Here is a 55,736-nt window from a genome sequence, read left to right as displayed (position 1 = left end):
CTAGCTCAATGCTAAAACGCCAGTACCCTTCCTGAGTCCAATCTAAAATCATCGCTGTCCAATCCAACCCGATCGCACTTAGGGTTAACAAAATCACACTAATCCAAGCAGCCAGCCAACTCTTGCGAAATTGCCGACCTAAAAACATCACTACAATTTGAATGAGAGCGATCGCAATTACCCCATTACCAGCAAGATCATGCGCTCTCCAAAACAACCAGCCGTATGGCAGTTGTGTATTAATCATCTTCAATGAGTTATAAGCTCCGCCTGCTGTCGGTTCATAGTAAAAAGAAAGCAAAATTCCGGTAGAGATATAAATTAAACACAGAGTCAAAATCACGACTGATAATATCGTCGCTATTCGTCGCAAAATCTTATCGAACTGGGTGCTTTGCATAGCTCACCCCTCCTGTTCTTAACTAAGTATTTATTCTTATTACGATTTTAGCTAAGAAATTTTAATAGTTTTTACTTTTCTTATATAAAAATAAAGTTTTTTAAATCAAATACTGTACCCAAGCTTTTAAGGGTTCTGGTGAGCCATACCAAATTCCAGGACTTCTAGGAGAATGCTTGACACCTTCAATCACTAGATTTTCCGCCCCCTCCAAATGAGCAGCTTCAATGGGCGTAATACCATCTCCCCAAGTGTTACCCTTACCACAAGTTAATTGGTAACTACTGTAAGCTAACCAACTACCAGGCCACCTTTTCCCAAAGATAGTTTTGCCAGCCACACAAACGTAACGAACGTTTTTGTAAAACGCTCCTGGGTAGTGATTGGTGACAAAATCTAGATTGGAACGTGTCCAGCGTTCTTGGCTAATATGAGGTGTACCCAAGGTTATGAGATTAGCAACCAAGGGATGTCCTTGCCAGAGAAATGGTTTGACATCACCGCGTGCTAAATAGGGCTTTTCTCCCATGTAAATGCGGGATATCCAACCTCCGGCTGAGTGACCAATTAAGTTAATTTGAGTAGCATTATGTTGCTGCAATATACCCTTGATCGTGCGATCGAGTTGTTGCAAAATCGATATTACGGGTCTTACTCCCAAAGTGGGGAGCCAGTCACGCCGTCGCAGTGGCACTGTAACTGTGGGAAAATTTAAGTTTTGTAGGGATTGTTCTAGTTGGCGATAAGCGATCGCACTTTCTAGATATCCAGGCAAGATAACTGTCGGTAACGGCATTTGAAATTTTAGATGCAATGATTGAGAATTTGAACTTTTTTGACGAACAACGTAGTCATATTCAAGAGCTAGAATTGCGATCGCCTGACTCACTCCTTGGAGAAAAAACCAATAGCTTTGGTGGAATTTAAGGCTAGAATGTCAATAAAATTGTACAATTTGCAACAGTTTTAGGGGCTGCCGATGTGGTAGTATTTTCAAATAGGGCCCAGTCTCGGACAAACACGTGTGTCATCTGTTACAGAAGTGTAGTTGACTGAAAAACAGTTGAAAAACAAGGTAACTTCGGCAGATGTTTTGATGTATTCAAACTTGTGCGTCTACTTAAACTTTATAAAACTCCCAGATATTAATTTTAATTGTGTGTGTCATAACAATAAAAAATCAAAAGTAGTAATTTTTCAAATACCTCTTTAGCAGACTCAAATTTTGAAGATATGATACAGCGTCATTAGATTAATTAAAAACTTGAATAAATGGCAATTTTGGCGTTTTGATTGCCAGCAGAGGAAGTTATTATTTCCTTATGAAGAACGCATATTTTGCAAGATATTGCAATATCGAAAAGAGAAAATCGCTAGTCAACTGCAACTGAGTGAGTGAACGATAACAGCTATGTCTTACGTCTCCCTGCTGAAAAATATACCAGACCTCTTAAGCCAGCCAATTGGGATAGCGGCAATTGCTTCCCTTGGTATCCACGGTGCGATCGCCATGATCGTACCATTGATGCCGATGGAGTCTAACAAGCCCAAAGAAACAGCATCATCCAAAACAGTCGGACTTTTGGAATTGAGCCAAGCTGACCAAAACCGTTTGCCGCAAAGCACCCCCCAAATTGGTTTACAACAATTACCTCCAGTTGCCCCACTTGCTGCTCCAAACTTTAGCCTCCAACCGGGATTAACCCCATTAGCGCCATCGCCATCCAGCCAGATGGTATTACCTCCGCTACCGGCATCATCAAATAACTATCGAGTCTCTTCCTTGCCTACAAGGCAGTCTTTGCGGATGATTCCGAGTGATAATTTGCGGTTTGACGCGTCTAAATTTGATAGTTCTAAATTTAATACCAGCGCTAGATTCTCTCAACCAGTTCCTCGTGTAAATGTGAATGAGAGTGTCCCCAAATACGAGCCACCTAAGCCGCTAGCTGTAAATAGGTTGCCAGAATTGCAGTCGCAGCAAATACCTGCGGATCTTCTGCGCAATCCCCAGCCTCCAATCTTATCTGAGACTACACCCGTTGCAACAGCACAGGTAAATCCGACTTCGCAGCCAATGACGCAACCAATTCCTAATGCGTCGTCTACAATTGCTCAAAACCCGCTGATAAATTCTCTAAAACAAGCTCCAAGGAATGGGGATACTTTAATTGGAACTAGGGGAAGCACGCTACAAACAGCTGATTTATCACCGAAGGGAACTCAACAGGCAATTGCACAGCTAGACTCTTACGCCAACCTGAGAAAGGAAGTCCAGCAACAATACCCCAACGCTGAACAAAAACCAGTCATCCGTCAAACATTATCCACGAATAAGTCAAATCTTGAAGGTGCTGTTTTAGGAGTATTGGTTGTAGATCCTGATGGTAAGGTCTTAGATATCAAATTTCAAGACAAGTTAATTTCCCCAGAATTGCAATTAAAAGCAAGGCAATACTTCAACAAGCAATCCCCCAAGGGGGATAAACAGATTAGTTCCTATCCATTCAACCTACGTTTCCAAAACAGCACGAGCAATCTTACTGGGACTACTCAAGAGCAAAACCCCTCGTCATTATCTGCACCGGGAATCAATAACAATCAGATTACCCCCTCACCAGCAGCTACTTTTAAACCATTACCTGATTTACAAATCAGAAATAATCCGCCTACATCCTTACCAGCAGCTACTCCCAAACCATTATCTGAACTGCAAATTAAAAATAACCAGTCTACGCCTTCATCGGCAGCTACTACTTCTGAACCTTTATTGTTGCCAAAAATCAATCAGGGTCAGTCTACATCTGCTGCTGAATCAGATAAAAAATTAGTAGAACGGTTGCGCGAAGTCAAGGAAAACAGACAAAAGTCTAATCCAGAAAAATAATCGCCCGTTGATGATTTTGGATTCAGGTAGGGGTAATTTATCTAGATGCATTTGCAGCGTCTGATAAAAAAGCCTACCTGAAAATCATTCTTTTCGACTATTTTTTGTATAAGTCCTGTTTAAAATACAATACGTTTGGGTTAAGGCTAAAACTCTTTGTCAAAGTCAATTTTTTTAACGAACCACAGAGGCGCAGAGGGCACAGAGAGAAGAAATGCTTAACTGAACTGTATTGCGTTAAAAGCTTCCAAGAAGGAAATGCACTGAGGGATTTCCAACAAATAAATTCTCCAATGTTTTGGGGTGAGCGTCTAACTAAGCTATTAACGAAAGATAGGCAAACGCTCACCCCAGAAAAACTATACAGTATAGCTACTTTACCAACCTTGTTCTGCATTTTGAAAAACGTAAGCAGCTACCTCCAGAATCTCCTCAGAACTTAACTTGGCTTTAAAGGCAGGCATAGCATTTTTACCATTTTGCACTTGGTGGATAATCGCCTCGATTGAGTCTTGATTGTAATTTTCTAGGTACTTTGACAATGCTTCCTTTTTCAAGGTTTTCTGGCTGATAAGGATGTTACCGCCACCTATATGGCAAGAAGCGCAGTTAGCCTCGAAAATTTTAGCACCGTTGGATGTTTCGGCAGCTAGTGCTGGACTAATGAATGTAAATTTGAATAGGGCGATCGCCGAAAGTAGAATTAATAAAAGTATTCTCAACAGTATTTCCTCGCAACAAGCCTCCAGCAAGAGTATAAACGCGATTAATCCCTGATTAAGTCAAATTTGATCAAAATTAGCGGTAACAAGTTCACTCCTTGATCGCTACAGATTGTTTAGCGTCTTAGGTAAGGATAGAACTCGTTACCGCCATTTCTGCATTTTATACTTCACTCTAGGAGTGTAGCGTGTGGCGATGAGCTAATTTCATTGAGTAATCATCTCGTGTCAAACGCTGGTGTTTCTAGCCTTGGACAGTAATTGTACCAACCATGCCAGCACCACGATGAGGTTCACAGTAGAAGGTGTAGTCACCAGCAGGTGCGTCTGCTGCAAAGGTGGTTGTTTCCTTTTGGCCAGGACTCATGAGCAACTTCTTATGAGACAGAGATTTAGCTAAATCAGCGCTCTTAGAGGGGTTTTTGGCATTATCAAACACAACGTTATGGGGAGGAACTTTATTGTTCACCCATTCAATAGTGTCACCTGGTTTAATTGTCAACTTTTTCGGTTCAAATGCCAGCATTCCTTTATCGCTACCCAATTTCACCTGGTAGGTTTCAGCTGAAGCACTGGGAGTAAAAACAGCAAAGCTGCTAACAACTAAAAGGATTGTCAACACAGCTAAACTAAGGCGTCGCCAGCTTGCCGAAATTAATTTCATAGCTCTCTCCTAACAAACAATTTTTTTCCCTTTCTCATTTTAAATAAAATCAACACCAAAGTATGACAATCTGTCATAGATCAATTTTTTTTTAAGAATGGAGAGCAATTTATTGCAAAAAGCTGTCCAATAAGCAGTAAATGGGGAACGGGGAATAGGAAATGGAGACTGAATTCTTCCCAATGCCCTATTCCCAATGCCCAATACTTCTCTTACGAGAGGCTGCGCCCGAAGCGAAGCTGTGCCGCAGGCTTTACGACTACGCGGTAGTTGAGCGCAGTCGAAACTCAGTACAAGTGCCCTATTCCCAATGACTCAACTCTGGGATTTAGTAATAGATTTTTCCGCCTCCCCACTTAGTACCAACGATTTTGGGTTGTAAGAGAATATGACCGGCGATCGCCTCCAAGTCATCATCCGTCAGATTTCGCACTGCTGTGAAAATATCTGCACTTTTGAGACTGGGGTGGATTTCGGAAATCTCTTCTTCCCCGTCGTAAGTAGTGGGATTTTTCAGGTAATCTACTAAACCTTCAATGTTGTTACGGTTAGGTGTTGCTAGTGCCAAGTCCTCTGGAGTGAGTCCCACGTTTTGGTTTGTCTTGGTAACTCCCCCAGCATGACATTGGGCGCAAGCGTAATTAAATAAGCGTTTGCCTTCTTTGACTTGTTTAAGGCTAAGTACAACGGTATCACCTTGAGCATTTAATGGCACTGTTCGGGTGGCTTCGTCTAGTTCCACTGCTGTCGCGCTACCGACAATCAACTGAAACGAGAGTAAAACAGTAGCCACAACAACGCCAATTAGTCTTATAAACATGTTTCCCCTTAAAGATTTTGACGCTCAACACAGCTAAGAACGCGATTCTCAATCTCCAAGCTGCTAATTGCTAATGACTCATTGTTTTTTATCATTAGCTATCAGTTATTAGCCAAAGTTCTGAAATAACCCTTCAGGTGACTTCGTGATCACCCACCAAGTCGTTAGTACCATTGGGGCGTATTTCAGAGGATATTTGGGAAATAATCGCCTTTGCATCTTCTAACGCCAAACGGGTCTTTTGGTGTTTGTAGGCGATTCCCAGTTGGTTGCACAGAGAAAACACTTGTTCTACAGGAATGCTGTAGTCGGCTGCTATCTCTGCGATCGATAGGTCTGCAAAACCCATAATGCTTGTTTACTGATAGATAGAGATTGAGTCGCTGTAATACCAATATCACGTTAGGAGTGCAATTTGTTGCCCAAAATACTGTTTGGGGAATAGGGGGATCGGGAAGGCAAGGGGAATAAGCCATGTGTCCAATGCCCCATTCCCAATGCCTATTAACCTTTTCCCCCGGTAAAGGTGACGCTTTGAATAAAGTAACGATTAAAAAAGGCATAAATGCCTAAAGCTGGCAGGGTAAAGACCATAGAAGCCGCCATAATGTAGTTCCAATAGCTGATGTATTGACCTTTAAAGGTGTTCAGCCCCAGGGGAAGGGTAAACATTTCTGGGTCAAATAGGATAACTATAGGCAGTAAAAAATTATTCCAACTCCCCATGAACACAAAAACTGCCTGTGCTGCTAGTGCTGGTTTTGCCAAAGGTAAGACAATGTGTCGAAAAATTCCAAAGGTATTTAAGCCATCGAGTTGAGCTGCTTCTTCTAGTTCTTTAGGAAAATTAACGAAAAACTGCCGCATCATGAAGATAAAAGTGGCATTAACCATGCTAGGAACAATCATGCCTTGGTAAGAATTTAGCCAGCCGATCGCTTTCAAAATCAAAAATGTGGGAATCAGGGTGATTTGCGCTGGTACTGCCAGTACTGCCAAAATTAGGAAAAACCAAAAGCGCTTGCCTACAAAGCGTAGTCTCGCCAAGGCATAACCAGCCATTGAGTTTAACAACAAGTTTAAAAGTGTGACGCTGACAGCGATCGCTACACTATTAAACAACCAACGCCAAAATAGCGGTTCTTGGAGAAAGATTTGCTTGTAGTTATCGAGAGTAAAATTCTTGGGGAGAAAGTTGGGTTCACCACTGACAATCTCTGTTAGCGGCTTAAATGATGCTGAAAGTGCCCAGAGAAAGGGTATTAGGGTAATGATGGCATAGATGGTCAGCAAGACATACAACAGGGCTTTGAGCCAGGATAAGCCAGAGGAGTTAGTCAAATTCGTTCGCCTCCGAAAAGTTGCCGCTGAATCAAAGTGATGGCAATGATAACTGCTGCTAACAAAAATGCGATCGCAGCTGCATATCCCATTTGTAAATTCCGAAATACAGCTTGATAAATCAGCAGCACCACAGTTAAGGTAGCGTTGTTTGGCCCGCCAGTACCGCCAGAAAAGATGTAAGACTGGTCAAAAAGTTGAAAAGTCCCAATTACCCCCACTGTTGCCACAAAGAAGGTTACAGGCTTAAGCAGGGGAAGAGTAATGTGGATAAATTGCTGCCATCCATTTGCGCCATCCATTTGCGCCGCTTCGTAAAGTGTTTGGGGTATATCTTGCAACGCCGCCAGATAAATCACCATGAAAAACGGCGCAGTTGACCAAATGTTCATGATCATAATCCCTTTAAGCGCAACTGCTGGATCGCCCAACCAGTTATAAGTAGGTAGCCCCACAAAAGCGAGAAAATCGTTTAGTAGCCCATCAGTGTTATAAATCCACATAAAGATGAGTGTCAGCACTGCTGAAGAAGTGACTGTCGGCAAAAAATAGAGGATACGCCACCAGTTTTTACCGCGAATTGCAGAATTCAGAGTTACTGCCAGAATTAAAGCCAGGATAGTTTGAGTTGGCACAACAATACCTACATATTCGGCGGTGTTTCTCAAAGCAATCCAAACTCTTTCATCTTCAGCTAATCGTGTGAAGTTCCGAAAACCGATGAACTCGTATTCAATACCGCCAAGAAGTTGGACTTTTTGCAAAGAAAGAAAAACGGCGTAGAGAATGGGTAAGACTACAAAAGTTCCCAAAACTAGAATGGTGGGCATCATAAACATATACCCAGCCAAGTCTTCAGTGATGTTCCGCCTGGGGTTACTCCGCCGCCTGTTGATGTCAAACACTACTGAACCTCCATCTAATCTCGCACTAACCCGGCTGTAGCGATGGATTGTGCATGATTATTTATCGTACTCCCAGACAAAAATAAAGACATTGCTTGTGTGAGTTAGCTGGATATGTAAGTTAGGGAACTATATATTTAGTTTCCTTGGGATGCTCACAAAATGTCATATACAGCCTACTTACGTTCGATTAAAAATAAACTCCAGAGAACTGGGAAAACTCAAAAAAGCCTACGGGTCAAAACCATCATAGAACAGTTTGGCTACCAGCGTAGAAGTCAATCATTCATAGATGATTTTAATACTGCGCTTGATGAATTAGGGCTTTGTGCAAATCCTCAGTTGGATTTGCATATTCCGTTAGATACAAAAATAGCAATTTCTCTTAAAGGTGTAGAACCAATAAATGAAGTTGCTGAATCTCAATCTATTTCAGCCAAACTAAAAGAGGCAATCTCAGTTAAACACGATTTTTTCTACTACTTGTTTGATTTTGGCTCTGAACAAGAATATGAACGATTTCAAGCGTGTTTAGATTCTCACCAGCCAGTAGGTATTTTTTTAATTCCACAAGTAGAAGATTTCTTCTCTGATATTGTTGTCAAAATCTTTAATTATGAATTAATTAGAAAATACCAGTATGGCGGCTATAATAGTATCCCCAAAGCTGCCACTAGGAAAATTCCTACAAGTATTGCCTCAGAAGATAAAGATTGTGAAGATGAACAAGAAAATTCTATCTCTGATGCTAGTATTTTTCAGTTTTATCGTTCAACCATGACCAGTATTATACTTGGCAATACTGGTTTGGAATTGCTTGATTCTGAAAAATTCGATCAGCAGTTTGAACAGATATCCCTATATGCCAATAAATATAATTCCGAACAATTTTTTATTTTATTTCATTGTCCATCGGCATTAGAAATCCAAGCTCATCAACAAGAAGATGCTTTAGGCTACTTGGTAGATAGAGTTGCTAGTAAAATTCCTTTTACTTTTACTCTCAGGTGTAAATATCCAAATGAAGCCTCTATTGAATACAAAGAGGAAGTATACGCCCATTTCCGCCTATTACTGGAACTTCCATATTATGAAATAGAGGAAGATGATGCATCTTTGCAAGATTACTTTGTCGAATTGCAAAAGGCTCAAATACAGGCTGAGTCACAGTTACTATTAAAAATGAAAGCTGAACATTTTTACACTCTGAAGTGGCAGCAAGAAAGTAAAGAATATATCTACCTTAAGTATTTTGCTATTAAAACGTTGGAAAGTCTAGGATATGGATTGTCTAATATCGGCTGTGAAGTTGAATTGACTTCTAGCGATGAAGAAACAATCGATGAAGATACATCAGATGATGATGAAGAGTACCAAAATGAGATTATTGAAGTCTATGTCAAAAATCAGGTAGTGGTTGAAATAGAAACTCTCAAATACCAGGAATTTCAGGATAATAACCTCTTTTTAGATTCAATTAAAAGAGTTTTAAGGAAATCAAAAGTATGGCCGAATAAACTAGAAAGCCTTTGGTTAGTAATTCCTGGTTTTGAGATAGCACGAAATTATTACCAATTGAAAAAGGCTAAGGAAATATTAGAATATAAGTTTTCTGGATATTATGGCGATCGCTTCCAAGTTGTAATCATGGCTCCTGATTATGAAAAACACCAATTAGTGCCAGTATCCTTTGACTCTATCGACTATCCATCTTTTAATTATGGAGCTAAAAAACCTAGTTTAGTACAAGCATATCCAATTACTAACCGTGTCAAAGAATTTAAACTTGACTTTAGCCAAGTACAAGGGCTAAATGAAGAAAAAGATAAACTAACTAGACTCTTGAAGCTGCAATCTAAAGGATATAAGAGTTCAATTGGTGGAATTCTTTTCTATGGCTTACCGGGATGTGGTAAAACTCTACTAGCAAATGCCTTTGCTAATGAGTCTGGGAGATATTTCTTTAAGTTCTCTCCTGCCGATATTGTCAGTGTTTGGATCGGGCAAAGTCAAAAGAATATTCGAGATATATTTGCTCAAGCTAAGAAAAAGTCTCCTTCACTTTTATTCATTGATGAATTAGACAGTATTGGATTTAATCGTAATGATGACAACGCACATACAGACCAAAAGGCAACCATCAACCAGTTACTTATAGAACTAAATAATCTTCAAAATAGTGATGTAATTGTCATTGCTGCAACTAATTATTTGAGTGGCATTGATAGTGCTTTGAAACGTTCTGGTAGATTGGATTGGAAGATTCCTGTTTTTCCACCGGATCAAGTAGAGAGAAGAGATTTATTCCAATACTACTTGTCGAAAATTGATATTAATCAGCTAGTCAACTTTGAAATTCTTGCAGATAAAAGTGGTAGATTTACTTCATCCGATATTGAGTTAGTTTGTCGGGAAGTTAGAAATGCTATTCTTCTAGAAGAAATCAATTCGGCTTTAACAACTTCAGATGTGATTACTTATATCAATAATCTACAAGATGGTGGGTTAAGTCTTAACGAAGAACAAGTCAAAGAATTTTTAGAAGAGTGTAGGAGAATGAGTGTAAAGAATCCTAAGTTAGAAACTCTGAAATTAGAATGGGGATTGTTTTAGAAATGGGCTAATAAAAATAGCGTAGGCGTAGCCCGTCGTAGACATTGCACCTTTTGGTAGTTTTGGAAAATAACTTTAGGAATATGAAATATTTTAATCATCGAAAACTGCTGCTAACAAGTCTAGGAGCAATAGCGATCGCCTACATTTCAACTTGTCTATTTTTGTTTGTTCGGCAGCGTTCTTTGATATTTAGCCCCACTCCACAAATTTTAACTCTACCTAGTTCACCCGACTTTTTTCTTCCTTACAAAGATGTGCGTTTATCTATTACCGACTCTAATGAATATATACATGGCTGGTGGATTCCAGCACCATTACCAAAAGAGAAAGTTTCTTTAATTCCAAATGAGCCTGTAAAAATTTTAAAATCACCTAAAACATTTTTATACTTTTGTGGTGCTGCTAATAATAAAGGTTACTACAATTATATAGGCAGACTTCAAGCAATGCGACAGTTAGGGTTTTCTGTATTAGTGATTGACTACCGAGGTTATGGTAGTAGCAAAGGGAATTTCCCTAGTGAGTCTCAGCTTTATCAAGATAGTCAAATAGCCTGGAATTATTTAGTAAAAATACAACAAATCCCTCCTGAGAGAATTGTTATTTACGGCGAATCAATGGGGGGAGCAGTTGCTATAGATTTGGCAGTAAAACATCCAGAAGCAAGTGGATTAATTGTGCAAAGCTCTTTTACATCAATGGCAGAGGAAATCAAATATAGAGATTGGTTACGGATGTTTCCCATCGACCTGTTGCTAACACAAAAGTTTGATTCTATTTCTAAAGTTCGTTCTCTACGTCTTCCCGTTTTATTTATTCATGGAACTGATGACAGCATTGTTCCATCCTACATGAGTCAGCAGTTATATGATGCTGCCCCTGAACCCAAACAACTTTTATTAATTCCAAAAGGAAAACATGTCCAAATTTATCAACCTGGAATTAACTCGTATTTACAAGCAATTCAGAAGTTTATCCAAAAGGTAGAGTCTCAAGAGTAAGAAATAGATCCATCGGGATGGCTGCGAAACGATTCAAAAATAGAGTTCTTCTTTGAACTAATCTATGGAATATAAATTGGGATCTGTGGGGCGATCGCTATTACCACACCCTAATTGCTCGTAAAAAATAACTCGTCTTCCTGTTGTTGCGATCGCTTCCCACTCTCCATTTAAATTCAGTTTCGTAATAGGCGATCGCATCTCATACGTGTCTACTTTTGCCTTGGCGAATGGAATTCGCGGCTACACAGGTAAAGTCCGCCTATCGCGCTTGCGCTGCGCGAAGCGCACCAAGTGGACTAAGGTCAAATTAAGGTTTTGAAACACACGGAGTTGGGTAAAGTTTCGTGTAGACGCGGTTTCTAACTGCCCATTTCGCTGTAGGTCTTTTGGTGGAGGATATAAAAGCGCCGCTTCGGGGATGGTATTTTTATTCATCAGTCTCAGGTATTACTTCTTCTGCTGTCGCTTCATTCTCAGAAATGTCAATGGCTTGTAAAACCTGTTTAACTATTTTTGGGTGCAATATTTTTCCTGAATGAAAAGGAATCACTACTCTCACTTCTTCTCGAAAATAAATCCTGTGACTTCCTTTGCTTCTAATTTGAATAAAGCCTACATCTAATAAAAGTTTTTCAGCTTCTGTTGCAGTCAAACGTGGCAGCTTAGGCAACTTTTACCTCCAAGGTTATTGTGAATGTTTCCTTGTTCTGAAGCGCCTGTTTTTCTGAATTTGACAAGGTTTCTATATAAAGCTCAACTGCTTCTTTGATATTTGCCTGTACTTCTTCTAGGGAATCACCTTGAGATTGACAACCAGGAAGTTCAGGACAATAAGCATAATATCCATATTCATCTTTTTCGATAACAATGCTAACTTTATACGACATATCAAAGTTACCTTTACTCGTTCAATAACTATTATCACCTCTCATCCCTCTCCTGATATCTTGCACCAGGCGACTGAAAGTCGCGGCTACACAGGCAAAACCCGCCTGCGCGGGTTGAAAACCTTGATTTCGTATTAGTCCGCGTGGTGCGCTTCGCGCAGCGCAAGCGCGATAGGCGGACTTTGTTTGTATAGCCGCGATTTCTAATCGCCAGGGCTAAGTGCAACATATGAGTCTCTCGTTAGGAAGCGTCAGGACGAGAAAATCAGGGTTTACCGATGAGTTGGTTACAAAAACCGTAACCACAACTGCAACCTTAAACCGCAACCGTAAAATCAATCTAAAGTTTCAGCAATATTACTGGCGACAGTTAAATAATTTACTAATAATCGGAATTGATGCCGACGGGATAGGGCTGTAAATAATCACTGATTGAGGCTGTGAGGCTAAAGAATGAAGAGAAGTGCAAAGTCTCAACGAGTTTGCTGGTGGTTTCTACCAAAATTGACCCGCTACAGTTTAACTTTCTTTCTGAGTGCGGTTTTGTTGTCTAATGCTGTAGGTGCTACACTGAGAAACAGAGAGTTACAAATAGCACAACAGCCAGAAACTACTCAACAAAATGCCACTCGTGCTGCTGCGGAACGGGTTTTTCAAGAGGGGATGCAGCTTTATCAACAAGGGACAGCAGAATCACTGCGACAGGCGATCGCAAAATGGCAAGAAGCGCTGAAGCTTTGGCAACAAGTTGATGATAAAGGCTGGGAAGCCACAGCCACCACCCTCCTTGGTATTGGCAAAGTCTACGACGATTTAGGAGAAAAGCAAGAAGCCCTTTCGGTCAATGCATCGCTTTAATCTGCTGATTTGCTTCATTCTCTGCCCTCAGCATTGCTTGATTTAATGGCTGTTGCCCCAACAAGGCGCTGACAAACTGGTTATCAAAATTATTCACGATCGCACTTGGATATTTCCCCACCTGCCAAGGTGTAGCATAATTAACACCCGCAACTAATGGCGATCGCAACGCGTCTTGGTCATAACCCAAATTCTTTGCCACTGATTTACGTGTTGGCAAAGCAAATCCTGTTCCTGTCCATTTTTGCATTCCTTCTTTACCTGTGAGATAAGAAATTAATTCCCAGGCTTCGGCTTTGTGTTGTGCTTGCTTATTCATTACGTAGGCAACTGTAAACACCATTGTGCCTTTTTTGTCATTAATCGTAGGCAGTGGTGCAGTAGCAAACTCTACTTGGGGAAAAGTTTCTGTTAAGTAAGGAATTGCCCAGTTACCTTCAATCACCATTGCCACTTTATTCTGACCAAACATTTCACTACCTGAGTTTGTCCCCACATCAGATTTTTGGGCAGAGGAACGGTCTTTTTGATACTGGTCAACTACCAACTCTAAACCTTGTAAACCTGCCTCACTAGCAAAGGTAGCAGAACCGTTTTGATCAACGAGTTGTCCACCAAAGGCTTTGATTTTATAAGCCTGACGCGCCAATTCTGGAATTTCACCAAAGCCGTATTTGTTAAGTTTGCCTGTCAATTGCTTCGAGTAAGTCCGTAATTCATCCCAAGTCGCTGGTGGATTACTCAAGCCTGCAAAGGCGAAGGCTTTTTTGTTATAAAACAAAGCAAGGGTGGAATAGTCTTTGGGAAGACCGTAAATCTGGTTCTGATATTTAAAACTGTTGAGTAGGGTATCCTCGAAGTCTACTAAGTCAAATTCGGGGGTGATATAACTATCTAACGGTTCTAGGACATTTTGACTCATCAAGAAAGGAGCTTCCAGCGCATCTAGATAAAAAACATCAGGTGCAGCTTCTCCAACTAAACGAGTTTTGATTACATCCATGTATTGGTCGGCAATTACCTCATATTTGACCTTAATTGCCGGATGTTGTACTTCAAAGTCTTGCAGTACTTGTCTCAAGAGTTTTTGCTCAACGGGAGAACCTCCCCAACCACTGAGTTTAATGGTGACTGCGGTAGATGCTAACGGTTTGCTTGGCAATTGTAGGCTTTGACAAGCAATAATAGCGATCGCGATCGCCATCACCAATCCCAAAAAATTAAATAATCTTTTATTAATCACAGACAGATAAAAGTCTTTCTCCTCCCTTATATCTTGTGTTATTGAAGAGTGAGATTTTACTTACTTGAAATTTTTGTTGAAAATTGCAAGCTAAAATAACAAAAAATTATCAGCAATGCTAATTGAAGCATACTGACTTTCTCTACAACCGGGTTTATCCCAGGGTACTTCACCCATAAACATAGATTATGGATTCTGTTCAGGCTGAAACAACTGCGCCACTGGCTCTAGAATTTCCCCAGATTGCCTCAGCACCAACAGCAATCTCTCCAAACTCTCGAATTCCCAAGGATACTATTCGCACTAGTTTAAAAGCTTCCACTGCGGATTCTGTCTTAGCATCGGTTTACTCTCTTGGAACTGGCGGGATTTTACTCAGCAATTTATTGGTGGAATTGGGTGCTAGTCCAGTGGTATTTGGGATGCTTTGCTCTATCCCGATGTTGGTCAATCTTATTCAGCCGTTGGGTGCTTACTTGTCGGAACGCAGCACCAGCCGTTTTCAATATTCGCTGCGGACACACGGAATTGGTCGGCTGCTATGGCTGATTTTAGTAATTGGTATTGCCAGCGCCAGTTGGGGAGTGGTTGATGCTCACCAGTTAGTGATATTGACACTCTTGATTGTTCTATTCAGCAATCTTTTGGGAGGATTAGGAACCGCATCGTGGCTAAGTTGGGTGGCAATGATAGTTCCCCGACGATTGCGAGGTAGGTTTTTTGGGCTACGCAGTAGCGCCGCTAGTCTAACTAATTTGGTTTGCGTACCAATAGCTGGTCTAGTTGTATCACATTGGTATGGGGGATCTCTACAAGGTTATGGGGTAGTTCTACTGGTAAGCGTTGTCTTTGGAATTATGGGATTAGGGTGTCAATATTTCCAGGTGGATATGAATCCGCGATCGCAAAACACTTATTATGGCAAGTTAACTCAAACAAGTGAGATTCAATCAGAGGTTGTAAAAGAAGAATCCTCTGAAGTGCTTCAATCAATTCATCCACCACAAAACCAATTAGCTAACAGTGTTTGGAAAAACTCTAACTTTTTGGTATTTCTGCTGTATTTCAGCTTTTGGACACTTGCTGTTAACCTCAGCAGTCCTTTCTTTAACCTCTATATGCTGGATACGCTGGATTTAGATGTAAGTTACGTGACTATCTACAACAGCCTCCAAGCGGGGGCGACTTTGCTAATGCTCATTCTGTGGGGAAAATTAGCAGACAAGATAGGCAATCGTCCCATCCTCATCTGTATTGGGATTTTGGTTGGAGTCACACCATTTCTGTGGCTGGGAATTAGTATTAATCGCCTTGATATTTGGCTGTGGTTGCCACTATTGCACATTTTAGCTGGAGGTACTTGGGCAGCGATTGATTTGTGCAGTAACAATATACAATTGGCGATCGCACCAATTAAAAATCAGTCTATCTATTTTGCGATCGCAGCTGCCGTTGCTGGAGTAAGTGGCGCTTTAGGCACAACTATAGGCAGTTTCATCGTCCAATTTGCTCAGTCTGGAGGTTTACTAACTTTGTTTGTCCTCTCTGGTGTATTCCGACTAGTAGCCCTTGTTCCACTCATGTTTCTCCAAGAGCCACAAAGAAGTTAGGGAGCAGGGGAGCAGGGGAGCAGGGGGGGAAGTTGCAGTAAGTTTTTCCCCTCTGCCCCTCTGCCTCTTGTGCCCCATGCCCCATTCCCCAAACTTTATTTATTCTGCGGCGGTAGAAGTTAAAGACATTGTTTCCCACAAAACCATGTGAGGTGTTGTTAATACAGGCTGGTGTAGAGCAATCAGCTGGGCTAGGGTGTTCTTTAATTGGGTACGGGGTACGATATCATCCACAAAACCATGCTGGAGCAAATCTTCAGCAGTCTGGAAATTTTCGGGTAGTTTTTCCCGCAGGGTTTGCTCAATCACTCGCCGACCAGCAAAACCAATGGTTGCTTTGGGTTCTGCCAAAATTATATCGCCCAACATTGCAAAACTAGCGGTAACGCCGCCCGTTGTCGGATTGGTCAAAACGGGAATATATAATAATCGAGCGTCTTTATGGCGCTGTAAGGCTGCGGAAATTTTCGCCATCTGCATCAAAGAAAGCATTCCTTCTTGCATTCTCGCGCCGCCGGAGGTGCAGACGATAACTACAGGATACCGCCGTTGAGTGGCTTGCTCAATCATCCGGGTGAGTCTTTCTCCCACAACCGAACCCATACTACCACCCATGAAGCGGAAGTCCATAACCCCAAGGGCAATGGGCAAACCATTGATTTGACCTAAACCAGTTTTAACTGCGTCTATCAAGCCAATTTTATCTTGTGTTTCCCGCAAGCGATCGCTGTAGAGTTTGCGATCGCGAAATTCTAGCGGGTCGGTTGGACGTAAATGCTCATCCAGCGGTTTCCAGGTATTGCTATCTATCAATTGGCGGATGCGCTCATCACTGTCTACCCGATTGTGATGATTACATTCGACACAAACCATCTGATTGGCTTTCAGGTCTTTTGTATATGCCAACACGCCACACTTAGAACATTTGTGCCACAGACCATCAGCAATTTCACGTTCTTGGCGTTCGAGGCTGGTAGATCCTGACTTCCGTCGATTTGCAAACCAATCAAATAGAGACTTTAAACCACGTGATTCTTCGTTGTTAGCCATTTTTTATTTTATTTTAAGTGGGTATGAGGTCGAAAACATGTCAAACCGTATTGGGTTGTCCTTAGTCATTAGTCATTTTTCTTTATTTAGACTAATGGCTACATCGTTAAACTACGTTTTTAAGCAATTCAGACCTTAATTTTCGTCTTTGGTTGCCAGCTTAACGAAAATACTTATACCAATACAAGTCTCTTGCTCTTTTTTTCAGCAGACTTAATTATATGGACGTAGTGACAAAACCATGAGAATACCAACCTCCAAATAAGATGCTTTCCCCCTCCCACCCTAATCAATTATTTGTATTGCTGGGTTTTGAACAATCAGCATCTGTTGCAGTAGTTGTACTTGCCAACGGTTAATCGTCGTTAAGAGGGTAATACAAGTCACAAGCTGAATATTATCAAAATGTGAAGGGCAGATGGGGTAATGTTGGTTACAGTCACGAATTATAAATATTTCTTATGAAAAGGCATTGGGAGTGCTGAGTTAGGAGTTAGAAGTTAGGAGTTCTGTTTATCTCCTTGTCCCCTCATCTCCCTGCTCCCTGCTCCCCTGCTTCCTGCTCCCCACTCCCAGCTCGATATTTCAATTCAAGAGGCTGGAAAAAATAACCGCAGGTAGCTAGACAAAATGGCTTCGCCGCTAAACAGGGTAATCACAGATCCTAAAGCCAGAAAAGGGCCAAAAGGTATTTTTTGTCCTAATTTTTGTTGCGATCGCTGCATAATCAAAATACCTATGCCAATTAATGCTCCCAGCCCACAGCCAATAAAACTAGCCAAGAGCAAATATTTCCAGCCTAACCAGGCTCCCATCATAGCTGCTAACTTGGCGTCACCTGCACCCATTGCAGTTTTCCCAAAGGCAATTGAACTCAATAAGGCGATCGCATCAAATAGCCATAAGCCTAATACTGCACCAACTATCGCCATTATCAGGTGATTTACCAATTCCACAAAACTACCTTCTGGTAGAAAACCAACTACCATTTGAAACAAAATCCCCACCACTAAACCCGACTGAGTAAGTGGATTAGGTAGGGTCATTGTATCTAAGTCAATGAGCGATAGCGCTAATAACCAACTGCAAAAAGCCCAATAGCCTATTGTTAAAGTCGAAACTTGAAATACCAAAAAAATTAGTAAAAAAATTATGCCCGTTACCCCTTCTACCACAGGATAACGGACAGAAATTTTGCTCTTGCAATATCGACACCGCCCTCTTAAGGAAATCCAGCCGAATACTGGTACATTGTCGTAAGCTTTTAGCTGGTTGAAGCATTTAGGACAACGAGAAGGCGGCCAAAGAATTGACAACCCAGCAGGTAGGCGATAAACAATAACATTGAGAAAACTACCAATAGATGCACCCAAAGCAAAGACCATTACACTCGCCGGGATGGCGAACAAAATGTCCATACAGTCATTTGTCCTTTGTCATTTGTCCTGTGTCATTTGTGCTTTGTCATTTGTCCTTTGTCAATAACTAATACTTCTCTACGAGAGGCTACGCCAACGACTACGCGGTAGTTGAGCGCAGTCGAAACTCAGTACAAGTGACCAATGACTAATGACTAATGACCAATGACTAATACATGTGGGATTCAATTTGACTTAAGGGCACAAAACACTCTTGAGGTAAAAGAACTGGTTGGTTAGTAAAAATAACCTTACCTCGATGAGTCACACGATTAATTGCTACACCGGAAGGTTGCCCAGCTATTTCGGGATGGACTTCACAGTGAGTATAGTATATCTGCCCAGCAGCTCTGATTACAGAGGGATCAATCAAAGGCGATTGGTTTTTTGGGGCGGTAAAATTTGCTTGTCCTTGTCGTAATGCGTACACTATCGACTGTTATTTGATTGCTAGATTTCCCTTTAGTCTACCCGAAACTTATGGCAAAGGTTGCCAAATTGCCCAAGTTGCTATACAAACTTATTTTTGTTCGATCGCTTTGATGAGTGAGTCTCCCATAGCGCGGCAACCAAGGAGATTTTTTCCTGGAGAAATTATATCCCCTGTGCGATCGCCTTGTTCTAAAACTTGCAATACGGCTTGCTCTATCTGGTCTGCCGCTTTTGGTTGGTCTAAACCGTAGCGCAACATCATCGCGGCACTCAAAACCTGTGCTAAAGGATTTGCCTTATCCTGTCCGGCAATATCTGGGGCGGAACCATGAACTGGTTCAAACACACCAGGCCCAGAAGCGCCCAAACTAGCTGAGGGTAACATCCCAATACTACCTGTGAGCATGGCAGCAGCATCAGAGAGAATATCACCAAACAAATTGCCTGTAACAATGGTGTCGAACTGCTTGGGAGCGCGTACCAACTGCATAGCAGCATTATCTACATATAAATGAGAGAGTTCGATATCTGGATATTCTTGTGAAAGTTGGGTGATGCGATCGCGCCACAACTGAGATACTTCTAATACGTTCGCCTTATCCACCGAACAAAGTTTGCCGCCGCGTTTTTTTGCCGCTTCAAACGCCACCCGCCCAATCCGTTCAATTTCCGACTCGGTGTAAACCATTGTATTTACACCGCGTTTTTCACCTGTTTCTGTGGCAAAAATCCCTTTAGGTTTACCGAAGTAAATCCCGCCAGTGAGTTCACGCACCACCATAATATCCACGCCTTCCACAACTTCGCGTTTCAAAGTCGAGGCGTCGATTAGCTGCGGCAAAATTTTCGCTGGGCGCAAATTGGCAAATAATTCTAAACCTGCACGTAATCCTAACAAACCTGCTTCTGGGCGTAAATTGGATGGCAGGGAATCCCACTTGTAGCCACCAATGGCTGCGAGTAATACAGCATCACTGTTACGGCAAGCCTCTAGAGTTGCAGATGGTAGGGGTTCGCCTGTGGCATCAATTGCTGCACCACCGATGAGGGCTTCCTGGAATTCAAACTTCAGATCAAATTGCTTCCCTACGACTTTCAGCACGTCTACCGCCACTGCCATAATTTCAGGGCCAATGCCATCGCCGGGTAGTAGAGTAATGCGGTAGTTCTGGGTCATAGCTGATGATTACTAGGTAAATGCTTACAGATCAAATATCATACCTAGCAAAATGTACCGATGGAGTTTTTAATTTTTTTAGATGTATGTTGTCTGAATCGCCCTTTTGATGACCAGACACAAGAACGGATTTTTTTAGAAGCTGAGGCAGTACGGCTGATTTTGGCTCGTTGTCAGAGTGGTGAATGGCAATTATTGAGCTACTTTAGTTCCTAATTGATTAGCCAGTTCAGATACACCCACTCCAGCCGCAGCAGCTAAAACTGGTAGTCGTGCAAATTCGCTTCTTGTATCAATGCCATAAAGAGCAAAAAGAGCTGATGCTAGTTTTACATTGGAATATAAAGTAATCGTAATATCAGTGGGTATTCCCGCTAGTCCGATGAATCCACTGAAAATGCCGTTGCCTACTGACCAAGCGGTTGACTCTAATATCATTCAGTTTGCAATATTATCTCTATTACCTACCCAATAAAAATTGTTGGCAAAAGATAATCCCCATTGCCTACCATCTTCAATAGCATAAGCAATAGCTTGCGCGATCGCAGGCATATTCATAATTGATTCAAAATCCATACAGCTTTGACCTGATTAACTGAGAACACCTAGAGATTTCTAGCTTTAGTATTCCCCGTAGCAAAACTTAATATTTGGCATTGTTCAAAGCTTTGATAAAGTGGTGTAAATAATGCCTATGGCTCAAAGCAGCTTTACATAAAGCTAGTTTCAATTTCTGAAACCATGCTGACAAAAGCTGTAAAAAAAGTTAGGTTAGCGGTTAATCACAAGCCGCACCCTAGCAGCGATGGTAAAAGAATTAACAATTTGCACCCGTGGACTCACTAAGCAATTTGACCGACATGTTGCTGTCAATGATGTTGATTTAGAAATCCAAGCGGGGGAAGTATATGGGCTGATTGGGCCGAATGGCGCGGGTAAAACAACTCTCATCCGCATGTTGGCAACTGCTGAGGAACCAACTACGGGTGAGATTTATATTAATGGCGATCGCCTCATCCGTGACACAAGTAACCTCAAACTTAAGCGTCATCTTGGCTATTTACCCGATGACTACCCACTATATGAAGATTTGACAGTCTGGGATTACTTAGATTACTTTGCGCGTTTATATCGTTTGCGAGAACCGCGCCGTACTAAACGCTTACATGAAGTTTTAGAACTTATTCAACTTGGTAATAAACGCAATAGTCAGATTTCTACATTGTCGCGGGGAATGAAACAGCGTTTAAGTTTAGCGCGAACCATTATCCACGAACCAATTTTACTATTACTAGATGAACCTGTTTCTGGGCTTGATCCTATTGCGAGGATGCACTTTCGCGAAATTATTAAGGCTTTGCAAGAAGCTGGGATGACTGTCATCATTTCCTCCCACGTTCTCAGTGATTTAGCGGAAATTTGTACTTCTGTAGGAATTATGGAACTTGGCTTCTTAGTAGAAAGTACTTCCCTACAGCAACTTTATCAACGTTTGGCCCATCAGCAAATTGTGTTATCAACTCTAGGGAACTTAGAGGCACTTTTGAGCGAGCTTAAATATCATCCTTTAGTAGAAGAGTGGGAGGTAATATCAGGAAAAAATAGTGTGCGGGTGAATTTTTCAGGCAAAGATGAAGATAGTGCTGAGTTATTGCGATCGCTAATTAAAGCGGGCATTCCTCTAACTGATTTTCACTGTACGCAAGAAGACTTAGAAAGTATTTTCTTAAAATTAGGTCACAAACAAGCATCTTGATTTATCAATAAATCTCACTCACCATTTTTGGATAAGTTTGTCATACTATGCTCAACTTAATAGACAAAATCGGCGATTGGAATCCGCAATTATTCCGCGAACTCAAAGGACAATTTAAATTTGTTAATGTAGCGATTGTAGTTGTAACATCTTTACTATTGCAACTGGTAGTTCTCTTATATCATTTAAGTAATCTTCCTAATAATGAATACTCCCTAACTGGTACATACTGTCGTTTACGTCAAATATATGAACCGCAACAAACACAGGCTTTCAAGGAATCAAATCAATCTAAAATTGATGAGTTAAATTATTTTTTTTCAAAAAATTTTTGTCCCCCAAATCAAATTGATTGGCAGTTGTGGTGGCGAGATCATTGGGAATATATATTCTTAACATTGAGTGTAATTTTTCTATTTACACTACTAGTTGCAGGAACTTATTTGCTAATTAACGATTTCGCTAAAGAAGAAACTCGCGGCACACTAAACTTTATCCGTCTTAGTCCCCAATCAGAAACAAGTATATTGACTGGCAAGTTGCTAGGAGTTCCGAGTTTAATTTATCTCCTGATTTTAGTAGCAGTTCCTTTACATTTATGGGCTGGGCTTTCTGCCAAAATTGCTTTTAGTTACATTTTGGCTTACTACACAATTCTTGCTACTAGCTGTATTTTCTTCTACAGTGCGGCACTACTACTTAGCTTACTTAGCCGTTCATTTAGTGGTTCTCAGCCTTTGTTAGGTTTATTAGTTAGTGGTGTAATTTTTATGTTTTTGTTCATAACGATGTTACTCGCATCGTCTTATAACCACAGTTTGAATAGTTCAACTGCTTGGTTTAGACTTTTTAATCCTTGGGATACAACTAATTATTTATTTCCTAACTTGTTTAATCTATCCAATGGCTCGGATATTAAAAAACTGCAATTTTTCTATCTCCCATTAGGGAGAAATATTATTAGTATTCTTGGCTTTCATTTATTAAACTTGGGATTGTGCAGTTACGGAATTTTGCACATTCTTAAACGTTGCTTTCGTAATCCTCAAGCCTCAATAATTAGCAAGAAGCAAAGTTATTTATTAGTAGCGTTTTGCCAGTTGATGATCTGGGGTTTTACTTTACAAATTGGTGAAAATAGTTACACATTAGATCAACAATTTGGGGAAAATTACATTTTGCTAGCATCGTACAACTTGGTGTTGATTTTAAGTTTAATTGCAGTTCTTTCCCCTCACCGTCAAGATGTACAAGATTGGGCAAGATATCGACATCAGGGAGTTTCTAGCCACAAGAGTATTTGGCAGGATTTAATTTGGGCCGAAAAAAGCCCTGCACTCGTGGCGATCGCAATTAATCTTACAATTGTTACTATACCCTGGCTAGTTTGGATTTCATTTACATCTGTTTTTGATACTAACAATGACCAAACTTGGCTGGTTAACGATGTTGACAGGTTTAAAGTACTTTTAGCTATAGCTTTGTCTATCAGCGTAATCATGATTTATGCTACCATAGCCCAATTGATACTTTTGCTGAAAACTCCCAAACGTTCTTCCTGGGCAATTCGGATTATAGGTACAGCAGTGTTACTACCACCGATAATTTTAGGATTTATCGGCATCACTTCAGAGGTGTCTACTGTGATGTCTACTGTATGGCTGTTTTCAACTTTTCCTTGGGCTGGTATACAAGGCTCTGGAACGACAACAATTTTTATGGCATTCCTCGCTGAGTTAACTTTTCTAGGATGGTTAAACTTGCAGTTGACAAGGCAAGTGAGATTAGCAGGTGAATCTGCTACGAAAGCATTATTAGCATAACTAGCTATGTAGTTATCAATAAACTTAGAACCTCAATTTTTTGAGAAATTGGGGTTCTTGTTTTTTATAAATGGTTTAAGACTGCTATATGATTTGTTAATTTATTGATTAACACAAGTATCACAACAATCTGAAAATCATGTTAAACATCTCTACTCAAGACCTACGCTATACAGCCATCCATTTTTTAGAACAAAGTCCTCCACAGCGTCTAGAAATCCTTAAGCAACTGGGCATAGCTCGTTATGATTTTTTAACCAAAATTCAACGAAATGAAGCCAATATAATCTGTATAATGCGGTTTTTTAAATATCCCAGTCAGCTAAAGTTTCCTAATCTTATGGGAGCAGATTTATCTGGTTTAATTTTAGATGGTGTCAACTTCATACGAGGAAATTTGTCAGAAGTAAATCTACAAAGTAGTAGTTTAGTAAATGCAGACCTCTTATTTGTAAATTTCACAAAATCCGATTTGCGAAATGCAGATTTACGAGGTGCAACTCTGAACGAGACTATTTGGGTAGAGACTTTAGTAGATAAGTGTCAGCTTGGCACAGGTATTGGTTTAAATTATCTACAACGTCAAGATTTAGAACTACGCAAAGCTATATTTAATTCTTGAGAAGTTAGGAATGAAAACACAAAAAATTATAAGATGATTGAATTGATCTTGACCTGGATAAGTTAATGAGTATTAAGTTGCCCCAAAAATTGATGTTGCTGGGTTCAGGAGAACTGGGCAAAGAATTTGCGATCGCTGCTCAACGTCTTGGTAATTATGTGATTGCCGTTGACCGCTACGCCAATGCTCCGGCAATGCAGGTTGCTGATGCTTATGAAGTTATTTCTATGCTCAGTGCTGATGATTTAGAAGCTGTAGTGACAAAACATCAGCCAGATATTATTATACCAGAAATTGAAGCAATCCGAACAGAAAAACTGATCGAATTTGAACAGAGAGGGATTACAGTTATTCCGACTGCGGCTGCTACGAACTATACAATGAACCGCGATAGAATTCGGGAACTAGCACATCAAGAATTGGGTATCAGAACGGCTAAATATGGTTATGCAACAACTTTAGAAGAATTAATTGCAGTTTCGGATAAAATTGGCTTTCCCAATGTTGTTAAACCTGTGATGTCATCATCAGGGAAAGGTCAGTCTGTAGTGCAGGATAAGAGTGAAGTTGAGAAGGCTTGGAATTATGCGATCGCTAATTCTAGAGGAGACACTCACAAAGTCATTGTAGAAGAGTTTATTAACTTTGAAATTGAAATAACTTTACTGACAATTAAACAGTGGAATGCGCCGACAATTTTCTGCTCTCCCATTGGTCATCGTCAAGAAAGAGGCGATTATCAAGAATCGTGGCAACCCGCAGAGATTTCTGAAGATAAAATATTAAAAGCTCAAGAAATAGCTATCAAAGTCACTGATGCTTTAGGAGGAGCCGGAATTTTTGGCGTTGAATTTTTCATTACCAAAGATGAAGTGATTTTTTCAGAGCTTTCTCCCAGACCTCACGATACGGGAATGGTGACATTAATCTCACAAAATTTAAATGAGTTTGAACTACATTTAAGAGCTATTTTAGGCTTGCCAATTCCTCACATAGAACTGCTAGGAGCATCAGCCAGTGCAGTAATTTTAGCTTCCAAAAAATCTGATTCTATTGCTTTTAGTGGTGTAGCCGATGCTTTGTCGGAAAAAGATGTAGATATTAAATTATTCGGTAAACCTAATGCTCATCCATATCGGCGAATGGGCGTAGCTTTAGCGAAAGGTATTAATGTCCAAGAGGCTAGGAAAAAAGCTACAAAAGCTGCAAGTAAAATTCAAATCATCTAGCCCTGTTAACTAAGTTGACTTACATCTTGTAGCAGAACACCGAACAACTAGAAATCGCGACTATATAAGCGAAGTCTACCTAATTTATTTTGTGTAATTGACCATGTGTTCATGTCAATTTCCTATGTTGGCATCAATCAGAACCGAGAGCGCACTTTGAGCAAATATTGCTCCGTTCGGTGACTGTTCGATTGTTGCCATTAAGCTGGCTCCTCCAATCAGCAGAAGGTACTGTTGCGAAAAGAATTCTGGATTTTTAACGCCTGCATCAGCCGCCAAGCGCACAATAATTTGTCGAATTGACTCACGTAGGTCTACCGAAACCTGATGTGCTTTATGAGAGGTATCGGCAATTTCCAAAACAGCATTGATGAACGGACAACCCCGAAAATTGGGGCTTGAGTACCACTCACGCAACACATCAAACGTTCCTAATAAGCGTTCTTTGGGTGTAATGCCTCGCTCTGAAACTGCATCCTCAAACCAGCATAACCACTGGATAGCGCGATATTTCATCACTTCCTCGATTAATAAGTCTTTGGAAGGAAACCAACGGTAAAGCGTCCGTTTAGCAACACCTGAGACTGCAATGACTTCATTAATACCGACATGCTGAATACCCTTCTGGTAGAAGAGTTCAGAAGCCGTTTCCAGGATTTGTTGCCGAGCGTGACTTGATTCAGTAGTCATAGTTAAATGAGTAGACAAGCTTGTCTCCTTTGAAATACAATAGCACCAACTTTTAGTAGACAAACTTGTCTACTTTTTTTGTACATTTGAGGCAACAACCAATGGAATTTACCATTTACACGATTGATACCGCGCCTGAAGACTCTAAAGCAGCATTAGTTCACGCACAACAAACGTTTGGGTTTATTCCAAATTTAGAGGGAGTTTTCGCCCAAGCACCTGCATTACTCAAAGGTTCGATGGCACTATGGGATTTGTTTGCTACGACAAGTTTCAGCCCAATTGAACAGCAAATCATTTATTTGACTGTGAATTATGAACACGAGTGTCACTACTGCATGGCAGCCCACTCCGGCTTGGCAAAGATTATGGGTATGAAGAGTGAAGATATTCAAGCACTACGTGATAATACACCACTCAAAGAGCCAAAATTGCAAGCACTACGCCGTTTTACGCAACGAATGATTCAAGCACGGGGTTGGGTTGAAGATGCTGAAATTCAGGAATTTTTAGCAGTTGGTTATGATAAGCAACAAGTACTAGAAGTCATTCTGGGCATAGCAATTAAAGTGATGCACAACTACACAAACCACATTGCTAAAACGCCTCTTGATAAACCATTTCAGCCATACATCTGGTCAAAGCCTGGAATCGAGAGCGTCAATAGCATTTGACAAAATTGTAAAGGGGTACTTCACAATCCTAAATCTACGGCAATGCGGTGGGCGCAAGCAAACCCAGAAAAAGCGACTGCATTCAAACCTTGACCCGGAAAAGTACTATCGCCTACACAATAAAGTCCTGGAATCGCTGTGCGATTAAAGGGCATATTCAATAATCCCCACAACTTACGCCGGGGCATTGGCCCATAAGTGCCATCTTCACGACCCAAAAAGCGGCGATGGGTGCGCGGTGTCCCCACTTCTAAATAATCCAATGCGGCATCTAAACCGGGAAAAATCTTCTCTAGGCGGTCAATAATTCGCCAAGCCGCCTCTTCTTTCTTCGCTTCGTACTCACTCGGAGAGAGTTCTTGCCAATCATCAATCCAGTGAGGTGTGAAGGCATGAATGATGTGATATCCATTTGGTGCTAAATCTGGGTCAAGCAATGTGGGAATCGAAACAAACACTGTGCCTTCTGCTGCTGTCATTTTTTCCCAGTCTTCCAGCAAAATATGGTGACACTCAGTCCCCGCAGGTAAAACTGACTCCTTTACCCCGATGTGCAAACTCAAGAAACTTGGAGATTTTTGGTAGTTTTGTTGCCATTTTTTCTCATTATAGGGCATTGCTTCTACTGGTAATAATTGTGTAAATGTATCCCAGCGTGTAGCATTAGAAACTATGCGTTTACCCCGATATACTTTACCATTAGCCAGTTGCACACCTACCGCTTTTCCCTGTTCTGTAAGAATTTTGGTGACTCTAGCTTGGTACTGAATCTGACCTCCAGCCTTCTCTAAACCTTCGACTAGTTTTTGGGCAATTTGTCCGACTCCGCCTTTGGGATAGTTAACTCCGCCATAATGCCTGTCAGAAAAGACCATTCCAGCATTAATCATGGGTGTCATGTCAGCGGTCACAACCGACCAGCAATAACATTCCATATCGATAAATTTCAATAATTGCGGGTCTTTGATGTAACGCCGCGCCACATCCCCGGCATTTTGGGGCAGATACTTAGCTAAACCGAGACACGCCAAAGGATGCTGAAAAAATACCCGCAGTAAATACCGAGGTTCTTCCAGTGACAGCAAATCCATACTGTTGAGGCACTTGAAGACTTTTTGACATTCGTCATAAAAGCGACGAATCCCTTGTTCTTCATGGGGAAAATGAGCAATAAGATTTTGCAAAAATTTTTCATAAACTCGATCAACCTTCAGGTCTAAACCTTGGGGTAGATGATAGTGAATCTGTACCGGATCTGCGATCGCTTCTTGGCTGACATTTACACTTGATAATGCACGGGTGAGTAAGTTGGTTGTACCGTTCTGTCCCAGTCCAAAAATCATTGATGCGCCAACATCGAATCGATAGCCTTGGCGTTCAAAATAACCAGCACTACCACCTGGAATCAAATAACATTCCAGTACCAGCACTTTTGCTCCCTTCGCCGCCAATTGGGTCGCTGTTACTAATCCGCCAATCCCAGACCCAATTACGATTGCGTCAATTGTCATTTGTCATTTGTCCTTTGTCATTTGTACTGAGCGTATCGCTAAAGCGAAAGCTGCGCGAACGTAGAGAACTATTTGTCCTTTGTCTAGAGTCAATCGATATTTAATTTAACTAATGACAAATGACCAATGACTAATCAAAAAAAAGAGGGACGAGCCTGCTACTGCTGGCTAATCCCGTCTGCCGATCCTTAAAAGAGAGGAGAACACTTTATAAGAATATAGCCTTGATTGAGAATTAATGTCAACTACTAATGAAAATATTTATCAATAAAATTGAGATTGTTAATTTTAAGCTGTCAGCCGGATGCAGGAAAGAGTATTATGGTGTTTCAGTTCTTATACAATAAAAAGGCGCCTATTTCTGGCTATGACGCTACAATTGCGCGTTTATGTTCCACCCCATCCCCTGATCAAGCACTGGCTAGCAGTTGCCCGTGATGCAGGCACGCCTTCAGTATTGTTCCGCAGTGCCATGACTGAGTTGGGAAGATGGCTGACTTATGAAGCTGCACGAGACTGGTTGCCGACTCAAGAAACAGCAGTACAGAGTCCCTTAGATACCTGTCCAGCAACGGTGATTGATCCGCAAGTGCCTATGGCAGTAGTGCCGATTTTGCGGGCTGGGCTAGGATTACTAGAGGGAGCGCAGACTTTACTGCCTTTAGCATCGATTTACCACCTTGGCTTGGCGCGAGATGAAGAGACACTGCAACCTCATTGTTATCTGAACAAGTTACCAGAAAAATTTGACCCCCAAACACGAGTGTTAGTTACCGATCCAATGTTGGCAACCGGAGGGTCAATGATGGCGGCAATGGCAGAATTGACACAACGGGGTGCTGACCCAGCCCTGACGCGGATTGTTTGTGTAGTAGCGGCTCCACCAGCTTTACAAAAATTGAGTGAAGCTTATCCAGGTTTAATAATTTACACCGCTACTATTGACGAAAAACTGGACAGCAAGGGATATATTGTACCGGGATTGGGAGATGCAGGCGATCGCATCTTTGGGACTTAAGCTAGTATGCAGCTAGGGCAGGTAAATAGCATAACTACTGTAAAAGTTGCAAGGTTTGTTGAAGGCGGTAAAGATATGAGTCAGCGAGATGGTTTTGGCAGTGGTTTTGTAGCAGGGGCGTTTGTTGGTGGCATATTTGGCGGTGTTATCGGGGCGCTGATTGCTTCTCGACGCGATGCAGAATTGCTAATAGAAGAGGAGACAGAACTGACAGATAGTCAAGCCGAAGCTAAGAAAATAGCAGCAAAGCGGCGTCAGATGAAAGCCTCAGAAAGCGAAAGCATCGGCATAGAAACGGCCAGGCGATCGCTAGAAGATAAAATTGCCCAGCTAAATGCCACAATTGATGAAGTGCGAAAGCAACTGGGAAATGTTAATAGCAGTTCACCCCAACCAACCAATGACCGCTCCCTCACTAAAGACTCCTGAAGTTTGTTCAGGCGTGGTGAAAGTGTCAAGTGTGGTAAACGTGAAATCCGCAAACACTTTTGACTTTGGACTAAATTAAAATTAAAAGATAAGACCGCATTTGACACCTAGTAGGAAACAAAGCTATCCATGAGTTTACTGATTACAACACTAATTACCTTTGTCAGCTTTTATAGCTATTTGCTAATTATCCGGGTTTTGTTAACCTGGTTCCCGACAATCAACTGGTATAACCAGCCATTTGCCGCTTTAGCCCAGATAACCGATCCTTATCTGAATCTATTCCGCTCAATTATTCCCCCATTGGGCGGTATGGATTTTTCGCCGATCTTAGCTTTCTTAGCACTCAATCTAGTTAGTGGGCTTCTGAGTGCCATTCCAGCTAGCCTGCCCTTATAGAAAGATTTTGATTACTACTTTGGTAAAAAATTCAGTAGAGACGTTAAGTATACAAGCGTCTCTACGATTTTTTACGAATTACTAATTAACCCAAGTTGCTAGTTATCAAAAAATACCATTATGCGACACTAACTAGCAACTTACGTTAATTACGTACCTGTTTCTCGCCTTTGGCGAATACTACGAATTACGAATTACGAATTACGAATTACTTACGCACTTGACCGCTAAACCCCGCAGCCTTGAATTGCTTCAGCTTCAACGGAGTAGGCTGATTTGCCGGTACAGAAATTCTCAATTCAAAATCGCTAATACCTGGTGGCACCTCGGTAATAGAGCCTAAGCGAGTGCGGTTTTGCATTACCGAGTCATTATTTGCATCATAAATGCGTCCAAAAATATCTGCGTCGTAGACTGTTTTATTAGTGCCATTTTCTGCCTTGCCAACGACAAGAAAACAATTGGCGGCAGCACTACCGCTACTGATAACAGCCCCTTCTGCTAGTTCTGGTGGACAATCTTTATAAGAGACATCAAATAGTTTAATCTGTGTCAGGGCTACAGCTGGGGGAATAATCACCCACGATAGAAGGGTAATGAGACATGAAATCAAAACGACCGTGAGTGAACGCAACCGCATAAAAGACCCCGTGAGTTAATTTAGCAAACAATATTTAACTTACAACCTCAGCTTACCTGAATTTAACTACAGGGTGATTGGAGACTTGAATTTAACATTTGTAATAATTAGGGGAATAACCCCTCAATTGCTATGAACTTATGACTCCAGATGAGATTGAAGTAGCTATGTTCGCAGCCTTTAATGATTGTGATGCAGCAAGCTGTCCTCTCACTGACACGCAGAAACAGATATTACTGCAAGTGGTTGAGCAAATTCAGGGAAATTCTACCTCTGGGAAGTCAAATATTGCTAATCCTTTAGACGAACTTACCTCAGAGGAGTTAGAAGCATTTTTACAATTTGTTAAGGATGAAGAACAACGCAACCGCACTTGGAAAGTGCAATTACTCAACGACTGGTTGCTGGAAAATGACTCTGGGACGGTACAATTTATTCGTCAACGCTATGGTTTACAGTGGTTGAATCGGGTTGAGTCATATCATTTTGACAAGTATTCTTATTTTGAGGATGCACTGAAGTTAAGAGTAGGCGATCGCATTGAAGTTTCCAATGCACTATGGGAATGGGTGCAAAAAGATGGGCCTTGTAAGCGGGAATGGTTTCCCTGTATGGTGATTAAGGTCGAGGAAATTAGCGATGTCTACGACGGGCGTAGATGCAGCGATGATTCCTCTACTAATTGCGTCGTCCGCTTCTTTAACGGCGCTGAATATGAAATTCAAGGTATGTATGAATGGAATCGCTACAATTGGCGCTGGCCTCAAAAGGAGTAAGGAGTGTTGAGTTTTTAATACTTGTGAATGAGTCTGCGAATCAAATCATTGCCTGAACAACGCCCAAGCCAAAAACCTCTCAGTATAATACAACGCTAATTGATTGCTCACACCGTTGAAAACAGCATCAAAAGCGTGTTCTGCCCAAGGAATTTCTAGAAAAACCGCAGTGTTGCCAGAGTCATGTAAACGTTCGTACATTTGTTTGCCAAATCGCGCTTGCACCAAATGGTCGCGACTGCCGTAAATTAATAAAGTTGGCGGTAAAGGGTGGGTTAGGTAATTTATCGGTGAAGCAATTTCATACTGATTAGGCAATTCTTCTAAAGAACCACCAAGAAATGCTTTTAAAACAGCGCGAGAATTTATAGGATCGGGATTTGGTGGTGTTTTATATCCTTCAGTTAAGTTAACAGGCCCGTAATAGTTCACCACAGCACGAATGGGTGGTGCATCGGGTTGATAAGCCGCTAGCATTGCTAAATGTGCCCCAGCAGAACGTCCTAAAAGTACCATACGTTCTGAATCGGCTTCATATTCAGCTGCATGTTTGCGAATAAAATTTAGGGCTGTACGCACATCATCTAACTGAGATGGAAACTGATATTGAGGTGCGTGTCGATAGTCGATCGCAAATACCGTATATCCATGATTAGCAATATATTGATTAAACTCAGAATTGGCATGAGTATTGCCATATTGCCAAGCTCCACCATAAATTACTACCACTGCTGGATATTTGCCTACTTTTGAAGGTTGGTAAACTTCCATTTTTAAAGGTACTCCCCCAGGAGAAGCAAAGAGAATATCTTTTTGATGACGCGTTTTCCCTAATGGAATACCCCAGAAGAAATTAACTAAGTCAAAGGGATGGGTTTGCATTTTAGCCCTTACTTGAACGGGAATTTGCTCTAGATAATTTGCTCCCAGCCCTTGTTTCATAGCTTTAGCCATCTGCATTTGAGTTGGTGGGATATTTACTAGCACCCATCCACAAATTAGCAATCCGATTAAACTGAAAATGCAAATTAAACGCTGTAATTTACGGCGACGGATATAGAATAAAGACAGCAATAAAAAGAGCAAATTTAATAATAATAACCAAGGACTGACTTCTGGCGCTCCTACTGCTAGTGTGAGTAAAAACATGTTTGGAGCAGGAAGAATAATCCAAGCACTAAGAAATAGACTTGCAAAACTGAGTAATAATGCAAGCGATGATAAAAATATTTTGGGTTTAACAAACATAGATTAAAATGCGGTAATCATAACTTAAAATAAGTACAATTTATCCGCTAATTCTAAGGTTGGCAATAGTTATACAGCAGAATTCAGTATTCAGGAGTCAGAATTCAGAATTCAGGGTATTTCAAGACGTGATAAATCTCGTCTCTACATCTGGGTTTTGGGTTATACAAATGTATTTATTTATGCTTTACGGTAGGCTAGATTATGTACTTCGCTAACTTGAAATCTGCTGCGTGTTGTGAATTATGGTGATAGTAGAAGTTATTGCTGTTGTATCTGTTTTTGTACCCAAAGACGAAAAGCTTTGAGCGTTGCATTTCTACCTGCTGTTGTACTTTGCTCCAGATATTGGGGAATTGCTTCAATTAGTGAGAATAGAGGAAAATTTAAGCTTTTTTGAGATTCTACATAATGTCCCTCTTGCAAAACATTAATTTTGAGTTTTCCTCGATCAAAACGCCAAAGTTCAGGCACTTTTAGAGCTTCATAAATATTAGGATGAGTGCGAGAAGTAATATCAATTTCTAGAGCTAAATCTGGAGGAGGATCTACTGTTAAATCTAGCCGCTTCTTGCCGCGAATCTTAGATTCATTTTTTATATAGAAACACTGATCGGGTTCTATACCTTGAGCCATTGCTTGGTTTTTGAAAGTGGTAGAACCAAGGCATCTAAACTCAATGTCTAATTCTTCCAAAAGAGCTTTGACTAAATCACCAATAATTTCTTTGTCATATTCATGTTCTGGCAGTGATGCCATAATCTCCAGTATTCCCCTATCATAAGCAATTCGTGCTGCTCGGTGTTCCCCTAAATCTTCTAGAATTGCTTCCAATTCCTGCCAGGTTACATCTCGCAGTAGCACTCTTTGTCCTGGTGGAACATGGATGCGCTTTAATTCCAACAACATCATCTCCACTCCCAGTAGTTGAAACCTAGATTTAGCTTACTCTAGTTGACTAATTCGCTGCGACAATTTTTGTTGCTTCATAGAAGTATGCTGGAGCGATCGCTGTTATAAAGATGAATAGAGTAAAGAAAAAACCTCTGGGAACTCCAGAGGTTTTGGTTCCTGATTTAGTTTCTACTTGTTACTCCAATTTGTCCTTAGTCATTTCCCGATAATGGAGAAAATTATTTGAACAACAAGATCCCCGACTTCTCTAAGAAGTCGGGGATCTGAGCCTTGCGATTTTATTTGGATATTGAGTGTCTACCCATCTACGCTATTAATTCTTTGCCTGTGGCTGAGAACCAGGAATCGTTACATCAATTGGTGTCACCTGTTTAGCTAACTGTGTCAATGGCGGTTGAATGGCCGTTTGATTCCCCACTACTAAAGTCACAATCTTTTCTGGCTTGAGATATTCTCGTGCTACCCGTTGGACATCGGCTGCTGTGGTGGCGGCGACGGCTTTTTGATAGCGAAAGAGAAAATCGGCAGGATAGCCGTAATATTCGTATCGCATCAACCGTGATAAGGTTTGGCTGGGATCTTGAAAGTTGAACACAAAGGAGTTGAGTGTAGACTCTTTGGCATAAGCCAGTTCTTTTGCAGTCACTCTTTGAGTTTGGGTGCGCTTGATTTCAGCTTGTAAGGCTTTGACAAACTGGACGGTAGCATCCGATCGCGTCTGTCCACCAGCGATAAATATGCCAGGATAATCGAAACGGGGACTCCACTGGCCATATACAGAGTAAGCTAAACCTTGACGCGATCGCAATTCATTAAATAAGCGTCCACCAAATCCATTTAACACTCCATTTAATACATCCAGCGCTGCATAATCTGGATTGTCGAAACGTCCGCCCAAATGCCCGATAAGTACACTACTTTGGGTTAATTGTGGCTGATTGACAAAAAAGACTCCACCTGTATTAGCTGGTAAAACCTTTGGTAATGTGGGTTTAGCAATACCTGGGTTACGCTGCCAATCGGCAAACTTAGCTTGAATGAGCGATCGCATTTTCTTAGCATCAAAATCACCCACAATCCCCAAAATCATATTATTGGGATGGAAATATTGCTGATAAAACTTGAGCAAATCTTCACGCTCAACTTTATCTACCGTTGCATACTCTGTAGTGCGAGCATAAGGGCTATCTTTCCCATAGATTAATTTTTTAAATTCCCGACTAGCAATCCCATCTGGATTGTCATTACGACGGGCAATGCCACCTTTGGCTTGTGTCTTAGCTAAGTCTAACTTTTCTTGAGCAAATACAGGCGATCGCAGTACCTCAGCAAACAGCCCAAACACTGTTTCTAAATCTTCACTGAGGGCGTCAAAGCTAGCACTACCAGAAGCTTCACCAATACCAACTTCCACAGATGCTGCCCGTTGTTCCAATATTTCGTTGAGTTCATCAGACGAATGGTTCTTAGTTCCTCCAGTTCGCATTACTGCGCCTGTAAAACCAGCCAACCCAACTTTTTCCATTGGTTCCAAGCGATTCCCTGTTCGTACAAACGCTGTACCATTCACCAACGGTAACTCGTGATCTTCCATTAAATAGACAACCAAGCCATTTTGCAGCACAAACCGCTCATACTTGGGTAACTTAATCTCAGGTAGCGGTGGTAGCTGCAATTCTGTGTAATGTTTCGCCTCAGCTGTCGCCGCCAGAGAAAAATTACAAGTTAAAAGTAAGCACGCAAAAACAGCAACCAAAGCATAAATCAGCCCTTTCCTATTTTGAATTTTCAACGCTATCTGCCTTTTACCCTTCAACTTGTACTTCTGCATATCTATTTTCCTGTGCGCCCTTTGCGGTTTGTTTTTCATGGTGATTTCGACAACAGCTTCCCAATCGTGCGATTTTTCGGCGTAAAAGTCTCTTTTGCCACTCGCACAATATCAGCCGTCGTCACCGCTGAAATGTCATCCAACTGCTTAAACAAATTGCGCCAAGAGCCAGTTTTCACCTCATATTCCAACAATTGTTGCGCCATACCCATATTGGAATCGAGAGTACGTAACAAACCTGCCCGTGCTTGGGTTTTCACTCGTTGCAAATCAGCCGCCGCTACAGGCTCAGTTTTTAATTTGTCAATTTCTTGACGTAAAGCCACCGCCAACTCATCAACTGTATGACCAGGAGCTGTGAGAGCATAGAAAAAGATCAGGTTTGGGTACTTATCTCCAGGAAATCCACTGTAACCTTGAGCATTTAGCGCCAAACGTTGCTTTTCTACCAAAGACTTATATAGCCGCGATGTGCGCCCATCACTTAATAAACTGCCAATGATTTCATAGACGGCATTATCTGGATGAGTAATCGCCGGACGGTGATAACCTTCTAAATACCAAGGTTGAGAAGGTAGCTGTAAAGTAACTTCCCGTGTTTGTTGTTGTGGTGGTTCCACCGGAATTTGTTCAACAGCTTTGGTTTTGGCTTGAAAGCGGCCAAAATAAGTTTGCGCCAGTTTTTTCACCTGAGTGGGATTGACATCTCCGACAATAGCAATGGTCAAATTACTTGGTACGTAGTGAGTATCAAAAAACTTTTGGACATCTTCTGGTGTCAGATTGCGGATATCTTCGTCATAACCAATCACCGGACGCCTGTAAGGATGAGCTTTGTAAGCAGCATCAATAAACTTTTCCACCATCTGTCCAATGGGTGAATTTTCCACCCGCATCCGTCGTTCTTCTAAAATTACATCTTTCTCTTTATAAAACTCACGACGAATTACCGGATCGAGAAATCGCTCCGACTCCAACGACATCCAAAGTTCTAGCTTATTGGCAGGAAAGCTGTACAAATAACGGGTAGCTTCAGTTGAAGTATTGGCATTTAAACCCACGCCTCCTGCTTGTTCGACAATTTGTCCCAATTCATTTTGCTTGACTAGCTTGCCGGCTTGCAATTCCACTTGTTTAAACTCAGTTTCTAACCGAGCAACCTCAGCTTTTTTGCCATCGGCTTTCGCTGTTTTAATTTGAGCATTCAACTGCTCTAAGGTATCTAGTAGCGGTTTTTCTTTTTTGTAGTCTTGTGTACCAATGCGGGTTGTGCCTTTAAACGCCAAATGTTCCAAAAAGTGAGCTACACCAGTTTTGCCATCTGGCTCATCTACACCACCCACATTCGCATAAGTCAGAAAAGAAACTACGGGCGCTTGATGTCGTTCCAAAACAATGAATTTCAAACCATTGTCGAGGCGAAACTCCGTTAACTGCTTAATAACTCGATCGAGATAAGGTTGGATTGAAGTTTGAACTGGCGGGGTTTGAGTTTTGGTTTCTTGAGGAGGAGGCGCTGTCTGAGTTTGAGCTAGAGCAACTTCTGGCAGCAATCCCCACGAGAAGATAATTAAAGTCAAGATAATGACAAATAACCGCCGCAATCTGACAGATACTCGATCTGACCAATCCAAAATCGTTTGACTGAGCGAAGTCGTACCCCTTCGGGGAAGCAAGCTACGCGTAGCGTTCCGCAGGAAAGTCCCCAATTTAAAATCTAAAATTGACCGACTGCTCTGGTTCATAAGCGAGAAGTAAGATAAAGTTACATTACCTAAATAACAGGATACTTAGCAAAAGAGCGTTAATCTTGTATTAAGCTTTCAGTGGCTCTTTGCACTTGACGTTAGACAATAATGCTACAAGTCTTGTTACGGATATCTAACCATAACTTTTATGCGAGTTTTTAATTCTTCCCCACCTTCAGAGGCTCAGACGCGCACCCGGATTTTAGAGGCAGCACAACGGTTGTTTGCTTCTAAGGGATTTGACGGTACTACCACCCGTGACTTAGCACAAGCGGCAGGTGTAGCTGAAGGTACTCTATTTCGTCATTTTCCGAATAAAAAAGCAATTTTGGTGGAAGTAGCCACGAGTGGCTGGGTAGAGATTTTGACAGATTTGCTCACAGAATTAAGTGAAATGGGCAGCTATAAAGCCGTCGCTCAGGTAATGCGCCGCCGGATGTGGAATTTCCAAAAAAATGCCGATTTGATGCGTGTTTGTTTTATGGAGGTGCAATTTCACCCCGATTTGCGCGATCGCATTCAATTAGAAGTCATTACCAAAATGACTGATGTGGGTGAAGCATTCTTTCAAACAGCGATGGATAAAGGCATTTATCGTCAAGGGGACGCGAAGCTAGTTGCGAAAGTTTTTTTAGGAATGTTTGCGATCGCAGGTTTTTCTAACAACACCCTCATCGAACCTGACGCCTCTCCCCAACAAATGCAGGAAATGGCGGAAGGACTCGCTGATATCTTTCTTAATGGTGTCTTGGTTAAAGAGTTATGAGTTATGAATTATGAATTATGAGTTTTAACTCCTAACTTTTAACTTCTAACTCCTCACTCCTAACTCCTAACTAATGATTGCTTTAGCTTGCTGACTCCACTGTTGTACTAGCTCAATTGCTGGACACAAATCTCGGCGCTGCATTGTTGCTACCTGCAAGCGCATAATTTGTTGGTGCAATCTGTGAGTGGGAGTTTGAGCTAACTGCACTACAGAACCAATACCTGCATGAAGCAATAAACCACAATATTGTGTCCCGACACTGGGAATACGTGCCAAGTCAGCTAAAGCCATCCATTTATTTACATACTGAAGATGAATCTGTAGTTTATTTGCTAACGCTAGTCTTGACTCTAGAGTTTTCCCTTGTTTAACTAAGGTTACTGTGCTAGTAATCCCACAATTTTGGAGTTGAGATTGTTCGTCGTGGCTCAGTCCAGGTAATTCCTCAATTGGCCAATCACGAGATTGGATAGTAGTTCTACTATCTTTGTATTTAGCAGACATTTTTGAAATAAAAATATAGGCTTGTTTAAATATTGTGACAGTTGTTTCTTCGCAAAAGTACGCTTTTGCGGTTTAGTGTTTGTATTGACGTGCAATTTTAACTCAATTTTCTGCAATATGATTGTTTGCCCTAACAAACATTAGATATCTTGCAAAACTCCCTAACAGCCTCTAACCAACTGCATTGACAGCTATTTTAGGCAGGTAATGCCGATCATATCGGGATAGTCAATGTAATCCTGCCAGAACTCGGAGCCAAATTTCTGTATGCCTTTGGGGGAGACTTTTGGATGATGCCAGCGGATCTCTTTAAAACCAGCACTCATCAAGGCCCATTCATAAGTCGCTTGGCTAAGGTAGTAGTTATCAATACTAATAGACTCACCGTCATCAGGAATGCTCAATGTTAAGGTTATGGGAGTACCTTCCTGGAGCGACTGGGCACATTTCCTATAAATGCCATATTTCTCATGTTTGTTATAAAATTCTGGAAGCAGTTCTAAATTATTATTCAAACTGACGAATCTACCACCAGGTTTCAGATGAATTGCTATGGACTGACACATTTTGAGTAGTTGCTCTTTAGTTGAAGCGCAATTCAGCAAGTAGGAGACTACCACAAGATCGAAGCTGCCAATAGAACCAATTTCCATGACATCACCGATGATATATTCAATATCAAGTGGAACAGAGGCTTCTTCAAGTCTTGCCAATTTGATCATTTCTGAGGAAATATCTACACCAACCAAACGTGCAGCGCCATTCTGTTTGAGCAATCGTGTGAAAAATCCTTCTCCACAAGCTAGATCGAGGATTGATTTCCCGGCAACATCTCCGATTAAATTTAAGTATGTATATGCCTCACCATACAAGCGATAAGGCAATTTGTTAAGTTTTTGAAACTGGAGAGCGATGTTATCAAACACGGTTGCCATTTTTTCAACTCACTTACAAGTTTTTTATTAAAGGATATCTGAAAAGTTAAATTCTACGCCTGCTACCTCAACATCAACAGCTCAAGATAAGCGCGTTACGGCTTGTATGGCTAAAAAGATGCGATCGTTTTGTTGAGGTTAAAATGGGCGTACAGTATCTCCAATTTAGCTAGTATACGGTAGATTGCAAAAAGCTCATGACCCAGATTCCGAAAAGTGCGGCCCAGTTGTATGAAACAGACTTTGCAGCATGGACAGAAAAAACTGTACAACTCATTCGTGCTGGACAATTTAGAGAAGTAGACTGGAATGCTGTGATTGAGGAAATTGAAAGCTTGGGACGGTCAGAACGACGAGAATTGAAAAGCCGCTTGGAAGTATTATTACAGCATTTGCTCAAGTGGCAATATCAATAGACCTCTTGCAAAAATATGTTTTTGCACTCTTAGGGAAAAGGGTAAAGGTTAAAGGGAAAGGATTTTGAGTTTTTTTACCCTTTTCCCCCGCCCCTTATCCCCAGAGGGGGCCCCACCTTCCCCTTTACCCCGACTTTTGCAAGAAGTCTAATCTAGTTTGCGGAGTGGCTCTTGGCGAAATACGATTGATGAGCAGCGCTACAAAATTGCAGATTTACTGCAAGAGATTCCCAGCCTCAAGTCTTATCCAGAAGAAGTTTTAGCCCAGTGCTATCATCGGGGATTGAAAGCTGCTAGTAATGAAACTGAACTACCAATAAATACGTTTCCAGTGGAATGTCCTTATTCCATTGCCCAAGTTCTTGATAGTGAGTTTTTGCCAGATACTATTGATTTGTAATATTAGGTTGATGCGGTAAATAACTCACCTCGCAGCACAGTTACCGCTTGTCCAGCGAGAAAGACGCGATCGCCTCCGTCATAATACACCTTCACCACGCCACCGCGACTAGATGCTTGATAAGCCAAAAACTCATTTTTATGCAAGCGATCGCGCCAGAACCAAGCGAGACAGCAATGAGCCGCTCCTGTAACTGGGTCTTCATTAATCCCTAATCCCGGTGCAAAGAAGCGAGAGACGAAATCATATTCAGAATCAGAGTCAGTGAGGCTGGTGACAATGACATCAGAAATCGGTAAGGTTTTGAGCAGTTGAAAATTGGGCTGTATTTGCCGCACCAATTCTTCAGATTCCAATTCCACTAGATAACCTAGTGAATTCTGCAAGACAGATTTGCAGGGTACACCCAAAGCTTGCTTGAGTTCTGGAGGGACGACTGTTGCTTGTGAGTGATTTATAGGAAAATCTAACTCAATCCACTCACCTTGCAGCTTCGCAGTCAGCACTCCACTTTTGGTATAAAAACGTGCAACTTTATCAGGTGACAAATGTCCCTCTGACCAAAGTACATGGGCACTAGCTAAAGTTGCATGACCACAAAGCGGCACTTCCACTGTGGGCGTAAACCAACGCAGATTAAAGCCATCATCCTGTCTGACTAGAAAAGCTGTTTCAGATAAATTCATCTCCTGCGCTACGTTTTGCATCCAGCACTCATCTTGGGGAGTAGGCAAAACACAGACAGCAGCAGGATTACCTGCAAAAGGTGTATTGGTAAAAGCATCAACCTGAGTAATGATTTGTCCCATTAGAGTCACCTTGAAAGTTAGACAGCAATATATTGTTGATCTGTAGGGGCACAGCGTGCTTGTTTAATCAGAACCACTATATACAGTACCTTAGAAATTAGGAATACAATCTCCAAAAACTAGAGTCAATGTTAAAGCAAACCGAAAACGTGAGGATAAAAATCTTTAGAAGCATCTTTGCTGCTGTCAACTTAGCGCTAATTTCTGGAGGATTAGTTAGTTGTGTTATTGAAGCCCCGCAGCCACCTGCACCAACTGAGCAACAAAAACCAGTCGTACAACCTAACCAAAACGACAGAGATGACGACAAAGATGACGACGACAAAGATGGCGATCGCAAAAATGATAAAAAAGATGACGATAAAGACGATAACGACTAAATAAAGGTAAAACTATCACCTTACATTTATGCTTATCCCACAAACTTCTACTTCTCTCGGCGAGACTTTACGCCACCGACGGCAACAACTAGCCAAGCTGATTGATTTTCCGGCAATTCTGTGGTCAGGTAGCAATAATTCGCGCAACTTTCCGGCAAATTCCTTTCCATTTCGTGCTAACAGTCATTTCCTTTATTTCGCCGGACTGCCATTACCAAAGGCGGCAATTCGTCTAGAAGCGGGCAAACTAGAACTATTCATCGACGATCCGTCACCCAGCAGCGCCCTTTGGCATGGAGAAATGCCAACGCGCGAAGAAATAGCCGAGAAGATTGGGGCGGATGTGGCAGGGCCAATGGCAGAATTAGAGTCTTGCCTAGAAGATGCCGCGACACTTGCCGTCCAAGATGCGGCTACTTGGACGCAGCAATCGCAGCTATTAAATAGATGGGTTTTACCACAAAGTCCTCCCCAAGGAATTGACTTGGAGTTAGCAAAGGCGATCGTTTCACTCCGTCTTACCCACGATGATGCGGCATTAAGCGAGTTGCGAAAAGCTGCGGCTGTCACTGTCAAAGCTCACAAAGCGGGGATGGCAGCAACACCCCAAGCCAAACTAGAAGCAGAAGTTCGGGCCGCGATGGAAGGGGTGATTATTGCCCACAATATGACTACCTCTTACAACAGTATTGTCACTGTTCACGGTGAAGTTTTGCATAACGAGCATTATCACCATAGTTTGCAACCAGGTGATTTACTGCTTGCCGATGTTGGCGCTGAAACTGAGACTGGTTGGGCTGGTGATGTGACTCGCACTTGGCCAGTTTCGGGCAAGTTTTCATCTACCCAAAGAGATATTTATAATGTGGTTTTGGCAGCCCATGATGCTTGCATTGCCAAAATCCAGCCTGGTGTAGAGTATGGGGATATTCACCTGCAAGCGGCTACAGCGATCGCTGAAGGTTTAGTAGAGTTAGGCATTTTACAAGGAAATCCCCAAGATTTAGTAGAAATCGATGCCCACGCGCTGTTTTTTCCTCATGGTATCGGTCATCTACTGGGTTTAGATGTGCATGATATGGAAGATTTGGGCGATTTAGCTGGGTATGAAGAAGGACGTGAAAGGAGCGATCGCTTTGGCTTAAGCTATCTCCGTTTAAATCGTCCCCTGCGTCCAGGAATGTTAGTCACAATTGAACCTGGTTTTTATCAAGTACCAGCAATTTTAAATGATGCTAATGTTCGTTCCAAATATCAGAATGTGGTGAATTGGCAGCGTTTATCTGAATTCGCCGATGTCCGTGGTATCCGCATTGAAGATGATGTTTTAGTTACTACAGACGGCAGCGAAGTTTTAACAGCTGCATTACCAAATGATGCTGATACTGTAGAAAATTTAGTTAATGGCTGAGTTCATATTGACAGGCATCCATAAAGGATGCCTAATTACTGGATTGTCACGCCCACCCATATCCCGCCCAGAACTGAAGTTCAGGGCTGATAGCGAAACTCCACTGAAAGTGGACTAAATAATTAATTCAGTCCACTTTCAGTGGACTTGGGCTATGAGACTCGGAATTCATTCCGAGGCGGAATCAAAACACAGTGCGAGATTCATTAATAAAGAATGATATAGACTTGTGTGTACACCGTAGCCCGAAGAGCGGGGAGGGGTAGGGGGTGGGGTGTTAGGGACTTTTGCAATAGGTCTACTAAAGTTTTGTTTAAAAATCAAGTAGGAGTCATATAAAACCCTCATTTACCCAAACGAAGGTGATTTTGTAACGCTTGGCGCATCACTTCTACAGGCAAAGTTTCCAGATGCAACCAGATTTTTAATGCTGCTACCCCTTGTTGGACTAGCATTTCTAATCCATCGATCGCAATTGCACCTTGTTTTTCAGCCTGCTTAAGAAATTGCGTCGGTTTAGGAATATATATTAAATCGTAAGCGATCGCACCTGTTGGTAAATTCGCTATTTCTCCTACACTCAAAGGCGATTCATCGACTTTGGGATACATCCCAATCGGAGTTGTATTTACCAGCAGATTTGCCTGGGGAATGAGCTTTGGTAATTCCTGCCATTGATGAACCTGGAATTTATCAGCTAGAGATGAATTGCTCCAACTGTTGCGGAATTCTTGTAATCTCTGCATATTGCGCCCAACAACATGAATTTGGGCAAAACCTAGCTGAATACAACCTGCTACAACAGCTCTTGCTGCACCACCATTACCTAAAATTACCGCTACCTTCTGACTCCAATCTTGTTTATATGTTGTCTGCAAAGGGGCGATAAATCCTTCTATATCTGTATTTGTGCCTACCCATTTGTGATTTTGGCGGCTAACAGTATTTACAGCTCCGATAGTTTGAGCTAGGGGCGTAATTTCTGAGAGTAAAGGGATGATTGCCTGTTTGTGAGGTATTGTCACACTAAAACCGACAACCCCAACAGCAGCTAAACCTGCGATCGCTACCTCTAAATTCTGTGGTTCAATCGGAAAAGGCAGATAGATATAATCTAATCCTAGTTGTGCGATGTCTTCTCTGCGAGACGCTACGCGAACGGCGAGCTGCGCTAACGCTGCATTATGCATTACTGGCGACAGCGAATGCTCCACCGGATGTCCAATGACTCCTAGTAGTTTAGTTTTGCCTGTAATTAAATTTTCTTTTGTCATTTGTCATTTGTCATTGGCTTAAGAAAACTCTTCCCTAGTCCTCAGTCCCTAGTCGCCACTCCCCACTCCCGACTAGTTTACAATTATTAGAAGCTACTTAACATTTCTTTAAATCATGCAGGCAACTACAGCCCCCTCTACAACTCCAATTCCTGGTAAATATTGGCAGTGGCGCGGGCACAACGTTTACTACGTGCGTGCGGGAGAGAAGCAAGCGCAACGTCCGCCCTTGCTTTTGGTACATGGATTTGGTGCTTCCACAGACCACTGGCGCAAGAATATCACAGGATTGTGTCAAGATTTTGAAGTATTTGCGATCGACCTTTTGGGATTTGGGCGATCGGCAAAACCAAAATTGCAGTACAGTGGCGACTTATGGCGCGATCAACTTCATGATTTTATCAGCGAAGTGATTGGTCAAAAAGCAGTATTAGCAGGTAATTCCCTTGGTGGTTATGCTTGCTTGTGTGTTGCAGCCCAACGTCCCGACAGTGCGGCTGGATTAGTGTTGCTCAATAGTGCCGGGCCTTTTAGTGAAAGCCAGCCCACATCTGAACCTGAAGCTTTGCAAAGTGAAATTCAGCCACCCAAACAACCCTCTTCTTTAGAGAAACTTCTGGGTGACTCAGTTAAGTGGATTTTTCAACAACCTTTAGCTCAATTTCTGTTATTTCAATATGTGCGACAACGTTGGGTAATTCGCCAAACCTTAGAAAAGGTATATCTTGATAAAAGTGCGATTACAGACCAATTGGTAGAAGAAATTTCTCGCCCTGCTTTTGATCCGGGTGCGTTGGATGTGTTTGTTTCAGTTTTTAGCACACCTCAAGGGGAAAAAGTTGATGTGCTACTAAAGCAATTAACTTGTCCTTTATTGATGTTGTGGGGAGAAGCTGACCCTTGGATGAATGCTAGAGAACGTTCTCCAAAGTTTCGTCAATATTGTCCTAACTTGACAGAACATTTCTTAACGGCAGGTCATTGTCCTCATGATGAAATACCGGATAAAGTAAACCAACTTTTACGCGATTGGGTTTTGTAAAGATCAATACAAGTTCATAATGAACAACAAAACCCTCATGTCGAGACGCGATTTATCGCGTCTTTAAATATCAATTATCCTTAACCCAAGAGTATTGGATTAAAAGTTTGTAGTAAGTGGCTCCAGCCCTTACTACAAATAAGCTTATTTCAAAACGTATGATTTAATTTCTTGTTCTATTTGGTCACTAATAATTTCAGTTCCCATACCGATTTTATCAAGATTAACCCTCACAAAATTTGTTTTATCTTCTTTTGTAAATTTTTTATCATTATCCGAGTCTTTAAGAATTTTTAGAAAAATTGCATTTTGACTAGGAACAACAACCCAACTGATGATTCTAGTATTATTTGGGGTAATTTGCTGGAGGTTCTTACCTGATAAATCAGAAATATAGCCAATAGTAGCATCTTCGCTATTAAGTTTTTTATCTGTATTTGTATCTTGGTCAATGATTTTATATAACCAAACTCTTGTAGTTGGCTTATTTGCTGCTTTTACCTCCAATAAATCGAAGGAGGCGATAATGGCTTTTTTATTTAATAAAAGATGAGCTTCACTACCTTGCTTTTGATAAAAGATGATATTATACAATTGATTATCTCTTCCATTTTCATAAGAACGTGAAAGGTTTAAATCAACTCCTTTCTCTTTATTCTGCTCTCCAAGACTAACAGGAATCATTAGATAATCTGATTGTTCTTTAATAATTAAATCGCCATAGATAAGATTTTGTTGTAGCTTCGGTTTCTCAGTTGCTTTTGCCTGTTCTGCATTTCTACTAACAGAAGACTTACAGGAAAAAGAAAGAGTAGCTACAATCATAGCTGTAGTAATCTTATTTAAAAAGCGATAATTTTTCATCAAATTCTCCTAGCAGGATATGTTGCTGTCCTATTCTATTCCCTGCTGTAAAATTATCTATAGTCCAATACGCTTCAATACAGTTCAGTTAAGACTAAAAATTATACTGATGTAGGTTGGGTTTACAATAAAATACCAAAAACCTGGTCGAGGTTGACCAGGTTTTATCGAGTTTACAGATTTCAAATTTTAAACTAATTAACTAGCTGAAAGTTAATAACTAGGGTGGACTAAAAAACTAACAAACTCAGCATTCTTGCGTTTTTCCGCTTTAGGATTTGGCTTTGCCTTTGCCTTTTACATTAGGCTTTTTGCCACTTCTATCACATTTGATATGCTGAAACTTGCTTGGGCTGATGACAAGGGGACACTAAGTCATTGACCCTTTTTGTTTGGTTTTATTTTGTTTGGTGTCCTACTATTTAAGGTATCACTTAATTTGTGAGTTGCAACCCTTGGTTTACGAAAGTTGACGTTTTGTTAGATTTTGCAATCTAGAGCCATAAATTTGATCCCTAGCCTTCTTTTGAAGAAAGTTATAAGGATCTTGGATGGATTAAGCATAGTACCAAACTGCATTGTCATCAATCCCACATAATCTGATTGTCATCCAGATGGTCGGTGACAATACGCCCAATGGCATCAATTTCTGCTATTTCGGCGGCGGAAAGCTTGATTTGGGCAGCGAATGCGTTGTCTCGTGCTTGTTCGGGATAACGCGCTCCGGCAATCGCATTTGTTTGAGGTTGAGCAATTAACCAGGCTAAAGCTAACTGAGCAAGGGTACAATCATGAAGAAGGGCTATAGGACGCAGTTTTTCTAGTGCTTGTTGGGCACGTTTAAAATTTTCGCCTTGAAACAGTTTATTTTTAGCACGGTTATCTGTTGGGTCAAATTTATGACCGAGAGAAAACCTTCCGGTTAACAACCCCTGTGCTAAAGGTGAATAAGCAAGGATAGAAATATTGTTTTCGATACAATAGGGAAATGCATCTTGTTCTACCTGTCTCCAGAATAAAGAATAGGGTGGTTGTAAACTATCAATACGTCCATAACTTGCTGCTTCTGCTAACTGGGCGTGAGAAAAGTTGGAAACGCCGATTGCTCGAATTTTACCTTGCTTTTTGAGTAAGTTAAGAGCGCTCATAGTTTCTTCGATAGGTACTATTTCACTATTGAAAGCGCCGGAGGGCCAATGTATTTGGTAAAAGTCGATGTAATCAGTTTTCAGGTTTTTTAGGGAACGATCGCAAGCTTCAATCACTTGTTCATACTTGAGATGGTTAGCAAAAACTTTCGTGGCATATTGCACGTGAGTTCGTACATCAGATAAAGCTTCAGCGACAATTTGCTCCGAGTGTCCTTCACCATATACTTCAGCAGTGTCAATTGTCGTAATCCCAGCTTCATAAGCGGCTCGAATCGTTTTAATCGAGTCAGCATCCTCAATTCCCACCCACATTCTTTTACCAGCTTGCCAAGTTCCCATGAGGATGGGTGTGATTTTGACTTCACTTGTACCTAGCGATCGCTTTTCTATAACTGTTTCCTAATTCATTGCCTTGGACAGGTTCATACTTTATCAGTCTTAGCTTCAAATTAAATCAGAGTTACAGTAGATGCCGATGGAATTGACTACAACTTTTCATGCTCTCAAAGAATGGGCAGTTGCCATAAATGCCTTGGAAAGTGGCAAAACAATTATGTTGCTCCGCAAGGGCGGTATCCACGAACGACATGGACATTTTCAAGTTGCCCACCAGCAAATTCTGCTTTACCCTACTTATGAACATCAACAAGCTTTCATGCTGAAAGCTGAATACGCCAATAATGTCTATCCTGTAACATCAGGCTGGCATCCTGAAACTGTTCGCATTGGCAGTTGGGCTGAAATTACAGATATTTTGCCAGTGAGTGACGAGTCTATTGTCAACACCTTACTTCCCTTTCACATTTGGAACGAGCATTTTATTAGCGATCGCCTCAAATGGAAAGCACGTCAACCCCTTTATATCCTGCTTCTGCGGACATATAAACTATCGCAAGAGCTAGAAATTCCCTATTACGCCAAATACGCTGGCTGCAAGTCATGGATTGATTTAGATCGAGAAATTCAGTTGCAAACAGCACAACCAGTTTTATCTAACCTTGCATACAGTCAACTAGTAGAGACAATTCGCCAGATTGTCGGCGATAAGTTGTATGCTCCATCCTTGTAATAACCAAAATTGCTGTCCAAATCCCCGACTTTTTAAAGAAGTCGGGGATTTAAATTTAGCTTATCCCTCTTCTGTCACTCTCCGAAAACATTTGCCTTTCCTAAAATCTAGAACTTTTGTATAGCAAGCGATTGCGCGATTCTTTTCTAATAACAAATACAAGACCTATTTTTTTCTAATAGTATAGCTTGTATTGGTTGCCTCATAAGGCTTATAGCGATCGCCCTCCCGGAGAGTGACAGAAGAGGGTTATAGATAAATACGAAATTGCTTATCGTCATCAAACGGACGATTGTATACAACCAACATAAAAATAGATTTTATATTGTTTGCTCAGAGTGTTTAATCAACCAAACTTTATAACTAACTTCTAGAATCTGCGCTTATATATCTCAACAGAAAAACAAATAGTCTGATTGCAAGCCTCAGTCAAAACAGTAGTTATTGTTACACACGATCGCAAAAAACGCGGATAACATGGGAAAAATCTCACCTAATAAACAAGGTGAGGCAAAGCTGTTTATCTTTATGTCCCTTTAGCAGCTGTCTTCCAGGCTATGAGTTGTTAAGCAATTATCCTGTAGTGGATAGAACTTAATTACATTTTGTCTAAAGTATTAGGCAAAAATTATCCCCAAGGATGATAATTAGCTTGACAAGGATCAGCTATTATGCATCATTAGCTAAAAGCAAAGGAGTTTGCAATGCATCGACAAATGTGTTGGTTGTCTAAGTCTGGTGGCGACGGAGAGAAAATTTTGTATTTGCAGACAGAAGCCAATCAATCCTGGCGTCCTTACACAGCTTTTGGACATTTTGCAGTCCCAGATTATCAAATACCAGGTGGTTCTAAAGGTTGGGCAACTTATCAAAAACTTTTGAAAGCAGGTTGGACACTAGTACCTAGCGCACGGGCAAACGAGTTTGGTAGTAACAGCTACGCAGAGTCAACAATTCAAAATCAATAGTCATTAGTCATTTGTCATTAGTTATTTTTTGCGTCCCCGCGTCTGGCTCACAAACCTCTGGGGGAACCTTCACCGCGAGGATCGGCGGCTCCTTCTAAAATTCCATCAGATGTAACAGCGATCGCGTTACCATTACCCCAAGGAGTAGTTTCCTTAATTTTGTGTCCCCGACGGCGTAAGTCTTGCAGAGTCAGAGCATCCAAGCCCCAAGATTCAACGCGCAACTCATCTGGCAGCCATTGATGATGTATGCGTGGAACAGAAATAGCCGCACCAACATCCATGTTGTATTCCAGCACATTCAGGATTACTTGCAAAACCTGGGTGATGATGGTGCTACCACCAGGCGCACCTGCTGCCATCCGAAAATGACCATTTTCTGTGACAATTGTGGGAGTCATGCTGGATAGGGGAGTTTTGCGGGGTGCAATGCTGTTGGCATCATTACCAACCAAACCAAAAGCATTAGGCACTCCTGGCGCAGCGGCAAAATCATCCATCTCATTGTTGAGAACAATTCCAGTTCCCGGTGTCACAATACCGGCACCAAAAATGAGGTTAATCGTGAAAGTCAGACTTACGGCGTTGTGTTGTTCATCCACAACAGTCAGATGAGTGGTTTGGGGAGATTCATGGGGAAGACAAGGGGATGAGGGAAGACGCAGACATTTTGAATTTAAATCTACTGGCTTGACTTCGGTGGAGGGTCGAGCCATTTGCATATTAATTTCTTGACGGCGTTTTTTGGCGTAAGCTGGACTGAGCAGTTCTTGTACAGGGACTTTGACAAAATCAGGATCGCCTAAATATTTTGAGCGATCGCTGTAAGCAATCTTCATTGCTTCTACCATTAAATGTATTGCGTCTGGATGATGCCATCCTAAAGATTTCAAATCGGTGTCACCGATAATATTTAAAATCTGCAATAGATGAACGCCTCCTGATGATGGTGGTGGCATTGAGCAAATTTTAGCTTTGCGGAAGTTGCCACAAACGGGAGTGCGCCAGATTGGTTTGTAGGCTTTCAGGTCTTCGAGAGTAATTAAACCACCATTTTTTACCATATCAGAAGCGATCGCCCGAGCAATACTCCCGGTGTAAAAACTTTGAGGATTTTCGGCAATTGCTGTTAAGGTGCGTGCCAAATCACGCTGCACTAGCTTCTCGCCTGGTTGGTAAAATTCACCCTTGCGAGTGAAGATTTCTCGCGCTGCGGGATTGTTGAGAACTACTTGCTTGCGAGGATCGGTTGCTTGCAGAGAACGCCAAGTTACCATCTCACTAAGAATAAAACCATCTTTAGCGAGTGCGATCGCAGGTTTCATTACCTCTTGCCAAGCAAGCTTACCATAGCGACGATGCACTTCATAAAGTCCCGCCACCGTTCCTGGTGTCGCTACTGCCAAATAACCATTAATACTTGCATTCGGACGCACCTTTCCTGCTGCCTCTAGATACATATTTCTTGTAGCTTTCAGGGGTGCGCGTTCGCGGAAATCTAGCGCTTTCATATCGCCAGTTTTCTCAGAGTGCATCAATAAAAATCCGCCGCCACCGATTCCTGCTGAAAAAGGCTCAACTACAGAGAGTGCAAAGGTTGTGGCGACAGCTGCATCTACTGCATTACCACCCTTGCGTAACATCAAAATTCCTGCTTCACTTGCTAGGGGATGGGCTGAAACCACCATTCCCTTCTTGCTGCGTAAAGGTAAAGTTAAGGCGGCTGATGCGACTTGGCTGTAAAGTAAAACGGTGAAAGAAAAGATTACGCTGGCAATTCGCTTGGGTTTAGCAACAGTAAGCATTTTTATACAATTTCTCCGAAAATTTTATATTTGTCTAGCATCATGGTGTGAGATTATTAATACAAGCTGATTTGAAAATTTTACATTACTTATAAATCCTATGTTGCGAAAAATAAGTAAAACATTTTTTAAAGCTTTAACTATTGGATTATGTATCTCTAGTGGAAGCGTTCTCTCTCAAACATTACCGCTATCCTCTAATTTAGTTGGTTTTAATACACCTGAAGGTGAAAAATTATTATTTGAGAGTAAGTCCAATCAAGACTTCTTTCCGTTGAGTATGCAATTTACTACTCAAAATACTCAGACATATTGTGGTGTTGCTAGTATGGTTATGGTACTAAATAGTCTAAAAGTTCCAGCACCAGAAGTACCAGAATACAAGCCATATCGAGTATTTACTCAAGAAAACTTTTTTATTAATGAGAATACAAAAAAAGTGCTAGCTCCCGAAGTTGTATCTCGCGAAGGTATGACTTTAGATCAGTTAGGGCAATTACTAGCTAGTTATGGCGTTAAAGTTAATGTTTACCACGCTGCCGACACTAGTTTAGAAGAGTTCCGCAAACAAGCAGCAGAAAATTTAAAACAACCGCAAAATTTCATTTTAGTAAACTATTTACGCAAAGAAATTGGTCAAGAAAAAGGCGGGCATATTTCTCCTGTAGCAGCATATAATGAGCAAACAGATAGATTTTTAATTCTTGATGTTTCTCGTTACAAGTATCCACCAGTATGGGTAAAAACAACAGATTTATGGAAAGCAATGCTGACAAATGATTCCGTATCAAAGAAGAGCCGTGGCTTTGTATTTGTAAGCAAAAAACTTTGATTTAATAATCTGTTCATGGAATTTATCAATCCTGCGATCGCCAATATCTAAAATATGAGCTAATTATGGCTCAATACGGTTCAGTTAAGGCTAAAACTCTTTATCAAAGTCAATTTTTTTAACGAACCGCAGAGGCACAGAGGGAACAGAGAGAGGAAAACAATGCTTAACTGAACCGTTACGAATTACGAATTACGAATTATTATAATCCCTTCGATTTGCGAAACTCCTGGACAACATCTTTAACATCACGTAATTCCCCTTCAACTAAATAGTTTAACTGTCGCATTTCATCTGCTGAAATCTTGCCAGCAAGGGAAGCGATCGCTGTTTTTAATTCGGGATATTTTTTTAATATTTCTTGTCGGACAATTGGCACAGTCTCGTAAGGTGGAAAATAATGTTTATCATCCTTGAGTACAACTAAACCTAAGCGAGAAATTTGCCCGTCAGTGGAATTACCCGCCACCATATCCACTTGTTTTTGAATCAAAGCACGATATATTAAACCCAAGTCCATGATTTGCGGAGATTTAGCAAAACGTAAATTGTAAGTTTTCGCTAATCCGGGAAAACCATCTTCTCTTTCTAAAAATTCGTAACCGAAACCGCCACGCCACTGCGGTGTATATTGAGTAGCTTCGGAGAGTGTTTGAATATTGTAGCGTCTGGCATCTTCACCCCGGACAATTATCGCAAAAGTGTTTTCAAAACCCAAGCTGGGCATCACTTCCAAATTGAACTGCTGGGAGTATGCTTGTTTTAACTTCTCATAAACTTCTTTCGGATCGTTAACTGCTTTTTGCTTCAAAATTGCAGTAAAAGATGTGCCTGTGTACTCAATATAAGCATCGATTTTGCCAGCAGTAATAGCACTATGACAAACAAAAGAACCACCTAAACGGGGACGACGAGCTACTTTTAAATTAGTTGTCGCTTCAATTTGCTGTGCTAACAGTTCACCTAAAATATCTTGTTCGGTAAAATCTTTGGAAGCAACAATAATATTACCACCGTTATTACTATTTAAATTCGGCGTACAGCCAACAATTATCAATAACAAGGCAAAACTTAAAAAGCAAAGCGTGAAAAATCTTTTCATTAACTTTTAATTTTTAATTTATTCTCCATCCAGCCAATTGCAAAGTCAGCTAATAATGCAATTGCCGCTGCCGGAACTGCACCAGCTAAAATTAACTGATCGTTTACTACTGATATACCGCGAAAAATAAATACTCCCAAACCACCAGCACCAATCGCGGCGGCAATAGTTGCAATACCTATGGCGATTACTGTTGCGACTCGCACACCTGCCAAAATTACTCCCATTGCTAAGGGAATCTCAACTTGTAATAACAATTGTCTATCTGTCATTCCCATGCCTCTCCCTGCTTCCCGAATTGCTGGATCGACGCTAGTAATACCTGTGTAAGTGTTACGAATTATCGGCAGTAAGGAATATACAGTCAGGGCAACAATTGCTGGTACTGCACCAATTCCGCCAATTATGGGAACAGGAATAAGTAAACCAAAGAGTGCCAAGCTAGGTATAGTTTGGAGAATATTCGCTATGCCGAGAATTGGTTGGCGGAGATAGGTTTTACGTGTAATTAAAATACCTAATGGAATGCCTACAAGGATGGCAATTCCGATCGCGATGCCGACTAAAAATAGATGTTCGAGTGTATGCTGAAGAATTTCTGGAGCATACTTAATTAAGAAGAAATTTTTCATAAAGTATCTTGCAGGGAACGCAGACATTGCAAAAAGGCGAGGCTTTCTGGATGTTGCGATCGCATAAATTCATCTCTCGTCCCCAATACTACCAATTCTCCGCCATACATTAAACCAATTCTCGATGCCAAAACTAAGGCTTCTTGAATATCGTGGGTGACGAAAACAACTGTCTTGCCTAACTCTTGCTGCAAATGCCGAAACTCTTGTTGCAGTTCGAGGCGCGTAATTGGATCGAGTGCGCCAAAGGGTTCATCCATCAACAACACAGGCGGATCTGCTGCTAAAGCCCTGGCTACACCAACTCTTTGCCTTTGTCCTCCTGAAAGTTCGTGCGGATAACGTGTGGCAAATTGTGCTGGTTCTAAGCCTACCAATTGCAACAATTCATAAACCCGCGTTTTAATTTGTTTTGGTTGCCAACCTTCTAAAGACGGGACTAAACCCACATTGCGTTCAACTGTAAAATGGGGAAATAAACCAATTTCTTGAATGACGTAACCAATTTTTCGCCGCAGTTTAATTTCATCCCATTGAGTTGTGGGAATGCCATCAAATAAAACTTCGCCTTGTGTAGGTGTAAATAGGCGATTAATTAACTTCATTGTCGTGGTTTTGCCGCTACCACTGCGCCCAAGTAATACCAGTGCTTCTCCTTGACTGATGGTGAAATTGAGATTTGACACCAATGGGCGATGATTGCGGCTAAAGGTGACATCGCGGAATTCGATGGCGGTTTGGTTATTTTGCGGCATGAGTGGCTTTTGGGGGACGCTAGCTATTAGACTTCTTGGCATTTGTTCTTTTTGCACTCTTGTGGAAAAAGGTTAAAGGGGAAAGGGAAAATAACAAACCTTTCCCCTTTTCCCAACTTCTGCAAGATGTCTATTGTATTATGTGCTGATTTTGCTAGCGTGCTAACGCCCATTTGCTTTTCCTAAAATTAGTCTGAGTGGTGATTTTCTCCAAAGTAGGGAGTACCTAAAGCTTTTGGAGGTGTAGATTTTCCCAACTTACTTACTAATGCTAATAAAGCGATCGCGTTCTGTTTGACTTATTTCAACACTTTAAAGAAACAATTTCTCCCGGATTTCTCAAAGACGCGATTTATCGCGTCTTTTACCTTATCCTGCATTTTATGCAGTTTTAGCATTTTCATCAGATGCTTGTTCTGCAACATTTTTTAAGCGGCTCGATCTGATTTTGCGGATGCGATCGCTATAGCGAACACCACCCGCCATCTCATATTCACGACTGTCTTTGCCGTACTTAATACCAACCACCATCAGCATCTTTTCAGAAAGCTGGCTCAAGTTTTTTTCCATCTCTTCAATTTCAGTTTTAGAAGAGTCAACTACAGATAGAGCAGTATTATAAACATCAATTTTGCCGCGTAACTGGTCGATTGACTCAACTAATTTTTCTAGACTATAATCTTCGTCAAATTTGACGCTTGGAACAATCGATTTCAGTCCAGCCGATCTTAACTGAGCTTTTTCTAAAACACGGGATGTACGTTTTTTACGAGACATAAAACTACTCCTTTAAAATTCTTATAGAGCTAGCTTGCCTCAATTAAACTGCATTTTGGTTCAGCAAAACTCGCAGTTTTTGTAATAAAATTTTTAAGTCATAGCAGTAAATTTTCGGAATTTTATTACTAAACATTGGTATTTACAGCACTTCCGGCAGCTATGAGGTACATCCTCAAAGCTGGAAGCTATGATAGAAAAGGGCAAAAAGAAAAACTGTACTGTATTGCATAATAGCTGTCAGTGCTTTAACCCAAGTTTTTCTAGTCCTCTTCTAGAGGACTTGCACCATTAGACAGGGAATTCTATTCCCTGGCGGTCTGTATTGCATAATAGCTGTCAGTGCTGTATATAGATAATTGTCTCAGCTTCATCAAAACTTTAAGGGACACTACTCCCATAAGTTGCGAACCTGCTCCCACAAGTTGCGAACCTGCTCCCACAAGTTGCGAACCTGCTCCCATAAGTTGCGAACCTGCTCCCATAAGTTGCGAACCT

General features: G+C 41.2%; 62 protein-coding genes (1 of these 62 running past the window's edge). 24 read left to right on the top strand and 38 right to left on the bottom strand.

The genetic code is table 11. From position 1 onward, the window contains the following. Positions 1 to 400: the 5' portion of a cytochrome b N-terminal domain-containing protein gene (locus RMX69_RS21495; protein WP_289795862.1), read on the bottom strand. Its footprint begins 233 nt before the window's first position; the window shows 400 of its 633 coding nt (coding positions 1-400); its start codon is at positions 398 to 400; its stop codon lies beyond the left edge, outside the window. Positions 401 to 500: 100 nt separating this feature from the next. Continuing rightward, complete coding sequence (locus RMX69_RS21490) at positions 501 to 1,196, bottom strand: esterase/lipase family protein (protein ID WP_289795863.1); 696 nt, start codon at positions 1,194 to 1,196, stop codon at positions 501 to 503. Positions 1,197 to 1,811: 615 nt separating this feature from the next. Here RMX69_RS21490 and RMX69_RS21485 point away from each other — a divergent pair. Next, positions 1,812 to 3,287 (top strand): hypothetical protein, encoded by a 1,476-nt coding sequence (locus tag RMX69_RS21485; protein WP_322638666.1) that lies wholly within the window; start codon positions 1,812 to 1,814, stop codon positions 3,285 to 3,287. Between the two features lie 377 nt (positions 3,288 to 3,664). Here the strand turns inward: RMX69_RS21485 and petJ are convergent, their stop codons facing one another. From petJ to RMX69_RS21455, 6 genes are all read right to left on the bottom strand, one after another. After that, the gene (gene petJ / locus RMX69_RS21480; RefSeq protein WP_289795865.1) at positions 3,665 to 4,009 is read right to left on the bottom strand and encodes a cytochrome c6 PetJ; all 345 of its coding nucleotides are present in this window, start codon (positions 4,007 to 4,009) and stop codon (positions 3,665 to 3,667) included. A gap of 244 nt (positions 4,010 to 4,253) precedes the next feature. Next, positions 4,254 to 4,673 (bottom strand): plastocyanin, encoded by a 420-nt coding sequence (gene petE, locus RMX69_RS21475; RefSeq protein WP_289795866.1) that lies wholly within the window; start codon positions 4,671 to 4,673, stop codon positions 4,254 to 4,256. A 328-nt stretch (positions 4,674 to 5,001) separates the two neighbouring features. Then, positions 5,002 to 5,493 (bottom strand): photosystem II cytochrome c-550, encoded by a 492-nt coding sequence (psbV, locus tag RMX69_RS21470; RefSeq protein WP_289795867.1) that lies wholly within the window; start codon positions 5,491 to 5,493, stop codon positions 5,002 to 5,004. A 133-nt stretch (positions 5,494 to 5,626) separates the two neighbouring features. Then, the gene (locus RMX69_RS21465) at positions 5,627 to 5,842 is read right to left on the bottom strand and encodes a hypothetical protein (protein ID WP_099100724.1); all 216 of its coding nucleotides are present in this window, start codon (positions 5,840 to 5,842) and stop codon (positions 5,627 to 5,629) included. A 155-nt stretch (positions 5,843 to 5,997) separates the two neighbouring features. After that, a complete protein-coding gene (locus RMX69_RS21460; protein WP_322638665.1) occupies positions 5,998 to 6,834 on the bottom strand; it encodes a carbohydrate ABC transporter permease in 837 nt (278 codons plus the stop codon). Further along, complete coding sequence (locus RMX69_RS21455; RefSeq protein WP_322638664.1) at positions 6,831 to 7,739, bottom strand: sugar ABC transporter permease; 909 nt, start codon at positions 7,737 to 7,739, stop codon at positions 6,831 to 6,833. Before RMX69_RS21455 ends, RMX69_RS21460 begins: the two co-directional genes overlap by 4 nt. A gap of 162 nt (positions 7,740 to 7,901) precedes the next feature. Here RMX69_RS21455 and RMX69_RS21450 point away from each other — a divergent pair, with 162 nt between their 5' ends. Beyond that, entirely contained in the window at positions 7,902 to 10,352 is a 2,451-nt protein-coding gene (locus RMX69_RS21450; protein ID WP_322638663.1) for an ATP-binding protein, read from the top strand. Between the two features lie 83 nt (positions 10,353 to 10,435). Continuing rightward, a complete protein-coding gene (locus tag RMX69_RS21445; RefSeq protein WP_322638662.1) occupies positions 10,436 to 11,356 on the top strand; it encodes an alpha/beta hydrolase in 921 nt (306 codons plus the stop codon). 57 nt (positions 11,357 to 11,413) lie between these two features. Here RMX69_RS21445 and RMX69_RS21440 read toward each other — a convergent pair whose 3' ends face one another. The 4 genes from RMX69_RS21440 to RMX69_RS21425 are packed head-to-tail and all read right to left on the bottom strand — an operon-like array spanning position 11,414 to position 12,246. Continuing rightward, positions 11,414 to 11,557 carry a hypothetical protein gene (locus tag RMX69_RS21440; RefSeq protein WP_289795872.1) on the bottom strand — a complete coding sequence of 48 codons (144 nt, stop codon included), beginning with the start codon at positions 11,555 to 11,557 and terminating at the stop codon, positions 11,414 to 11,416. A gap of 42 nt (positions 11,558 to 11,599) precedes the next feature. Further along, positions 11,600 to 11,794 carry a hypothetical protein gene (locus RMX69_RS21435; RefSeq protein WP_289795873.1) on the bottom strand — a complete coding sequence of 65 codons (195 nt, stop codon included), beginning with the start codon at positions 11,792 to 11,794 and terminating at the stop codon, positions 11,600 to 11,602. Then, complete coding sequence (locus RMX69_RS21430) at positions 11,787 to 12,011, bottom strand: type II toxin-antitoxin system HicA family toxin (protein WP_289795874.1); 225 nt, start codon at positions 12,009 to 12,011, stop codon at positions 11,787 to 11,789. Before RMX69_RS21430 ends, RMX69_RS21435 begins: the two co-directional genes overlap by 8 nt. Before the next feature lie 10 nt (positions 12,012 to 12,021). Then, positions 12,022 to 12,246, bottom strand: coding sequence for a type II toxin-antitoxin system HicB family antitoxin (locus RMX69_RS21425; protein ID WP_190935193.1), 225 nt, complete (start codon positions 12,244 to 12,246; stop codon positions 12,022 to 12,024). A 453-nt stretch (positions 12,247 to 12,699) separates the two neighbouring features. Between RMX69_RS21425 and RMX69_RS21420 the strand changes: the two genes are divergently transcribed. Next, the gene (locus tag RMX69_RS21420; protein ID WP_289795875.1) at positions 12,700 to 13,104 is read left to right on the top strand and encodes a tetratricopeptide repeat protein; all 405 of its coding nucleotides are present in this window, start codon (positions 12,700 to 12,702) and stop codon (positions 13,102 to 13,104) included. On the opposite strand, the gene RMX69_RS21415 is transcribed toward RMX69_RS21420, so the two are convergent. Next, positions 13,088 to 14,308 (bottom strand): ABC transporter substrate-binding protein, encoded by a 1,221-nt coding sequence (locus RMX69_RS21415; RefSeq protein WP_322638677.1) that lies wholly within the window; start codon positions 14,306 to 14,308, stop codon positions 13,088 to 13,090. The two genes, RMX69_RS21420 and RMX69_RS21415, sit on opposite strands and share 17 nt — an antisense overlap. 227 nt (positions 14,309 to 14,535) lie before the next feature. Here RMX69_RS21415 and RMX69_RS21410 point away from each other — a divergent pair, with 227 nt between their 5' ends. Further along, on the top strand, positions 14,536 to 15,957 hold the full coding sequence (locus RMX69_RS21410; protein ID WP_322638661.1) for an MFS transporter: 1,422 nt from the start codon (positions 14,536 to 14,538) through the stop codon (positions 15,955 to 15,957). Between the two features lie 99 nt (positions 15,958 to 16,056). Here the strand turns inward: RMX69_RS21410 and accD are convergent, their stop codons facing one another. The 4 genes from accD to leuB all read right to left on the bottom strand — a co-directional run bounded on the left by accD (position 16,057) and on the right by leuB (position 20,034). After that, positions 16,057 to 17,007, bottom strand: coding sequence for an acetyl-CoA carboxylase, carboxyltransferase subunit beta (gene accD, locus RMX69_RS21405; protein WP_322638660.1), 951 nt, complete (start codon positions 17,005 to 17,007; stop codon positions 16,057 to 16,059). A 590-nt stretch (positions 17,008 to 17,597) separates the two neighbouring features. Next, on the bottom strand, positions 17,598 to 18,425 hold the full coding sequence (locus RMX69_RS21400; RefSeq protein WP_289795877.1) for a prepilin peptidase: 828 nt from the start codon (positions 18,423 to 18,425) through the stop codon (positions 17,598 to 17,600). Between the two features lie 169 nt (positions 18,426 to 18,594). After that, entirely contained in the window at positions 18,595 to 18,855 is a 261-nt protein-coding gene (locus RMX69_RS21395) for a hypothetical protein (protein WP_069070883.1), read from the bottom strand. 90 nt (positions 18,856 to 18,945) lie between these two features. Beyond that, a complete protein-coding gene (gene leuB, locus RMX69_RS21390) occupies positions 18,946 to 20,034 on the bottom strand; it encodes a 3-isopropylmalate dehydrogenase (protein WP_322638659.1) in 1,089 nt (362 codons plus the stop codon). 60 nt (positions 20,035 to 20,094) lie between these two features. Between leuB and RMX69_RS21385 the strand changes: the two genes are divergently transcribed. Further along, entirely contained in the window at positions 20,095 to 20,250 is a 156-nt protein-coding gene (locus RMX69_RS21385; protein WP_289795879.1) for a hypothetical protein, read from the top strand. Here RMX69_RS21385 and RMX69_RS21380 read toward each other — a convergent pair. Both RMX69_RS21380 and RMX69_RS21375 read right to left on the bottom strand, forming a co-directional pair. Then, positions 20,227 to 20,472 (bottom strand): hypothetical protein, encoded by a 246-nt coding sequence (locus RMX69_RS21380; RefSeq protein WP_289795880.1) that lies wholly within the window; start codon positions 20,470 to 20,472, stop codon positions 20,227 to 20,229. The genes RMX69_RS21385 and RMX69_RS21380 overlap by 24 nt on opposite strands. Further along, positions 20,473 to 20,610: a hypothetical protein gene (locus RMX69_RS21375; protein ID WP_289795881.1), complete on the bottom strand. Its 138-nt coding sequence runs from the start codon at positions 20,608 to 20,610 to the stop codon at positions 20,473 to 20,475. It lies immediately after the preceding gene. 229 nt (positions 20,611 to 20,839) lie between these two features. Here RMX69_RS21375 and RMX69_RS21370 point away from each other — a divergent pair, with 229 nt between their 5' ends. From RMX69_RS21370 to purT, 4 genes are all read left to right on the top strand, one after another. Then, a complete protein-coding gene (locus RMX69_RS21370) occupies positions 20,840 to 21,790 on the top strand; it encodes an ABC transporter ATP-binding protein (RefSeq protein ID WP_289795882.1) in 951 nt (316 codons plus the stop codon). A gap of 47 nt (positions 21,791 to 21,837) precedes the next feature. Next, positions 21,838 to 23,613 (top strand): ABC transporter permease subunit, encoded by a 1,776-nt coding sequence (locus RMX69_RS21365; RefSeq protein ID WP_322638658.1) that lies wholly within the window; start codon positions 21,838 to 21,840, stop codon positions 23,611 to 23,613. Between the two features lie 139 nt (positions 23,614 to 23,752). Beyond that, complete coding sequence (locus RMX69_RS21360; protein WP_289795884.1) at positions 23,753 to 24,235, top strand: pentapeptide repeat-containing protein; 483 nt, start codon at positions 23,753 to 23,755, stop codon at positions 24,233 to 24,235. Between the two features lie 65 nt (positions 24,236 to 24,300). After that, complete coding sequence (gene purT, locus RMX69_RS21355) at positions 24,301 to 25,464, top strand: formate-dependent phosphoribosylglycinamide formyltransferase (RefSeq protein WP_322638657.1); 1,164 nt, start codon at positions 24,301 to 24,303, stop codon at positions 25,462 to 25,464. A 114-nt stretch (positions 25,465 to 25,578) separates the two neighbouring features. Here purT and RMX69_RS21350 read toward each other — a convergent pair whose 3' ends face one another. Further along, positions 25,579 to 26,154, bottom strand: coding sequence for a TetR/AcrR family transcriptional regulator (locus RMX69_RS21350; RefSeq protein WP_289795886.1), 576 nt, complete (start codon positions 26,152 to 26,154; stop codon positions 25,579 to 25,581). 101 nt (positions 26,155 to 26,255) lie between these two features. On the opposite strand from RMX69_RS21350, the gene RMX69_RS21345 reads away from it, so the two are divergent. Further along, positions 26,256 to 26,828 carry a carboxymuconolactone decarboxylase family protein gene (locus RMX69_RS21345; RefSeq protein ID WP_289795887.1) on the top strand — a complete coding sequence of 191 codons (573 nt, stop codon included), beginning with the start codon at positions 26,256 to 26,258 and terminating at the stop codon, positions 26,826 to 26,828. A 20-nt stretch (positions 26,829 to 26,848) separates the two neighbouring features. Here the strand turns inward: RMX69_RS21345 and crtH are convergent, their stop codons facing one another. Beyond that, complete coding sequence (gene crtH, locus RMX69_RS21340) at positions 26,849 to 28,339, bottom strand: carotenoid isomerase (protein WP_322638656.1); 1,491 nt, start codon at positions 28,337 to 28,339, stop codon at positions 26,849 to 26,851. Between the two features lie 367 nt (positions 28,340 to 28,706). Here crtH and upp point away from each other — a divergent pair, with 367 nt between their 5' ends. The 3 genes from upp (at position 28,707) to RMX69_RS21325 (ending at position 30,185) form a co-directional block, all read left to right on the top strand. Beyond that, positions 28,707 to 29,357, top strand: a complete 651-nt coding sequence (upp, locus tag RMX69_RS21335; protein WP_289795889.1) for a uracil phosphoribosyltransferase — start codon at positions 28,707 to 28,709, stop codon at positions 29,355 to 29,357. Between the two features lie 75 nt (positions 29,358 to 29,432). After that, positions 29,433 to 29,786 (top strand): hypothetical protein, encoded by a 354-nt coding sequence (locus tag RMX69_RS21330; RefSeq protein WP_289799934.1) that lies wholly within the window; start codon positions 29,433 to 29,435, stop codon positions 29,784 to 29,786. A gap of 129 nt (positions 29,787 to 29,915) precedes the next feature. Then, positions 29,916 to 30,185 carry a YggT family protein gene (locus tag RMX69_RS21325; RefSeq protein ID WP_194042243.1) on the top strand — a complete coding sequence of 90 codons (270 nt, stop codon included), beginning with the start codon at positions 29,916 to 29,918 and terminating at the stop codon, positions 30,183 to 30,185. A gap of 208 nt (positions 30,186 to 30,393) precedes the next feature. Here RMX69_RS21325 and RMX69_RS21320 read toward each other — a convergent pair whose 3' ends face one another. Further along, on the bottom strand, positions 30,394 to 30,825 hold the full coding sequence (locus tag RMX69_RS21320) for a biotin carboxylase (protein WP_289795890.1): 432 nt from the start codon (positions 30,823 to 30,825) through the stop codon (positions 30,394 to 30,396). A 140-nt stretch (positions 30,826 to 30,965) separates the two neighbouring features. On the opposite strand from RMX69_RS21320, the gene RMX69_RS21315 reads away from it, so the two are divergent. Beyond that, positions 30,966 to 31,601: a hypothetical protein gene (locus tag RMX69_RS21315; protein WP_322638655.1), complete on the top strand. Its 636-nt coding sequence runs from the start codon at positions 30,966 to 30,968 to the stop codon at positions 31,599 to 31,601. Between the two features lie 45 nt (positions 31,602 to 31,646). On the opposite strand, the gene RMX69_RS21310 is transcribed toward RMX69_RS21315, so the two are convergent. The 4 genes from RMX69_RS21310 to RMX69_RS21295 all read right to left on the bottom strand — a co-directional run bounded on the left by RMX69_RS21310 (position 31,647) and on the right by RMX69_RS21295 (position 37,340). Next, positions 31,647 to 32,849 (bottom strand): alpha/beta hydrolase, encoded by a 1,203-nt coding sequence (locus RMX69_RS21310; protein ID WP_322638654.1) that lies wholly within the window; start codon positions 32,847 to 32,849, stop codon positions 31,647 to 31,649. A gap of 261 nt (positions 32,850 to 33,110) precedes the next feature. Further along, positions 33,111 to 33,758 carry a Uma2 family endonuclease gene (locus tag RMX69_RS21305; protein ID WP_322638676.1) on the bottom strand — a complete coding sequence of 216 codons (648 nt, stop codon included), beginning with the start codon at positions 33,756 to 33,758 and terminating at the stop codon, positions 33,111 to 33,113. A gap of 319 nt (positions 33,759 to 34,077) precedes the next feature. Beyond that, complete coding sequence (locus tag RMX69_RS21300) at positions 34,078 to 35,595, bottom strand: pitrilysin family protein (protein WP_322638653.1); 1,518 nt, start codon at positions 35,593 to 35,595, stop codon at positions 34,078 to 34,080. Positions 35,596 to 35,630: 35 nt separating this feature from the next. After that, positions 35,631 to 37,340: a pitrilysin family protein gene (locus tag RMX69_RS21295; RefSeq protein ID WP_322638652.1), complete on the bottom strand. Its 1,710-nt coding sequence runs from the start codon at positions 37,338 to 37,340 to the stop codon at positions 35,631 to 35,633. 151 nt (positions 37,341 to 37,491) lie between these two features. Here RMX69_RS21295 and RMX69_RS21290 point away from each other — a divergent pair, with 151 nt between their 5' ends. Then, entirely contained in the window at positions 37,492 to 38,109 is a 618-nt protein-coding gene (locus RMX69_RS21290) for a TetR/AcrR family transcriptional regulator (RefSeq protein ID WP_289795895.1), read from the top strand. Positions 38,110 to 38,175: 66 nt separating this feature from the next. On the opposite strand, the gene RMX69_RS21285 is transcribed toward RMX69_RS21290, so the two are convergent. After that, positions 38,176 to 38,616: a DUF4332 domain-containing protein gene (locus tag RMX69_RS21285; protein ID WP_322638651.1), complete on the bottom strand. Its 441-nt coding sequence runs from the start codon at positions 38,614 to 38,616 to the stop codon at positions 38,176 to 38,178. Between the two features lie 191 nt (positions 38,617 to 38,807). After that, complete coding sequence (locus RMX69_RS21280) at positions 38,808 to 39,551, bottom strand: class I SAM-dependent methyltransferase (RefSeq protein ID WP_289795897.1); 744 nt, start codon at positions 39,549 to 39,551, stop codon at positions 38,808 to 38,810. Between the two features lie 197 nt (positions 39,552 to 39,748). Between RMX69_RS21280 and RMX69_RS21275 the strand changes: the two genes are divergently transcribed. Both RMX69_RS21275 and RMX69_RS21270 read left to right on the top strand, forming a co-directional pair. After that, on the top strand, positions 39,749 to 39,967 hold the full coding sequence (locus tag RMX69_RS21275) for a DUF29 domain-containing protein (RefSeq protein ID WP_289795898.1): 219 nt from the start codon (positions 39,749 to 39,751) through the stop codon (positions 39,965 to 39,967). 157 nt (positions 39,968 to 40,124) lie between these two features. Then, positions 40,125 to 40,367 (top strand): DUF29 domain-containing protein, encoded by a 243-nt coding sequence (locus RMX69_RS21270; protein WP_322638650.1) that lies wholly within the window; start codon positions 40,125 to 40,127, stop codon positions 40,365 to 40,367. Between the two features lie 2 nt (positions 40,368 to 40,369). On the opposite strand, the gene RMX69_RS21265 is transcribed toward RMX69_RS21270, so the two are convergent. Further along, on the bottom strand, positions 40,370 to 41,176 hold the full coding sequence (locus RMX69_RS21265; protein WP_322638649.1) for a PhzF family phenazine biosynthesis protein: 807 nt from the start codon (positions 41,174 to 41,176) through the stop codon (positions 40,370 to 40,372). Positions 41,177 to 41,304: 128 nt separating this feature from the next. On the opposite strand from RMX69_RS21265, the gene RMX69_RS21260 reads away from it, so the two are divergent. Both RMX69_RS21260 and RMX69_RS21255 read left to right on the top strand, forming a co-directional pair. After that, positions 41,305 to 41,556, top strand: a complete 252-nt coding sequence (locus tag RMX69_RS21260; RefSeq protein WP_289795901.1) for a hypothetical protein — start codon at positions 41,305 to 41,307, stop codon at positions 41,554 to 41,556. Between the two features lie 28 nt (positions 41,557 to 41,584). Further along, on the top strand, positions 41,585 to 42,967 hold the full coding sequence (locus tag RMX69_RS21255) for an aminopeptidase P family protein (RefSeq protein ID WP_322638648.1): 1,383 nt from the start codon (positions 41,585 to 41,587) through the stop codon (positions 42,965 to 42,967). Positions 42,968 to 43,311: 344 nt separating this feature from the next. On the opposite strand, the gene RMX69_RS21250 is transcribed toward RMX69_RS21255, so the two are convergent. After that, a complete protein-coding gene (locus RMX69_RS21250) occupies positions 43,312 to 44,241 on the bottom strand; it encodes a shikimate dehydrogenase (protein WP_322638647.1) in 930 nt (309 codons plus the stop codon). Positions 44,242 to 44,356: 115 nt separating this feature from the next. On the opposite strand from RMX69_RS21250, the gene RMX69_RS21245 reads away from it, so the two are divergent. After that, positions 44,357 to 45,283, top strand: coding sequence for an alpha/beta fold hydrolase (locus RMX69_RS21245; protein ID WP_322638646.1), 927 nt, complete (start codon positions 44,357 to 44,359; stop codon positions 45,281 to 45,283). 144 nt (positions 45,284 to 45,427) lie between these two features. Here the strand turns inward: RMX69_RS21245 and RMX69_RS21240 are convergent, their stop codons facing one another. Continuing rightward, positions 45,428 to 46,147, bottom strand: a complete 720-nt coding sequence (locus tag RMX69_RS21240) for a hypothetical protein (protein WP_322638645.1) — start codon at positions 46,145 to 46,147, stop codon at positions 45,428 to 45,430. 584 nt (positions 46,148 to 46,731) lie between these two features. Beyond that, positions 46,732 to 47,688, bottom strand: a complete 957-nt coding sequence (locus tag RMX69_RS21235; protein ID WP_322638675.1) for an aldo/keto reductase — start codon at positions 47,686 to 47,688, stop codon at positions 46,732 to 46,734. Between the two features lie 79 nt (positions 47,689 to 47,767). Here RMX69_RS21235 and RMX69_RS21230 point away from each other — a divergent pair, with 79 nt between their 5' ends. Both RMX69_RS21230 and RMX69_RS21225 read left to right on the top strand, forming a co-directional pair. Then, the gene (locus RMX69_RS21230; RefSeq protein WP_322638644.1) at positions 47,768 to 48,367 is read left to right on the top strand and encodes a DUF1802 family protein; all 600 of its coding nucleotides are present in this window, start codon (positions 47,768 to 47,770) and stop codon (positions 48,365 to 48,367) included. Positions 48,368 to 49,071: 704 nt separating this feature from the next. Further along, positions 49,072 to 49,335: a hypothetical protein gene (locus RMX69_RS21225; RefSeq protein WP_289795907.1), complete on the top strand. Its 264-nt coding sequence runs from the start codon at positions 49,072 to 49,074 to the stop codon at positions 49,333 to 49,335. A gap of 47 nt (positions 49,336 to 49,382) precedes the next feature. Here the strand turns inward: RMX69_RS21225 and ggt are convergent, their stop codons facing one another. Beyond that, on the bottom strand, positions 49,383 to 51,140 hold the full coding sequence (gene ggt, locus RMX69_RS21220) for a gamma-glutamyltransferase (RefSeq protein ID WP_322638643.1): 1,758 nt from the start codon (positions 51,138 to 51,140) through the stop codon (positions 49,383 to 49,385). Positions 51,141 to 51,240: 100 nt separating this feature from the next. Here ggt and RMX69_RS21215 point away from each other — a divergent pair, with 100 nt between their 5' ends. Then, on the top strand, positions 51,241 to 51,972 hold the full coding sequence (locus RMX69_RS21215) for a phytochelatin synthase family protein (RefSeq protein WP_322638642.1): 732 nt from the start codon (positions 51,241 to 51,243) through the stop codon (positions 51,970 to 51,972). Positions 51,973 to 52,174: 202 nt separating this feature from the next. Here RMX69_RS21215 and RMX69_RS21210 read toward each other — a convergent pair whose 3' ends face one another. The 5 genes from RMX69_RS21210 to RMX69_RS21190 form a co-directional block, all read right to left on the bottom strand. Continuing rightward, positions 52,175 to 53,074, bottom strand: coding sequence for a glycine betaine ABC transporter substrate-binding protein (locus tag RMX69_RS21210; protein ID WP_322638641.1), 900 nt, complete (start codon positions 53,072 to 53,074; stop codon positions 52,175 to 52,177). After that, positions 53,074 to 53,706 (bottom strand): ABC transporter permease, encoded by a 633-nt coding sequence (locus RMX69_RS21205; RefSeq protein WP_322638640.1) that lies wholly within the window; start codon positions 53,704 to 53,706, stop codon positions 53,074 to 53,076. Before RMX69_RS21205 ends, RMX69_RS21210 begins: the two co-directional genes overlap by 1 nt. Continuing rightward, a complete protein-coding gene (locus RMX69_RS21200) occupies positions 53,703 to 54,461 on the bottom strand; it encodes an ATP-binding cassette domain-containing protein (protein WP_289799936.1) in 759 nt (252 codons plus the stop codon). Before RMX69_RS21200 ends, RMX69_RS21205 begins: the two co-directional genes overlap by 4 nt. A gap of 381 nt (positions 54,462 to 54,842) precedes the next feature. Continuing rightward, positions 54,843 to 55,238: a hypothetical protein gene (locus RMX69_RS21195; protein ID WP_289795911.1), complete on the bottom strand. Its 396-nt coding sequence runs from the start codon at positions 55,236 to 55,238 to the stop codon at positions 54,843 to 54,845. Between the two features lie 305 nt (positions 55,239 to 55,543). Continuing rightward, positions 55,544 to 55,736: hypothetical protein (locus tag RMX69_RS21190; RefSeq protein ID WP_322638639.1), on the bottom strand; the 193-nt coding region annotated here is incomplete at its 5' end.

This window comes from Nostoc sp. EspVER01 (genome assembly GCF_034530635.1).
In the GTDB taxonomy this organism is placed as follows: Bacteria; Cyanobacteriota; Cyanobacteriia; order Cyanobacteriales; family Nostocaceae; genus Nostoc.
This window is presented reverse-complemented; position numbering and strand designations above follow the sequence as displayed.

What these genes read in the sequence shown, in the direction of transcription:
- RMX69_RS21300 (WP_322638653.1), bottom strand. Translation starts at nt 35,595, where the DNA reads ATGCAGAAGTACAAGTTGAAGGGTAAAAGGCAGATAGCGTTGAAAATT.
- RMX69_RS21465 (WP_099100724.1), bottom strand. Translation starts at nt 5,842, where the DNA reads ATGGGTTTTGCAGACCTATCGATCGCAGAGATAGCAGCCGACTACAGC.
- RMX69_RS21435 (WP_289795873.1), bottom strand. Translation starts at nt 11,794, where the DNA reads ATGAATAAAAATACCATCCCCGAAGCGGCGCTTTTATATCCTCCACCA.
- RMX69_RS21400 (WP_289795877.1), bottom strand. Translation starts at nt 18,425, where the DNA reads ATGGACATTTTGTTCGCCATCCCGGCGAGTGTAATGGTCTTTGCTTTG.
- RMX69_RS21280 (WP_289795897.1), bottom strand. Translation starts at nt 39,551, where the DNA reads ATGGCAACCGTGTTTGATAACATCGCTCTCCAGTTTCAAAAACTTAAC.
- RMX69_RS21230 (WP_322638644.1), top strand. Translation starts at nt 47,768, where the DNA reads ATGCCGATGGAATTGACTACAACTTTTCATGCTCTCAAAGAATGGGCA.
- leuB (WP_322638659.1), bottom strand. Translation starts at nt 20,034, where the DNA reads ATGACCCAGAACTACCGCATTACTCTACTACCCGGCGATGGCATTGGC.
- RMX69_RS21350 (WP_289795886.1), bottom strand. Translation starts at nt 26,154, where the DNA reads ATGACTACTGAATCAAGTCACGCTCGGCAACAAATCCTGGAAACGGCT.
- RMX69_RS21490 (WP_289795863.1), bottom strand. Translation starts at nt 1,196, where the DNA reads ATGCCGTTACCGACAGTTATCTTGCCTGGATATCTAGAAAGTGCGATC.
- upp (WP_289795889.1), top strand. Translation starts at nt 28,707, where the DNA reads ATGACGCTACAATTGCGCGTTTATGTTCCACCCCATCCCCTGATCAAG.
- RMX69_RS21305 (WP_322638676.1), bottom strand. Translation starts at nt 33,758, where the DNA reads ATGTTGTTGGAATTAAAGCGCATCCATGTTCCACCAGGACAAAGAGTG.
- RMX69_RS21445 (WP_322638662.1), top strand. Translation starts at nt 10,436, where the DNA reads ATGAAATATTTTAATCATCGAAAACTGCTGCTAACAAGTCTAGGAGCA.
- RMX69_RS21275 (WP_289795898.1), top strand. Translation starts at nt 39,749, where the DNA reads ATGACCCAGATTCCGAAAAGTGCGGCCCAGTTGTATGAAACAGACTTT.
- RMX69_RS21310 (WP_322638654.1), bottom strand. Translation starts at nt 32,849, where the DNA reads ATGTTTGTTAAACCCAAAATATTTTTATCATCGCTTGCATTATTACTC.
- psbV (WP_289795867.1), bottom strand. Translation starts at nt 5,493, where the DNA reads ATGTTTATAAGACTAATTGGCGTTGTTGTGGCTACTGTTTTACTCTCG.
- RMX69_RS21345 (WP_289795887.1), top strand. Translation starts at nt 26,256, where the DNA reads ATGGAATTTACCATTTACACGATTGATACCGCGCCTGAAGACTCTAAA.
- ggt (WP_322638643.1), bottom strand. Translation starts at nt 51,140, where the DNA reads ATGCTTACTGTTGCTAAACCCAAGCGAATTGCCAGCGTAATCTTTTCT.
- RMX69_RS21210 (WP_322638641.1), bottom strand. Translation starts at nt 53,074, where the DNA reads ATGAAAAGATTTTTCACGCTTTGCTTTTTAAGTTTTGCCTTGTTATTG.
- RMX69_RS21260 (WP_289795901.1), top strand. Translation starts at nt 41,305, where the DNA reads ATGTTAAAGCAAACCGAAAACGTGAGGATAAAAATCTTTAGAAGCATC.
- RMX69_RS21225 (WP_289795907.1), top strand. Translation starts at nt 49,072, where the DNA reads ATGCATCGACAAATGTGTTGGTTGTCTAAGTCTGGTGGCGACGGAGAG.
- RMX69_RS21330 (WP_289799934.1), top strand. Translation starts at nt 29,433, where the DNA reads ATGAGTCAGCGAGATGGTTTTGGCAGTGGTTTTGTAGCAGGGGCGTTT.
- RMX69_RS21385 (WP_289795879.1), top strand. Translation starts at nt 20,095, where the DNA reads ATGGAGTTTTTAATTTTTTTAGATGTATGTTGTCTGAATCGCCCTTTT.
- petE (WP_289795866.1), bottom strand. Translation starts at nt 4,673, where the DNA reads ATGAAATTAATTTCGGCAAGCTGGCGACGCCTTAGTTTAGCTGTGTTG.
- RMX69_RS21450 (WP_322638663.1), top strand. Translation starts at nt 7,902, where the DNA reads ATGTCATATACAGCCTACTTACGTTCGATTAAAAATAAACTCCAGAGA.
- RMX69_RS21285 (WP_322638651.1), bottom strand. Translation starts at nt 38,616, where the DNA reads ATGTCTGCTAAATACAAAGATAGTAGAACTACTATCCAATCTCGTGAT.
- RMX69_RS21205 (WP_322638640.1), bottom strand. Translation starts at nt 53,706, where the DNA reads ATGAAAAATTTCTTCTTAATTAAGTATGCTCCAGAAATTCTTCAGCAT.
- RMX69_RS21440 (WP_289795872.1), bottom strand. Translation starts at nt 11,557, where the DNA reads ATGCGATCGCCTATTACGAAACTGAATTTAAATGGAGAGTGGGAAGCG.
- RMX69_RS21370 (WP_289795882.1), top strand. Translation starts at nt 20,840, where the DNA reads ATGGTAAAAGAATTAACAATTTGCACCCGTGGACTCACTAAGCAATTT.
- RMX69_RS21255 (WP_322638648.1), top strand. Translation starts at nt 41,585, where the DNA reads ATGCTTATCCCACAAACTTCTACTTCTCTCGGCGAGACTTTACGCCAC.
- RMX69_RS21425 (WP_190935193.1), bottom strand. Translation starts at nt 12,246, where the DNA reads ATGTCGTATAAAGTTAGCATTGTTATCGAAAAAGATGAATATGGATAT.
- RMX69_RS21240 (WP_322638645.1), bottom strand. Translation starts at nt 46,147, where the DNA reads ATGAAAAATTATCGCTTTTTAAATAAGATTACTACAGCTATGATTGTA.
- RMX69_RS21265 (WP_322638649.1), bottom strand. Translation starts at nt 41,176, where the DNA reads ATGGGACAAATCATTACTCAGGTTGATGCTTTTACCAATACACCTTTT.
- RMX69_RS21250 (WP_322638647.1), bottom strand. Translation starts at nt 44,241, where the DNA reads ATGACAAAAGAAAATTTAATTACAGGCAAAACTAAACTACTAGGAGTC.
- RMX69_RS21290 (WP_289795895.1), top strand. Translation starts at nt 37,492, where the DNA reads ATGCGAGTTTTTAATTCTTCCCCACCTTCAGAGGCTCAGACGCGCACC.
- RMX69_RS21375 (WP_289795881.1), bottom strand. Translation starts at nt 20,610, where the DNA reads ATGGATTTTGAATCAATTATGAATATGCCTGCGATCGCGCAAGCTATT.
- RMX69_RS21295 (WP_322638652.1), bottom strand. Translation starts at nt 37,340, where the DNA reads ATGAACCAGAGCAGTCGGTCAATTTTAGATTTTAAATTGGGGACTTTC.
- RMX69_RS21215 (WP_322638642.1), top strand. Translation starts at nt 51,241, where the DNA reads ATGTTGCGAAAAATAAGTAAAACATTTTTTAAAGCTTTAACTATTGGA.
- RMX69_RS21325 (WP_194042243.1), top strand. Translation starts at nt 29,916, where the DNA reads ATGAGTTTACTGATTACAACACTAATTACCTTTGTCAGCTTTTATAGC.
- crtH (WP_322638656.1), bottom strand. Translation starts at nt 28,339, where the DNA reads ATGACAATTGACGCAATCGTAATTGGGTCTGGGATTGGCGGATTAGTA.
- RMX69_RS21485 (WP_322638666.1), top strand. Translation starts at nt 1,812, where the DNA reads ATGTCTTACGTCTCCCTGCTGAAAAATATACCAGACCTCTTAAGCCAG.
- RMX69_RS21410 (WP_322638661.1), top strand. Translation starts at nt 14,536, where the DNA reads ATGGATTCTGTTCAGGCTGAAACAACTGCGCCACTGGCTCTAGAATTT.
- RMX69_RS21315 (WP_322638655.1), top strand. Translation starts at nt 30,966, where the DNA reads ATGACTCCAGATGAGATTGAAGTAGCTATGTTCGCAGCCTTTAATGAT.
- purT (WP_322638657.1), top strand. Translation starts at nt 24,301, where the DNA reads ATGAGTATTAAGTTGCCCCAAAAATTGATGTTGCTGGGTTCAGGAGAA.
- RMX69_RS21195 (WP_289795911.1), bottom strand. Translation starts at nt 55,238, where the DNA reads ATGTCTCGTAAAAAACGTACATCCCGTGTTTTAGAAAAAGCTCAGTTA.
- RMX69_RS21360 (WP_289795884.1), top strand. Translation starts at nt 23,753, where the DNA reads ATGTTAAACATCTCTACTCAAGACCTACGCTATACAGCCATCCATTTT.
- RMX69_RS21320 (WP_289795890.1), bottom strand. Translation starts at nt 30,825, where the DNA reads ATGCGGTTGCGTTCACTCACGGTCGTTTTGATTTCATGTCTCATTACC.
- RMX69_RS21380 (WP_289795880.1), bottom strand. Translation starts at nt 20,472, where the DNA reads ATGATATTAGAGTCAACCGCTTGGTCAGTAGGCAACGGCATTTTCAGT.
- accD (WP_322638660.1), bottom strand. Translation starts at nt 17,007, where the DNA reads ATGGCTAACAACGAAGAATCACGTGGTTTAAAGTCTCTATTTGATTGG.
- RMX69_RS21415 (WP_322638677.1), bottom strand. Translation starts at nt 14,308, where the DNA reads ATGGCGATCGCGATCGCTATTATTGCTTGTCAAAGCCTACAATTGCCA.
- RMX69_RS21420 (WP_289795875.1), top strand. Translation starts at nt 12,700, where the DNA reads ATGAAGAGAAGTGCAAAGTCTCAACGAGTTTGCTGGTGGTTTCTACCA.
- RMX69_RS21245 (WP_322638646.1), top strand. Translation starts at nt 44,357, where the DNA reads ATGCAGGCAACTACAGCCCCCTCTACAACTCCAATTCCTGGTAAATAT.
- RMX69_RS21365 (WP_322638658.1), top strand. Translation starts at nt 21,838, where the DNA reads ATGCTCAACTTAATAGACAAAATCGGCGATTGGAATCCGCAATTATTC.
- RMX69_RS21200 (WP_289799936.1), bottom strand. Translation starts at nt 54,461, where the DNA reads ATGCCGCAAAATAACCAAACCGCCATCGAATTCCGCGATGTCACCTTT.